Genomic DNA, 56,178 nt, shown 5'->3' with positions numbered 1-56,178 from the left:
GAGTTTCGAGGGGGAGCGGAGTCACCAGTACCGCATCCTGCGCAGCCTCAAGAACCGCTTCGGGGCGGTGGACGAGATCGGCGTTTTCGCGATGGAGGGGCACGGTCTGGACGAGGTTGCCAACCCCTCCTCGCTGTTCCTGTCGGGGCGGGAGGAACCGATTCCCGGCGCGGCCGTGTTCCCTGCGCTGGAAGGAACGCGGCCCGTTCTGGTGGAAATACAGGCGCTGATCGTGCGCCTGCAATCGGGCGCTACGCCCCGGCGCGCGGTCGTGGGCTGGGACAGCGGACGTCTCGCCATGCTGCTGGCGGTGCTGGAATCGCGCTGCGGCCTCAACTTCAGCACGGCCGAGGTCTATCTCAACGTCGCCGGGGGCTATCGCCTGGCCGACCCGGCCGCCGACCTGGCAGTGGCCGCGGCGCTGGTTTCGGCGCTCGCCGATCGACCCCTGCCGGGCGGTTCGGTGTGGTTCGGCGAGACGGCGCTGTCGGGAGAGGTGCGTCCCGTTTCCCACGCTTCGTTGCGCCAGAAAGAGGCGGCGAAGCTGGGTTTCTCGGTCGCCTGCGGCCCGGCCGATGCGGGCGGGGACGTGGAGGGCATGCGGTACCGCGACGTGGCCATCATCACCGCGCTCGTTGACCGGGTGATGGCGAGTGCATAATCAGTTGCGCGGATGACGGGTTTCGATCTCATAGTTCTGCTGGTCGTGGGCGTTGCCGCGGTCGGCGGTTTCCTGCGCGGTTTCGTGCAGGAGGTGCTGTCGCTGGCGGCGTGGGTGCTGGCGATCCTGGCCATCCGCTACCTGCATACCGACCTCACCGCCCTCATCCTCGACTACATGGGCTCGCCCGTGACCGCGGCGATCCTCGCCTTCGCGATGCTGCTGCTGATTCCCTATGCGGCGATGAAGCTCATCGCGAATTTAGCCGGGCGTCAGTCGCGCAAGTCGGTGCTCGGGCCTATCGACCGGGTACTGGGCTTCGGCTTCGGCGCGGTGAAGGGCGTCATCATGGTCGTCATCGCGTTTTCGCTGCTGGCGCTCGGCTACGACACGATATGGGGCGCGCGCGGGCGGCCAGACTGGATCTCGGAAGCGCGAACCTACCAGTTCGTCGATGCGGCATCCAAGGCGATGGTGCAGATCATCGCGGAGCGGCGGGAACGGGTCGCGGCGATCGGGGCGGAGCCGAACGCCGACGAATGAGCGCCGACCGGCTCTATACCCCGCAAATGCTGGCGGCGGCGGTCGAACTCGCGGCCTATCCGCCGCGACCCGGTGCCGCCCTCCATGCCCGCGCCCGCGCCGCCGCGTGCGGTTCGACCCTCGCACTCGACCTCGATCTCGACGAGGGGGGAAACGTGGCCGCCCTTGGTCTCAGATCGCATGCCTGCGCCGTCGGTCAGGCGTCGGCGGCCGTGTTCGCTCGGCACGTCCGGCAGCGTTCGCGCGGCGAGATCGTGGCCGCCCACGCGGCGCTTCGCGCCTGGCTCGCGGGGGAGGGCGCATTGCCCGACTGGCCCGATCTGGAGCTGATCGCCGCCGCGCGGGACTACCCCGGCCGGCACGAGGCGATCCTGCTCCCGTGGAAGGCCGCCCTCGACGCCCTTTCCTCGCCCCCCGCCGCGCGCTAGTCACCTCGCCATGAGCGATCCGGGGGGAGAGAACGGCGCGGCAGGCGCGACACCGGCAGGGGAGCCGACGGCGAGGGACATCCGCCTCGTCATCGCGGCCAGTTCGGCGGGGACCATCTTCGAGTGGTACGATTTCTTCATCTACGGCACGCTCGCCGCCCTGATCGGGGCCGCCTTCTTTCCGGCCGGGAACGAGACGCTGCAACTGCTGCTGGTCTGGGCCGGCTTCGCGGTCGGCTTCGGGTTCCGCCCGCTCGGCGCGATCCTGTTCGGCTTCCTCGGCGACAGGCTGGGGCGCAAATACACCTTTCTCGTGACCGTCACGCTGATGGGGATCGCCACGGCCGGCGTCGGTCTGATCCCGACTGCGGCCAGTATCGGCCTGGCCGCGCCGATCATCGTCATCGGCCTGCGAATCCTCCAGGGGCTGGCGCTGGGCGGCGAGTATGGCGGCGCGGCGATCTATGTCGCGGAACACGCCCCGCCCGAAAAGCGCGGTTTCTACACCAGTTTCATCCAGGCAAGCGTGGTCGGCGGCTTCGTGCTATCGATCATCGTCGTGCTCGCCTGTCGCGCCGCGATCCCGCCCGACGCCTTCGCGCAGTGGGGCTGGCGCGTGCCGTTCCTGCTGTCGATCGTCCTTCTCGCCATATCGCTCTGGATGCGCCTGAAACTGTCGGAAAGCCCTGTCTTCCAAGCGATGAAAGCCGCCGGCGAGACGTCGGGCAATCCCTTCGTCGAAAGCTTCACCTATCCCCGCAACAAGCGCCGCATCTTCGTCGCGCTGTTCGGCATCACCGGCGTCCTGACGACGATCTGGTACACCGCCTTCTTCAGCAGCCTGAGCTTTCTTCGCGGTCCCATGCGGGTGGAGGAGGAACTGGTCGAGATCATCCTGATGGTCGCGGGTGGCATCTCGATGGGGTTCTACCTCGTGGTCGGCCGCTGGTCCGACAGGGTTGGGCGCAAGACGCCCCTCCTGATCGGCGCCCTGGCGGCGCTGGTGCTGCTGTTCCCGGTCTTCTGGGGCATGGGCGCGCTCGCCAATCCCGGCCTCGCCCGCGCCGCCGAAGCCACGCCGGTGGTCGTGACCGGCAGCGACTGCACGACCGATCCCTTCGCCGAGATGTTGGGCGGAGAGCAGAGCGGGTGCGGAAAGCTGCTGGAAACGCTGACCGCGGCCGGGGTGCCCTATTCGATCGAGCAGGGGGCGGCGCCCGCGATCACGGTCGGCGGCGCGCAGGTGGCGATCGCCGATGACTGGATGGAGGACGCCGACGCCCGGCGCGTCGGCATTCTCTCCGCCCTGACCGATAGCGGCTTCGCCTTCGAACGGCAGACCCCGCCGATCGCCAACGTGGCCGGCATCATCGCGCTGATCCTCGTCATGGGAATGCTCTCGGCGCTGACATACGGGTCTGTCGCCGCGCTGCTTGCCGAAATGTTTCCGCCGCAGATCCGCTATTCCTCCATGTCGATTCCCTACCATATCGGCGCAGGCTATCTCGGCGGGTTCCTGCCGCTTATCTCGAGCTACATCGTCGCACGGTCGGGCGACGTCTATGCCGGGTTGTGGTACACCTGGGCCATCGTCGCATTCGGCGCCATCGTCGCGTGGTGGGGTATTGCCGGCGGCCCGCCGCGCGAATTCGGAGAGGACGCTGCCTGATCTCCTGTCCGCATTGCCGCCCGCCGCGCTGCGCCTGCTGATAGACAGGGAGGCGCTGGCGGCCAACTGGCACGCGCTCGACCGGCTTTCGGGCGATGCGGAGACGGGCGCGGCGGTCAAGGCGGACGGCTATGGCCTGGGCGCGGGCATCGTCGTTCCCGCCCTGGCCAAGGCGGGCGCGCGCAGCTTCTTCGTCGCCCACTGGCAGGAGGTTCCGGCCGTCCTCGACGCCGCGCCGGGAGCCTCTGTCAGCGTCCTGCACGGTGTCGCCGACGCAGCCGAAGCCGCCTTCGCGCGGGCGAGCGGGGCGGTGCCGGTCATCAACTCGCTTCACCAGGCCAACGTCTGGGTAGAGAGCGGGGGCGGGCCGTGCCACCTGATGGTCGACAGCGGCATGAACCGGCTCGGCCTGGAACCGGCGCATGTGGGCGATCCGCTCATCGCGAGGTTGGAGATCGAGGTCCTGATGTCGCACCTCGCCTCGGCCGACGAGGACAGCGCGCTCAATGCCCGGCAGCTTTACACCTTCCGCGAGGTCGCGGCGCAATTTCCGGACACGCGACGGAGCCTGGCCAACAGCGCCGGCATCGCGCTCGGGCCGGACTTCCGCCTCGACCTCACCCGGCCCGGCCTGGCGCTTTACGGCGGCATTCCGCGTCCCGCGCTTGCCGGCACGATCCGTCAGGTCGCCTATCCCGAGGCCGCGGTGTTGCAGGTGCGCGCGCTATCCGCGGGTGAGAGCGTGGGCTACAATGCCACCTTCACCGCCGAACGCGCGATGCGCGTGGCGACCGTCGCTTGCGGCTATGCCGACGGCATCCTGCGCTGCTGGGGGCGGGAGGGCGCGCTTTTTCACGGGGATGCGGCCCTGCCCATCGTGGGGCGCGTTTCGATGGACATGACGATCGTCGATTGCACCGGGCACGATGTTCGCGAAGGCGATTTCCTGACGATTCCCTACGATTTACCGCACGCGGCGGAACTCACCGGCCTGTCGCAATACGAACTGCTCACGGTGCTGGGGAGCCGGTTCTCCCGACAGCCAAAAACGCGGTAATTGCCAGCGCAATGCTGCGAATGCTAAGACATGTGCAGTTGCAACAGGAGGGCCTTCGATGGCGGACCGCGATCAGCCGGGCGAGCAGCCCGTTATCATCAAGAAATACGCCAACCGGCGGCTCTACAACACGCAATCCTCCAGCTACATAACGCTCGACGACCTCGGCCGCATGGTGCGCGACGACGTCGAGTTCCAAGTGCTCGACGCGAAGACCGGCAAGGATATCACCCATGCCATCCTGACGCAGATCATCATGGAGGAGGAATCGCAGGGCGAGCAGATGCTGCCCGTCAGCTTCCTGCGCCAGCTGATCGGCATGTACGGCAATTCCATGCAGGCCATGATGCCGCCCTATCTGGAAGCGGCGATGAACAATTTCCGCACCAACCAGGCCAAGCTGCACGAGGCGTTCACCGCCAATGTCGGTCCGAACGCCTTCGCCAAGATGGCGGAGCGCAACATGGCCATGTTCCAGGCCGCCGCCAACGCCTTCATGCCGGGAAGCTCGCCCGCGCCGGGCGGTTCGGCGAATGGCAGGACGCAGCAGCCGGCCGACGACGCCGGACGCGACAGCGACATCGACGCGCTCAAGGCGCAGATGGCGGAAATGCAGCGCAAGCTGGACAAGTTGCAGGATTGACGACAACGGGCGACGCGCTCTCGACACGCCCTCCGGACATTGCCATTGGCGGCGACGGGTCATCCCCTTCCTTCCCGTGTTTCAGGACGCACCATGCCCGACATTCGCCACGCTCTATCCACCCGGCGCGCCGATGATTTCGCGGCCTGGTATCAGGAGGTCGTATCCGCCGCCGACATGGCGGAGGAATCGGGCGTGCGTGGCTGCATGGTCATCAAGCCCTGGGGCTATGGTATATGGGAGCGGATGCAGCGTCTGCTGGACGAGCGGATAAAGGCGACCGGCCACGACAACTGCTATTTTCCGCTGTTCATTCCGCTCGCGAATTTCGAACGCGAGGCCGCCCATGTCGAAGGCTTCGCAAAGGAAATGGCGGTCGTCACCCATCACCGTCTGATCGCTGACGGGAAGGGCGGGCTGATCCCCGATCCGGAGGCCAGGCTGGAGGAGCCGCTAGTGGTGCGGCCGACAAGCGAGACGATCATCGGCGACGCCATGAGCCGCTGGGTCCGCAGCTGGCGGGATCTTCCGTTGAAGCTCAACCAGTGGGCCAACGTGGTGCGCTGGGAAATGCGCACGCGCATGTTCCTGCGCACGAGCGAATTCCTCTGGCAGGAAGGCCACACCGCGCATGAGGATGCGGACGATGCGAGGGCCCATACCCTGCGCACGCTCGAAATCTATCGCGCCGCGGCGGAAGAGGATTTCGCCATCCCTGTCATCGCGGGGGAAAAGCCGGAGAACGAGCGGTTCCCCGGCGCGGTCGAGACCTGGTCGATCGAGGCGATGATGCAGGACGGCAAGGCCTTGCAGGCTGGCACCAGCCACTATCTCGGCACCAATTTCGCGCAGGCCTCGGACATCAGGTTCCAGGACAGGGACGGCGGCGAACAGCTGTGCCATACGACCAGCTTCGGCATGTCGACGCGCATGGTGGGCGGGGTCATCATGACGCATGGCGACGATGATGGCCTGCGCGTTCCGCCCGCCATCGCGCCGTGGCAGGTGGTCATTCTCCCGATGCTGAGGGACAATGACGGCGATGCCGCGGTACGCGACTACTGCGAGGGGCTGCGCGCCGGCCTCGCCGGCCAGACCACGCTGGGCGAGAAGCTGCGCGTGCTGCTCGACGACAAGCCCGGCAAGGCCGCGACCAAGCGATGGGACTGGGTGCGCAAGGGCGCGCCCGTCATCGTCGAGGTCGGCCCGCGCGACGTGGAAAATGGCGTGGTTTCCCTGCTGCGGCGCGACGGATTGTGGGACACGGCAACGGGCAAGCCCGCCTTCCAGTCGCCTTCGCGCGACCTGGCGATGCAGACCGTGCCGTCCATCCTCGACGACATGCAGAACGCCATGCTTGTCACCGCGCGCGAACGGCGCGATGCGAACATCGCTCGCGACGTTGCCGACATGGATGCGCTCGATGCCATTTTCGGCGACGACAAGCGCTATCCGGGATGGGCCGAGGTGCAATGGTCGCGCCCGACCGGCAGCGATCTGGACCGGGTCGTGGCGATGCTCAAGGAGCGCAAGCTCACTTTCCGCAACGTGCCCCTTCATGCGCGCCCTGCCGATGGCATCTGCCTGTTTACTGGCAAGCCGGCGATCGAGCGGATATACGTCGCGCGGGCCTATTGACGAAACGGCGTCGGGAGAGGGGAAGACCATGATCGATGCGGTGAAATACAACCTGTCGCACCTGACCGATTTCAGCGGGCGCGACGCCCGTCCGACATTCTGGTGGTACGTGCTGTTCCTTGCCATTGTGCAATTCGGCATCGGCATTCTCATCAGTATCCCGGTCATGACGTCGAGCATGGCGTCGGGCTTCTCGGCGGCGCGGTCCGGGGCGGACCAGGCGACGCTCGAGGCGCAGATGATGCAGCAGATGTCCGGTTCGATGGTGACGATGGGCTACATTTCCGCCGCGGTCGGCGTGGTTGTCACGCTGATGGGCCTCGCGGCCTTCGTCCGGCGGCTTCACGACAGCGGGAAGACGGGCTGGTGGGCGGCGATCCCGCTGGCGACGAAAGCAATCACCGTCCTGGTCGGGCTTCAGGCCCTGACCCGCATGACGCAGACCTTCGCGGCAGCGCGCGGTTCTGCGGATCTCGAGGCCATGCAGTCGCAGGTCATGGCGGCCAGCTGGGTCAACCTCGTCGGGATCGTGGGGATTGTCGTCATCATCGCGTTCGGCGTCATGAAGTCCGATCCGGCTGCCAATCGCTACGGCGAGGAGCCGGTCCGCCTTGGCGCCTGATCCGGCCTATCCCGCCAGTCCGCGCTCCATGTCGGCGCGAAAGGCGTCGAGGGTCACGTCGCGACCGAGGAAATCGCGCAGCAATTGCGCCGCCGGGCGCGTGCCGCCCGGTTGCAGCACCATGCGGCGATAGTCGGCCGCGACCTGCGGATTGTCGAGACCTTCGGCGGTGAAGCGGGCGAACAGATCCTCGGAAATGATCCGTGACCAGCCATAGGTGTAATAGCTCGCGCCATACCCGTCGAGATGGCCGAAAGCCGCCTGCATCTGCGAGTAATCGGGTTGCGGAATCAGCGCGTATTCGTCGATCCAGCGCCGTGTCGCTTCGCCCAGATCATCCGGTACGGGCTGGCTGTAGAAGTTGAGCGCGACATTGGCGTAGCCGAGCTGGGTCAGTTCGTGCAGTCCCTTGTTGAAATAGCGCGCCGCATTCATCCGCTCGACCAGATCGCGCGGGATCGTCTCTCCCGCATCGTTGACGGCGAAGGTCGCCAGCGTGGCGTAATCATAGACCCAGTTCTCCAGCATCTGGCTGGGCGCCTCGATGAAATCGCGCTCGACCGCGGAATAGCGTTGCCCGGTCCAGCGATGCGAGCTGCCGAAGATGGCGTGCAGGCCGTGACCGAATTCGTGCAGGAACGTCTCGACCTGACCGTGTTCCATCAGGCCCTTCGGCAAGTTCTGCACGATGGCCGAGACGGGCGGCTGTTCCTCGCTGCCGGGGTACAGGCCGATATGGTTGGCATGGGTGTACTTGCCGGGGCGCGGATGCGAATCGAGGTAGAAGCGCCCGATGACCTTGCCGTCCTCGATCATCTCGAACGCATCGACATCCTGGTGCCACAGGTCGGTATCCCATTCGACCACCGACACGCCGAACAGCCGCTCCGTCAGGCGCATCACCCCGTCGCGCACCCGGTCATAGCGGAAATACTGGCGGGCTTCCTGCGGATCGTAATCGTACAGGCGCTTCTGCACCCTGGGCGCGATCCAGGCAGTCTGCCACGGCTCGATCCGGTCGGCGTCGGGGCGCTGGTCCTTCAGCACCGACAGGCTGCGCTCGTAATCCCGCTTCGCCACCGGGCGCGCGGCCTGCGCGGTCTGCTCAATCAGCGCGCGCACCCGCTCGGGCCGGTCGAGCATCTTGCCCTCCAGGTTGAGCGCGGCGTAGTTCTCCCGTCCCAGCAGCTCGGCCTTTTCCTGGCGCAACGCGAACAACCGGCGCAGCAGCGCATCGTTCTCGGGCCAGGCGCGGCGAAGGTAGAGTTCCTGATAACGGCGTCGCAGATCGTCGCTGTCGGCATAGGACATGACGGGACGGTAATCGGTGCTGGCGGTGGTCAGCGCGATACGCCCGTCCGCGTCGGCGGCGTGCGCGTCGAGGAAATCTTGTGGCAGACCGGCGAGTTCGTCCTCCGTGACGCGCAGCGTGCGGTCGTCCTCGGCGACGTTGCGCGCCAGGGCGATGCTGATCTCGCTCAGTTCGCGGTTGATGGCCGCCATCCGGTCCCGCCCGGCATCATCCAGTCCGACGCCGCTGCGATCGTATTCGTCGAGGATATCCCGATGATATGCGCGCGTTTCGTCGTCGGCCTCGGATACGTCCACCGCCTTGAGGCGGTCGTAGATCGCGCGCGACAGGCTGATCTCGGACCGGACCGCGCTGGCCCGCACCTCGCACTGCGCCGCGACGTCACGAAGTTCGGCCGTCAGGAGAACCTCCTGGTACAGCGCGAATTCGGATTGCGTGGCCGAAAGCATGGCCGCCATGTCGTCGTAACGGGTCAGCGTGTTCTCCACCGTCGCCCGCGCCGTGTCGTTGGCGAGCGCGGTGCGCTGGATATCGACCAGACCGAGATAGGTGTCGCAGCGCGCCGTCAGGTCCGCGGCCGACGGATTGGCCATGACCGGTCCCATCGCCGCGCGGGCGGTGCCGGGTTCGGGAGGAAGATCGGGCGAGGCGCTGCCGGGCATGTCGTGCATGCTCAGGAAACCGCCGTCCGCCACGCGCGGTTCCGGCGCGTTGCAGAGCCTTGCCAAGCGCCCGATTTTGCGCAAGTTTTCCCGCCATGCGAAACACAATCACGATCGCGAGCCTGCTCGCCGCCGCCGCCGCTTCCCCCGCCTGTGCCCAGGACGACCCCGCCGCCGCCGTCAGCGAGGCGCGGTTGCGCGCCGATGTCGAGCGGATGGTGGCGTTCGGCACGCGCCACACGCTATCCAGCCAGACCGATCCCGAACGCGGCATCGGCGCGGCGATCGAGTGGGGACTGGGGCAGTTCGACGAGGCTTCAGCCGCCTGCGGAGGGTGCCTGGAAACCCTCTTCATCGAGGACCGGGTGACGGGCAACCGCATTCCCGAACCCGTGCGGATCCGTAACGCCGTCGCCATCCAGCGCGGGACGGAGCGGCCGAACGAGGTCGTCATCATCCAGGGCCACATCGATTCGCGCGGCTCCGACGTCATGGACGCGCAGGTCGATGCGCCAGGCGCCAACGACAATGCCAGCGGCAGCGCCCTCACGCTGGAGGCGGCGCGCGTCCTGAGCGGCCACGACTACCCGGGCACCATCGTCTACGCGCTGCTCTCCGGCGAGGAGCAGGGCCTCTATGGCGGTAACCTGATGGCCGAGTATGCGGCGGAGCAGGGCTGGACGGTCAAGGCGGTGCTCAACAACGACGTCGTCGGCGGATCGTGCGGCAGCGACGGCGTGTGCGACGATGCCCATGTGCGCGTCTTTTCCGAAGGTATCCGCGCCGATGCGGACGATCAGGTGCGGGCCGCCATGCGCAGCCGGGGCGGGGGGAACGACAGCCCCAGCCGCAACCTCTCGCGCTATCTCGACGGTCTGGCCGAAGGCGATCCGCAGGGTCTCGACGTCCGCCAGACCTGGCGCAGCGACCGCATGGGACGGGGCGGCGACCACCTGCCGTTCCTCGACCGCGGCTTTCCCGCCATCCGCTTTTCCGTCGCCATCGAAGATTACGAGCACCAGCATCAGGATCTGCGGACCGAGGACGGTGTGACCTATGGCGACACGGTTGACGAGATGGACTTTCCCTATCTTGCCAAGGTCACGCGCCTGAACGTGCGCGCCGCCGAGAAGCTGGCAGCCGCTCCCATGCCGCCGGCGGTAACGGTGGATGGCATCGTGCGGCCCGATGTCGAGTTCACCTGGGCGCCGGTGGAGGGGGCCGCGTCCTACAATTTCTACAAGCGCCGCACCGACGCGCCATACTGGGAGGACGAGCCGTTCCTCACTATCCGGCAGGAGGATGTTCCCGAGGGCGGCGTTCCGATCACGATGGAGGGGCGCGACAACGGCGTCGAGCGCCCCCGCATCGTCTGGACGCATGACGACATCACCGTGACAGTGCCCACGCTGCGCGGCGACGACTGGATCTTCGGCCTCAGTTCGGTTTCGGCTGATGGCGTGGAAAGTCCCGTCGCCAGCGCCGTTCCCGGCGGCGCGTTCAGCCCGCTGCCGGAATCAACGCAGGACTGAAGGGGCCGGTCGCACCATTGCCGAAGGGGGTCTGCGTGCCTACCTGAGAAGGCATGAAATCAGATAAATTCCAGGGTCTGCCCGACAGGGATCAGATCCTCCACTTCATCCGCGCTGCCGAAAAGGAAACCGGCAAGCGCGAAATCGCGAAACATTTCGGCCTCAAGGGACAGGAAAAGATCGCGCTCAAGGCGCTGCTGAAGGACATGGCCGAGGAAGGCCTGATCGACGGCAACAAGAGCGCCTATACCCGCATGGGAGGAGTGCCCAAGGTTACGGTACTCAAGATCGTCGACATCGACGATGGCGAGCCGGTCGCCGTTCCGGAAAGTTGGCAGCCGGACGACGGCGGTGCGCCGCCGCGCCTGCGGGTGGTTGAAAAGACCGGCAAGAAGAAGCGCGCGGCCCTGCACAAGGGCGACCGCATCCTCGCCCGGACCGAGGAGCACGGCGTCGGCGAAAAGGCCAGCTGGATCGCCCATCCCATGAAGAAGCTGCCCGCGCGCGAGGAAGCGATGCTGGGCGTCATAGAGATCGACGGGGGCGGCAAGGCCTGGCTCGCGCCGGTGGACAAGAAGATCCGCTCCAGCGCCAGGGTCAGCGATCCGGGCGAGGCGGAGGAGGGCAACCTCGTGCTCGCCGAACCGGTCGGCAAGGGCCGCAATTCGGGCGTCAAGGTCACGCAGGTACTGGGCGATCCGCTGGCGCCCAAGAGCTATTCGCTCATCGCCATTCACAAGTTCGACATCCCGCACATCTTCCCGCAGGACGTGCTGGACGAGGCGCAGGCGGCAGCCAAACTGCCCGTCACGACCGACAAGCGGGAGGATCTGCGGCACCTGCCCATCGTCGCCATCGACCCGGCGGACGCCCGCGATCACGACGATGCGATCTGGGCCGAGCCCGATGGCAAGGGCGGGTTCGACGCGCTCGTCGCTATCGCCGACGTATCCTATTACGTGCGCCCCGGCAGCGATCTCGACCGGGAGGCGAGAAAGCGGGGCAATTCCGTCTATTTCCCCGACCGGGTCGTGCCCATGCTGCCCGAGGTGCTGAGCTCCGACGTCTGTTCGCTGGGCGAGGGGGAAGACCGCGCGGCGATGGCCTGCCGCTTCCGCATCGACAAGGACGGGCGTATCTCCGACTGGCGTTTTACCCGCGCCGTGGTCCGCATCGAACAGGTGGTCGCCTACGAGGACGCGCAGGCGCGGATCGACGATGGCAGCGCCGGTGAAAACCTGAAGAACCTGTGGGCCGCTTGGAGGGCGCTGGCGTCTGCCCGCAGCGACCGCGATCCGCTCGACCTCGACCTGCCCGAACGCAGGGTGGTGCTGGACGAGAAGGGTCGCATTGCCGAAATCGCCGTGCGCGAACGGCTCGACGCGCACCGGGTGGTGGAGGATTTCATGATCTCCGCCAACGTCGCGGCGGCCAAGGCGCTCGAAAGCAGGGCCAGCCCGGTCGTCTACCGCATTCACGAGCCGCCCACGCGCGAGAAGCTGGTGTCGCTGAAGGACTATTTCGAATCCATCGGCCGCAATCTCGCACTCGGACAGGTCATCACGCCGGGTCTGTTCAACCGCATGATCAAGGACGTGGGAGACGATCCGGCCGAAAAGGCGCTGGTGATGGAGTCGGTTCTGCGCAGCCAGACGCAGGCCTATTACGGCCCCGCCAATGCCGGCCATTTCGGGTTGGCGCTGGGCAGCTATGCCCACTTCACCTCGCCCATCCGCCGTTACGCCGATCTGCTCGTCCACCGCGCGCTGGTCGATGCGTTCGGGCTGGAGCAGCCGAAACCCGGGGGCGCCATCCCCGCGAGTTCGGGCTTGGCCGACCGGGACCGCGACGACCTCGGCAAGATCACCGAGGCGATCAGCCATACCGAGCGCCGGGCGATGGAGGCCGAACGCGACACCGTCGACCGCTACGTCGCCGCATGGCTTTCCGCGCGCGTGGGCGAGACGTTCGAAACCCGTATCACCGGGGTCCAGAAATTCGGCTTCTTCGCCACCATTGTCGGCCTCGGTGGGGACGGGCTGGTGCCCGTCAGCACGCTGGGCCGCGAATACTACGCCTATGACGAGGGCGCGCATTCGCTGACCGGCGAGCAGAGCGGGACGAGCTACACCGTGGGCGACGTGCTGCAACTCAAGCTGAGCGAGGCCAATCCGCTGACCGGCGCGCTCAAGTTCGACGTACCGGACAGCGATGGCCGCAAGGTCGAGCCGCGCGGCGACTGGCCGGACAGGAAATCGCGAAGCCAGAAGCACCGCGGCCCCCGCAAGGATGCGCGGGGCAAGCACCAGGTGAACAAGCGCGGCCGGCCCGGCAATATCCGCCATCAGGGCCGCGGACGGACGAAGAAGTAACGGAACGCATAGCGCTCGCGCGCGCTGGTAGGGCAGAAGGAGACGACATGCTCAAACCCAACCAGCCCGCCCCCGCCATCGACCTGCCGCTGACGATCCAGGCGAAATTCGTCCTCGCGGACCAGTCGCCCGATCTGTTCACATGGCTGATCTTCTATCGCGGGCGGCACTGCCCGGTCTGCAAGAGCTACCTTGAGGAAATCGGCTCGCGTCTGGACGAGATCACCGGGGCGGGCCTTTCGCCCTTCGCCATCAGCATGGACGACAAGGATCGCGCGATGACGGTGGATTCGGACTGGAAGACCGGCGACCTGCCGCTCGTCTACGATTTGAGCGAGGACAAGGCGCGCGAATACGGCCTGTATATCTCGCAGAAGCGCGAGGGGACCGACGAACCGGACGTGTTCAGCGAACCGGGCATGTTCCTGATCCGACCGGATGGCACCGTCTACATGGCGCAGGTGCAGAGCGCGCCGTTCACCCGTCCCTCCATCGATCAGCTGCTGGACGGGGTGAAGGTCATCAAGGACAAGGATTACCCGGCGCGCGGCACGCGCACCTGATCGCGGGCAGCGGTCAGCTCAACCGGTCGATCTCTTCCACGGAAAGATTGCCCGGCACGATGAAAAGCGGGCAGGGCAGGCTGCCGACGCTGCCCGAAAAGTGCGTCACGAGCGGTCCGGGCCCACCTTCCGACGCGGCGCCGAGCACCAGGGCGGCGACCTCGGGATGTTCGGCGAGGTAATCGGCGATCACCGTCTTGCTTTCCCCCACACGGACCGCGATCTGCGGCATCTTGCCGCTTTCGTGCATCAGTTCTCCCGCGGCGGAATTGGCCAGCACTTCCGCCCGGTCGCGCGCTTCCTCCTCGATGGTCGCCTGGATGCCCCCGAAGGCGTTGAACGCCTGTTTCGGCACCAGCGCCAGCAGATGCACCACGCCGCCGGTCTTCGCCGCGCGGCGGGCGGCAAAGCGCAGGGCGACTCGCGCTTCCTCCGTCTCGTCGATGATCGTCAGATAGACGCGCATGGCTCTCCCCCGTTTCGCGCCGGTATCGGGGGAAAGCCCGCGCGGCGCAAGACTGCCTTGCCCCGCACCGGCAAATTGGCCAAGGAACGCGCATACGCCAATTCGACCGCAAGGATGCCAGACACCCATGCCCACCGCCATCAAGATGCCCGCCCTCTCGCCCACGATGGAGGAGGGCACGCTAGCCAGGTGGCTGGTGAAGGTCGGCGACCGGGTCTCCTCGGGCGACATCATGGCCGAGATCGAAACCGACAAGGCGACGATGGAATTCGAGGCGGTGGACGAGGGCACGATCGCCCACATTCAGGTGGAGGAGGGGACCGAAGGCGTTAAGGTCGGCACCGTCATCGCCACGCTCGCCGACGAGGGCGAGGACGCAGGCGAGGTCGAGCCGATGGGTGATGGCGGCGCGGCGCCCGCGGCGAAGGAGGACGAGGCATCGGAACCGCCCGCGCCTGCGCCCGCCCCCGCGCCTGCTCCCGCCGCCGGACCGGCCCCGACGCCCTCTCCCGCGCGGCAATCCGCATCCGCCCCGGCCCCCTCGGGCGACCGCATCGTCGCATCTCCGCTGGCGCGGCGTATCGCCGAGCAGAAGGGTATCGACCTGTCGGGCGTGGAGGGCAGCGGTCCCAACGGACGCATCGTGAAGGCCGATGTGGAGGGCGCCGGCGCCGGCGCCGCGAAGGCCGCGCCTGTCGCCGCGCCCGTGCCGACGCCGGCCGCCGCGCCCGCACCCGGCCAGGGCCAGGATTTCGGCATCCCGCACGAGGCGGAAAAGCTGTCCGGCATGCGCAAGACCATCGCGCGCCGCCTGACCGAATCCAAGCAGCAGGTGCCGCATATCTACCTCACGGTGGATATCCGTCTCGATGCGCTGCTCAAGCTGCGTGGGGAGCTGAACGCCGCGCTGGAGCCGAGCGGGGTGAAGCTGTCGGTCAACGACCTGCTCATCAAGGCGCTCGCCCGATCGCTGGAGCAGGTGCCCGCCTGCAACGTGCAGTTCGCCGGCGACACCATGCTGAAGTTCAGCCGCGCCGACATTGCCGTCGCGGTATCCATTCCCAACGGGCTCATCACGCCCATCGTGAAGGATGCGGGCGGCAAGGCGGTGAGCGCGATCAGCTCGGAAATGAAGGATCTCGCCGTTCGCGCGAAGGATGGCAAGCTGGCTCCCGAAGAATATCAGGGCGGCACCGCCAGCCTTTCCAACATGGGCATGTTCGGCATCAAGCAGTTCGAGGCGGTCATAAACCCGCCCCAGGCGATGATCATGGCGATCGGCGCCGGAGAGAAGCGGCCCTATGTGGTCGACGACGCCTTGCAGATCGCGACGGTCATGTCCGCCACCGGCAGCTTCGACCACCGCGCCATAGACGGGGCGGACGGGGCGCAGTTGATGAAGGTGTTCAAGGAACTCGTCGAGGCACCGCTGGCCCTGGTGGCGTGACGCTTTCCTACACCGCCTCGCCCTTGCCAGGGCAGAGGATCGCATTTTTCGAAACGAGGAAAAAACCGTCCGGTGCAGTGTCAACTTCGCATATCCGGTAGAAGTCTTTGATCATGAACGCAAAAACGGTGCAATTCGCGCTTGTCGGCGTGTCAACTTCGTCGCCTTCGCATGGCTGATCGCGATCCCGCCATCCGCGTCACCGCAATGCCCGCCGACGCCAACGCCTATGGCGACATCTTCGGTGGCTGGCTGATGAGCCTGATGGATTCGGGTGCCGGCCTGGTCGCCGCGCGCCGGGCGAAGGGCAGGGCGGTGACGGTGGCGATGGACGGCGTCGAATTTCACCGCCCGGTAAAGGTGGGAGACGAGGTTTCGGTCTATTGCACGATGCAGAAGGTGGGCCGCACCAGCATGGTCATCGCGACCGACGCCTACCCCCGGGAGCGCCATTCGGAAGAGGAGCAGCTCGTCACCAGCGCGCGCTTCACCTTCGTCGCGGTTGACGACGGCGGCAAACCGCGGGCGGTGGACGCGTAGCGGGCAGAAAGAGAGAGGTCGCCCGGCCGCGCGGCGGGCGAAGCAGATGGAGTAGCAAGTGGCAGACAAATACGACGTCATCGTCCTCGGTTCCGGTCCCGGCGGCTACGTCGCGGCGATCCGCGCGGCCCAGCTCGGCCTCAGGACCGCCATCGTGGAGCGGGAGAAGCTGGGCGGCATCTGCCTCAACTGGGGCTGCATCCCAACCAAGGCGCTGCTCCGCTCCGCCGAGATCAAGCACTACATGGACCATGCGAAGGATTACGGGCTCAAGGTCGCGGGCGCGATCGAGGCGGATCTCGAGGCAGTGGTGAAACGCAGTCGCGGCGTGGCGGATCAGCTCAATCGCGGCGTCACGGGCCTGATGAAGAAGAACCGGATCGACGTCCACATGGGGGAAGGGCGCCTGACCGCCCCCGGCAAGCTGGAGGTGAAGGGCGAGAAGGGCACGCAGACGCTGGAAGCGAAGCACATCATCGTCGCCACCGGGGCGCGGGCGCGCGATCTTCCCGGTCATCCGGCGGACGGCAAGCGCATCTGGACCTACCGTCACGCCATGACCCCGTCCGAGATGCCGAGCAGGCTGCTGGTCATCGGATCGGGCGCGATCGGGATCGAATTCGCCAGTTTCTACAACGACATGGGGGCGGACGTTACCGTGGTCGAAATGCTCGACCGTATCGTGCCGGTGGAGGACAAGGACATTTCCGCCTTCCTCGCCAAGTCGCTCGGCAAGCAGGGCATCGCCATCCGTACCGGAGCCAAGGTCGAGATCGCGCACAACGGCGCGAAGGCGGTCAGCGCGACGATCACCGGTGGCGACGGCAAGGCGCAAGAGGCGGAATTCAGCCATGTCATCGTCGCGATCGGCATCGTCCCCAACCTGGAGAATATCGGGCTGGACAAGCTCGGGATCGAGATGACGGACAAGTCCTTCATCAGGATCGACGATTACGGCCGCACCAACGTGAAGGGTGTCTGGGCCATCGGCGACTGCACGCCCGGCCCGTGGCTGGCGCACAAGGCAAGTCACGAAGGCGTGACCGCGGCCGAGGCCATCGCGCAGGAACTGGGCAATGCCGACGTCCATCCGCACAAGCTCGACCGCACGGCCATTCCGGGCTGCACCTATTGCCACCCGCAGGTGGCCAGCGTCGGCCTGACGGAAGCGGCGGCGAAAGATGCCGGATACCAGGTCAAGGTCGGTTCCTTTCCCTTTATCGGCAACGGCAAGGCCATCGCGCTGGGCGAGGCCGAGGGGATCATCAAGACGGTGTTCGACTCCAAGACTGGCGAACTGCTCGGCGCGCATATGTGCGGCGCGGAAGTGACCGAGCTGATCCAGGGCTACACCGTGGGCAAGGTGCTCGAGACGACCGAGGCCGAACTGATGAACACCATCTTCCCGCATCCCACCCTGTCGGAAATGATGCACGAAAGCGTCCTTTCCGCGTATGGAAGGGCGATCCACATCTGACCTGCCTTACGGCCCGAATGGAGCGACGAACCGCTCGTCGCTTTTTCGGGAAACCGGAGCGGTGCCATGTCGTTGATTTCGCGAGAGGAGAGCTTTCGCGATGGAATATGAGATCGACGACCAGCCGCAGGGCGCAAATGGCGCTGCCGAGGAAGACGACAATGACAGCGCGGTCGTGCGCGATCACCGGGCCTTGAAGAACCAGTCATCGGTCAATCCCCGGGATTACCCCGACCGCAAGGACCGCGCGCTCGAGATACCAGAGCAGGAGGACGATCAACCGCAAATGCGATAACGGGCAGCGGGCATAGTGACATCTCGCCTCGACCCGGTTAGCAGGCGAACGCTCGCGCATCGGACAGGTGGCAGAGCGGTTGAATGCACCGGTCTTGAAAACCGGCAAGGGTGCAAGCCCTTCGTGGGTTCGAATCCCACCCTGTCCGCCATCCGGCCGGTTTCGCCCTTTCCAACACCGATGCGCAGCGACTAGACGGGTTTTCATGACTGCCAAGATACTGCGCCGCGCCGGCGCCCTTGCCGCCGCCCTCCTGTTCGCCGCCTCCCCGGCGAACGCCCAGGAGATGAGCTTTTCCGGCTATCTCGCACAGGTGGCAGAGCACGCTCGCAACGAAGGGGTCAGCCAGGCCACCATCCAGCAGGTGCTTTCGGGCCTGACGCCCAACATGCGCGTACTCGAACTCGACCGCGAGAATGTCGGCTCGGGCGGGTCGTCCGATAATTCGAATTTCCCGTCGATGGCGAACTACATCGCCCGTCACAATACCGCCGCGCGGATCAGCGGCGGGCATCGCAAGCTGGCGGAACTCGGTTCGATCGCCGCCCGGACGGAACAGCAATACGGTGTGCCGGCAGAGATCGTCGTCGCCATCTGGGGGCACGAGACAGCCTACGGTCAGGTCATGGGCGGCTTCGACCTTCCCCGCTCGCTCGCCACGCTCGCCTGGGAAGGGCGAAGGCGCGCCCTGTTCGAGCGCGAGCTGATCGATGTCCTCAAGATGGTCGACCAGGGCGTGCCCCGCGGCGACCTTGTCGGCAGTTGGGCAGGGGCGTTCGGAAACGGCCAGTTCCTGCCGAGCATCTATCTGCGCCTGGCGCAGGATGGCGACGGCGATGGCGACAAGGACGTCTGGCATTCCGATGCCGATACGATGGCCTCCATCGCCAACTACTTTCGCGATGCCGGCTGGCGCCCCGGCCAGCCCTGGGCGGTGCGTGCCTACGTGCCCAACAGCGCGGACCGCTCGGGCATCGACGACCACATGACATCGCCAGTCTGCCCCCGCGTTCACGACCGTCACAGCCGCTGGCTAACGGTGCGCGAGTGGCGCGAGCGCGGGGTGCAGCCCCAGGGCTATCTGGCGGATGATGTCATGGCGTCGCTGTTCGAGCCCGACGGACCCGCCGCGCCCGGCTATCTCTTAACCCAGAATTATAGGGTCATCCTCGAATACAACTGCTCGAACTACTACGCGATGAGTGTGGGATTGCTTGCAGATGAGATCGCCCGGTAACGCGGACCGCCGTTTTTCGTCCAGCCTTGCCAAGAGGCTAATGATCCTGCTCGTTTGCGCCGGCGTCTCGTCCTGCGCAGCCGGGGCGGGGGACATGGAACGGACGCCGGGCGCGCTGGCCCGGCCGGCCAACGGACCGCGATCGGACTATCCGATCACGGTTGGCGATCCCTACACCGTCGCGGGGACGACCTTCACGCCGGTCGACGCGCTCAATTACGACGAAGTCGGCTATCTCGCCGCGGAAGCCGAAACGCTGGGCATCACAGGCGCGCACCACACCCTGCCGGTACCCAGCTATGTCGAGGTCACGTCGCTCGAAACGGGGCGCACTGTGCTCGCGCGTATCGAGCGCCGCGGTCCGATGGCGTCGACGCATCTGCTGGCCCTGTCGCCGGCAGCGATGGACCAGCTCGGCGCGGCGCCGGGTGGTCCGGTCCGGGTTCGGCGGGTCAATCCGCCGGAAGAGCAGCGAGCGATGCTGCGTGCCGGCGATGCGGCTCCGCTGCGCATGGATACGCCGATGTCGCTGGTCGAGGTGCTGCGGCGCCGCCTGCCCGAGAGTGGCCCCGCTACGCCGAGCGCGGGGGACCGGGCGAGCCGTGCGGACGAGACTGCCGCGCCGACCGCTATCGCGACAGTTTCTGTCGAACCCTCCGCGGCAGCGGGCGAAGCCGGTGGTCCGACGCCGCCTGCCGAACCGCCCCCGGCGGGCGAAGCGCTTTCCGAACGCGGGCCTGCCCCGCCGGTGACGAGCGGCGGCGAGGGCGCCTTTCGCGTCCAGGTCGCGGCCTTCTCCACCAGGGAACGGGCTGCCAACGCGGCTGCGGCGCTGGGTGGCGAGGTCGTGCCTTCCGGACGATACTTCCTGTTGCAGACCGGACCGTTCGCAACTCACGCCGAAGCCGACGCCTCGCTCGCCAAGGTGCGACGGGCCGGTTATAGCGACGCGCGAATCCTCACCAGCGGCTGAGCGCGAACGCCCGCCGCCAAGAAACGGGGCGCAAAGGGCGTGAAACGGGCGACAGCGAAGGCGATGGCAGCCGGTGCGGCAATGCTTGCGCTCGCCAGCCCGGCGCGGCCGGAAATTCAGCCCGAGCGGACCGGCGTTCCGCTTCCCGCCGCCAACGCCGCACCGGTGCCGGAGGATATTCCGGTTGCCCTTCTGGTCGATCTCACCAACGGGCAGATCCTGTTCGAGCGCGAGGCGGATCGGCGCTTCATGCCCGCTTCGGTCACGAAGGTGATGACCGTCTATACCGCCTTCAAGCTGATAGACGCGGGCCAACTGCGGCTCGACATGCCGTTCCGCTACACGCAGGAACTCGAAGACGCCTGGTATGCCGAGGGGTCCAACATGTTCCTGCGCGCCAACGACCGGCCGACGATCGCGCAATTGCTGCTGGGCATCACGACGGTGTCGGGCAACGACGCGAGCGTGGCAATGGCGGTGGCGGCAGCGGGATCGCTCGACAGATGGCTGGAACTGATGAATGAAAACGCCGCCGAACTGGGCATGCAGAACACGCATTTCGGATCGCCGAACGGCTATCCCGACGGTGGGCAGACCTATACCTCGGCGCGCGATTTGGCCTTGCTGGGGGAGGCGGTGACCCAGCGTTACCCGGCGCTCTACCACCGTTTCTTCGGCCACCGCACGCTGACCTGGGGTGATATCACGCAGGGCAATCACGACCCGGTCACGGGCCGCGTGCCGGGTGCAGACGGGCTGAAGACCGGTTTCACGAACGAGGCGGGTTACACCTTTCTCGGCTCGGCCAGGCGGGGTGACACGCGCCTCGTCATGGTTCTCGCCGGTTCTCCCACGGCGCGCGAGCGCGACACCGCGGCGCGCGCGCTCCTCGAATGGGGGTTCGAAGCCTTCGATCGGCGCACGATCGTGCCGGCCGGTGCAAAGGTGGCGCGGGCACGGGTGCAGGACGGGGCCGAAGATGCCGTGCCGCTCGAGCCTGCGAGCGATGTCGTGGTCGCCCTGCCGCGGGGCATGCGGCCGGATCGTTACGCGCTCGAACTCACCTATCGCGGACCGGTGGAGGCACCTGTCGCCAAGGGGCAGCCGGTGGCCCGGCTGCGTCTCTCGATCGACGGCCGACCCACGCTCGACCTGCCGCTCGAAGCCGGGGAAGCCGTACCGCGCGCCAATCCGCTCCAACGCGTCGTCAATGCCGTGGAAAGCTGGCTGACATGACGGAGGGCCGCTTCATCACGTTCGAGGGCGGGGAGGGCGTCGGGAAGTCCACCCAGGCGAAAATGCTCGCCGACGCGCTCGCGGCGCGGGGCTTGCCAGTGCTGGAGACGCGCGAACCCGGGGGAACCAGCGGCGCCGAGGAAATCCGCGCCCTTCTGTTGCATTCACAAGGAGAGTGGAGCGCGCGGGCGGAGGCGTTGCTGTTCGCGGCGGCGCGGGCGGACCATGTGGAGAAGGTCATCGCGCCCGCCCTCGACGCCGGGAAATGGGTGGTGTGCGACCGCTTCATCGATTCGTCGCGCGCCTATCAGGGCGGGGGAGACACGCTGTTCGATGATGCCATCATGGCAATCCATCAGATCGGATCCTGGGGTCTCCTGCCCGATGTCACGATCCTCCTGACTGCCAACCCGGCGGAAATGCGTCACCGTCTGGCGGCACGCGACGGGGACGGTGCGGACCGGATCGGCGGACGTCCGCTCGCCTATCACGAAAGCGTCGCGGCGCGGTTTCGTACGCTGGCGGCCAGCGAGAGCGAGCGTTTCACGGTGATCGATGCGGCGGGCTCCCCCGAGGATGTCCACCAGCGCATTCTCCAGTCGCTCGCCCCGCTCATCGGGGAGGGTGGTTGACCTACCTCGGACACGATACCGCGTGGGCGCAGTGGCGCCGCGCGATGGCGGGCGGGCGGATGCACCACGGCTGGATCCTGTCGGGTCGCCGCGGTGTGGGCAAAGCCGCCTTCGCGATGGCCGCCGCGAGAGAACTCGTGGCCGATCCCGCCGTGCCGCAACCGGTCGGCGATCATCCGGACATCCGCTATCTCAGCCATCCGCCGAAAAACGATGATGAAGCGCGCAAGCGCGATAGCGGCAAGCCTTACGAGATCGCCCGCAACATCAAGATCGATCAGGTTCGCGCCCTCCAGCGTCGACTGACCACCCGGCCGACCCTCGGCTCGCGCCGGGCCGTCATCATCGATCCTGCGGACGATCTCGAAAAGAACGCCGCCAACGCCTTGCTCAAGAGCCTAGAGGAACCGCCCTCCGGCACCTTCTTCCTGCTGATCGCGCACCGGATAGGCCGGCTGCTGCCCACCATTCGTTCGCGCTGCCGCGTGCTCGATTTTCCTCCGCTAGACGAAGGCGACATGCAGGTCGTACTCGCTCGCGAAGCGCCGCAGGCCGACAGCAAGATGCGCGAGGCAGCCATCGCTGCGGCAAGCGGATCGCCCGGCGCGGCGCTCGAGTTCGTCGAACTCGATCTCGGCAAGATGCACGCGCTGATGCAAACGATCGCCGAGCGCGGCGACCCGGATTTCGCCCTGCGAGGGCGCCTGGCCAATGCGATGGGTTCAAGGCCCAGTCGCCAGCGTCAGCTTGCCGCGATAGACCTTGCAAGGGCCGTGGTGACCGACCGGATGCACAGCGTGCAGCCCGCTGGAATACCCGCGCTGGTCGATGCGCACGGTGCCCTCGCGCGGCTGGCCGGGGAGGCCCCGACATATAATTTCGATTCCGGTCTGCTGGTGATGGAAATCGGCACCTTGCTAGGCAATCTCGCCGCTTCTAGGGGTGCGGCCAATGGCTGACCCGTTCTACATCACCACAGCGATCCATTACCCCAACGGGCGTCCGCATATCGGCCACGCTTACGAGACGATCGCGGCCGACGTTCTCGCCCGCTTTCATCGGCTGCGCGGACGCGAGGTGCGATTTCAGACGGGTACCGACGAGCATGGGCTGAAAATGGCGCAGAAGGCGCGCGACCTGGAAACGACTCCGCGCCAACTGGCGGATGAGATGTCGGGCTATTTCAGGGCGTTGTTCGATGATCTCGATATCAGTTATGATCGCTTCATTCGCACGACGGAGGCCGAGCATCACCGGGCGAGCCAGGAGATGTGGAGGCGGATGGAGGCGACCGGCGATCTGTATCTCGACCGATACGAGGGATGGTATTCAGTTCGCGACGAGGCTTATTACGACGAGAGCGAACTGACTGATTGGGAGGGGGGCGAGAAGCTTTCCCCGCAGGGAACGCCGGTCGAGTGGACCGTCGAGGAGAGCTGGTTTTTCAGACTGTCGGCCTATCAGGACAGGCTTCTGACTCTCTATCGCGACAATCCCGGCTTCATCCGCCCCGAGAGTCGCCGCAACGAAATCCTGCGCTTCGTTGAAGGGGGCTTGCGAGACCTTTCCATCAGCCGGACGAGTTTCGACTGGGGGGTCAGGGTTCCGGGCGACGAAAGCCATGTCATGTATGTCTGGGTAGATGCCCTCACCAACTATCTGACGGGGCTGGGTTTTCCGGATGAAACAGGCGACATGCTAAAGTTCTGGCCGGCGGACGTCCATCTTATCGGCAAGGATATTACGCGGTTCCACACGGTCTACTGGCCAGCTTTCCTGCTGAGCGCCGGGCTCGCGGTTCCCAGACAGGTTTTCGCCCACGGCTTTCTGCTGAACCGCGGACAGAAGGAGTCCAAGTCGCTCGGCAACGTCACCGATCCCGGCGCGCTGGCAAGGCAGTACGGCGTCGATGTGCTGCGCTACTTCCTGCTGCGCGAATTCAGTTTCGGACAGGATGGGAGCTACTCTGCGGAAGCCATTATAAACAGGGCGAATGCGGAACTCGCCAACAGCTTCGGCAATCTGGCCCAACGCGTCCTGAGCTTCATCGCCAAGAATTGCGGTGGGCGCATCGAGGCCGGCGCTTTGCCCGGCGATGCGGACCGTGCGCTGCGCGAGCGCGTGCACCGTGTGTGCGCGGTCGAACTGCCCGGGCAGTTCGAAGAGCTGGCCTTCGCCGCGGGGCTGGAAGCGTGGATGCAGGCTGTCTATGCGTGCAACGCCTATGTGGACGAGCAGGCGCCATGGGCCTTGCGCAAGACAGATCCTGAGCGAATGGCGCGCGTTCTGGCGACGTTGTGCGATTGCATCCGTATGCTCGCCATCGCGATTTCACCGGTCATACCAAAGTCTTGCGCAAAGATTCTCGACGCTCTTTCCATTCCGGCCGAGGACCGGAGCTTCGCCGCGCTCGACACGAACAGCGCCCACGGCGTCATCATGGTCGACAGCCCCACGCCCGTCTTTCCTCGATTGGAAGTCGGGGGCGGGGGCACCCCTTGACCCTCTCGGCTCCCCTGATCGACAGCCATTGCCACCTCAACTACGAGGGATTGTCCGATCGGCAGGACGAGATACTTGGCAATGCGCGCGCCCGCGGCGTCCGGGGCTTTCTCAACATTTCCACCCGTCAGTCCGAATGGCGCGACGTCGTTGCCACTGCGCATCGCGAAACCGATGTCTGGGCCACGGTCGGGATCCACCCTCACGAGGCGGACCGGCACGCCGATCTGGGGCGGCGGGCGTTGCGCGACGCCACCGACGATCCCCGCGTCGTCGGGATCGGGGAGAGCGGACTGGATTTCTACTACGACAGGTCAGACCGGGACACGCAACGCGTTCTGTTCCGCATGCACATAGATGTAGCGCGCGAAACCGGTCTGCCGCTGGTAATCCACACGCGCGAGGCCGAGGAAGATACCCTTCGGATCCTCAACGAAGAGATGAGGAAGGGCGTTTTCCCAGCCCTCATCCATTGCTTCACGGCCTCCGCCCGTTTCGGTCGCAAGGTGCTCGAACTCGGCCTGACGATCTCGATCTCTGGGATCGTGACCTTCAAGAATGCCAAGGAACTCCAGGCTTTCGTCACGGAGATACCCGCGGATCGTCTGCTGGTGGAAACCGACAGTCCGTTTCTCGCCCCCGTTCCGCATCGCGGAAAGACCGGAGAGCCTGCTTTCGTTCGCGACACGGCGCAATTCGTCGCGGACCTGCGCGATGAGCCGCTCGACGAACTGGCGCGAGCGACGACGCGCAATTTCTTCAGCCTGTTCGCCAAGGCGGACCCGGCCGGCAGCGACCCGGGAGTGGCCACGTGAAGCTCATCATGCTCGGGTCCGGCACGTCGACCGGCGTGCCGCGCCTCGGAAATGACTGGGGCGAATGCGATCCGGCGCAACCCCGTAACCGCCGTTCTCGCGTATCCATCGTGGTAGAGAGCGACGAGGGGCGCCGCTTGCTGGTGGACACCTCTCCCGATCTGCGTCGCCAGCTTCTCGACAACGAGATCGGCAGCATCGACGGCGTTTTCTGGACGCATGATCATGCCGATCACTGTCACGGCATCGACGACCTGCGCCCGCTCCGGTTCGGCCGCTCGACCGGCATACCCGGTTTCGCATCGGCCGAAACGGCGCGGCGCCTGCGAGCTCGGTTCGGATATGTCTTCGCCGGCCAGCACGGATATCCCAGTATCGTGCAGCTGGCGACGCTGGACACGATGCGCATGCATGCGGGGTTTGGCGTCGATAGCGAGGAGATGCCGCATGGCGCGATCTGCTCGACCGCCTATCGCTTCGAAGCCGATGGCAAATCCATTGGATACGCTACTGATTTCGCAGAGATAACCGATGGCATGGTGGATCTCTTCGACGGGGTGGACATCCTCGTTTCGGATTGCCTGCGGCGGGAAAAGCATCCCACGCACGCCAATCTCGAGATGGCAATTGCTCTCGGCAGCCGGAGCCGCGCCGAGATCACGGTGCTGACGCATCTGGACAAGAGCATGGATTACGCCGCGCTCAGTCGAGAAATACCCGACAACGTCCTGGTCGGATATGACGGGCTGGAACTGGCTGCGTGAGTTCGGCGCAGGCCGTTTCGCTCGTCGCTCTTGTCGGCTGGGGAATTCTCGCGGCGTCGGCCTACCGGGCGCACCGGATCGACGCAGCGAAGACGACGCGTATTTCCTTGATCTGGCTCACGATCTTCGCAACGCTTTTTCTGGTCGTGGAGCTGCTCAGGTGAAGGAACCCACCGCATGGAAGCCTTCGTGATTTTACATAATATATATTATCGTCCTGCTGCGCTCGCTACCAACCGGATATCGTTCGGCTTCTCCCCTCCCGCCGCGGGAAGACCATGACAGCTCAACTCGATCGTCTGCTCGCGATCATGGCCCGGTTGCGCGACCCGGAGCGCGGGTGCGAGTGGGATCTCGCGCAAGATTTCGCCAGCATCGCGCCGTACACCATCGAGGAGGCCTACGAGGTCGTCGATGCCATCGAGCGGTCCGACATGGATGATTTGCGCGGCGAACTCGGCGATCTCCTGTTACAGGTCGTGTTCCACGCCCGTATGGCCGAGGAAGCCGGTCTTTTCGCCTTCGAAGATGTGGCCCGTTCCATCGCCGACAAGATGGAATCGCGCCATCCGCATATCTTCAGCGCGGAAACAGGCTCTATGGATGCCGCTCGGTGGGAGGATATCAAGGCCGCCGAACGCGCTGAAACCGGGGCGCGCAGCGCGTTGGACGGCATTGCGCGCGCCCTGCCGGCGCTCATGCGCGCGGAAAAGTTGCAGAAGCGTGCCGCGCGCGACGGTTTCGACTGGCCCGATCGCGAAGGTCCGGCAGCGAAGCTGGTGGAGGAATTGCAGGAGCTTTCGCAGGCGGACGAGGCTCACCGGTTCGAGGAGGCCGGCGACCTCCTGTTCGCAGCGGTCAATGTCGCGCGTGCATACGGTATCGACGCGGAAAACGCCCTGCGAGCCGCCAACGCCAAGTTCGAGCGGCGCTACCGCGCAATGGAAGCCGCCGCAGACGGGGCTTTCGCCGCGCTCGATCTCGATGCGCAGGAAACGCTCTGGCAGAAGGTCAAGCAGGCGGAGGACTGAGGAATCCGGGGGTTCAAGCCTCGAGCGCGATGAAGCGTCCCCATTCCTTCTCTGTCAACCGTACCGCGATCTGTCGCAGCGGACCGTCCTCTCCGACCCCGGCATCATCTTCCGACAGAACCTCGCCATGCGCGTGAAGCCACGCGATTCGCGCGCCATCTCTCGCGGGCAACGTCATGGTATGCAGCCTAGCGCCCTCGGTAAGCACTGCGCCAAGCGTCTCGCGCAGGGTTTCCATTCCCTGACCCGATACGGCTGAAAGCGCGATCGCGGAACCGTCCTGCCGCGCCGCGGCGACCAGGTCGTCCCTTGTCTCCTGATCCAGCAGGTCGATCTTGTTCCATACTTCGATGACGGGCGCCTCGGCCCCCTCCCCCTCCTCGTTCACCACGCCGAGATCCGCGAGAACGGAGAGAACCTGCCGCTTCTGTTCGGCGCTGTCGGCGTTGGCGATGTCGCGCACGTGAAGCACGATGTCGGCGGCGGTCACTTCCTCCAGCGTGGCACGGAATGCAGCGACCAGCTGGGTGGGCAGGTCGGAGATGAACCCGACCGTATCGGACAGAATCGCCTTCTCGACTCCGGGCAGATCAAGGGCGCGCATGGTCGGATCGAGCGTTGCGAACAGCAAGTCTTCGGCCATGACATCGGCCCCGGTCAGTCGGTTGAACAGCGTCGATTTGCCGGCGTTGGTGTAACCAACCAGAGCAATTACCGGCCAGGGCGCGCGGTCGCGCCGCTTGCGATGCAGTTCCCGGGTCTTGCGCACCTGCTCGAGTTCACGCCGCAACCTCGCCATCCGGTCGCGGATCATCCGTCGGTCGGCCTCGATCTGCGTTTCTCCGGGGCCGCCGAGAAAGCCGAAACCGCCGCGCTGGCGTTCAAGGTGGGTCCAACTGCGCACGAGCCGGCTCTGCTGGTAATCCAGATGCGCGAGTTCAACCTGCAGCCGCCCCTCCGCGGTAACGGCGCGCTCCCCGAAAATCTCAAGGATAAGCCCGGTACGATCGATGACCTTGCGCCCGATCGTCTCTTCCAGGTTGCGTTGCTGAATGGCCGTCAGCGCCCCGTCGACGATAACCAGCTCTGCGTCGTGAAGCTCGCAATCGGTGGCGATGTTCTGCACCTGACCGGCACCGAACAACGTATTCGGACGGATTTCACGCACCTGGAGGACATAGCTATGGGCGACGACGATCCCGATCGCCATCGCCAGACCTTCGGCTTCGGCAAGGCGCGAGGCGGGATCTTCCGCCGTGCGCTGGCCGCGAATGTCCGGACACACGACGAGGGCCCGCGCGCCGCGCGTGACCTCGCCTTCGATATCGTCATCGACTATCAGTCGTCGTCGCCTTCGTCAGCATCGGCGGCATCGTCTTTTCCGTCCTCATCCTCGTCGATTTCGTCGGTGAGGTCGACATGCGTCGCCGGTTGAATGGTCGATACGGCATGCTTGTAGGCCAGTTGCACGTATCCCTCGCGCTCCAGCAGCATGCAGAACAGATCGAAGGCCGCGATCCGGCCCTGCAGCATGACGCCGTTCACCAGAAACATCGTCACCTGCACGCCCGCGTCCCGCACCCGGGAGAGAAAGATGTCCTGCAGCAAGCGCGCCTTGCGGCTGCTTTCGTGACCCGGCCCGAACATGTCCGCGTCCATGGGCTGCCCGGGCATGATGGTGGAAATGGCGTGCTTGTAGACCAGTTGCGATTGTCCGTCGCGGCGCAGCAGGATGGAGAAGTTGTCGAACCAGGTCACGATGCCCTGAAGCTTCACGCCCTTGACGAGAAACATGGTGACGGGGGTCTTCTCGCGCCGAAGGTGATTGAGGAACAGGTCTTGCAGGTTCGTCCCCTTGCCGTCACTTCTCGAGCGACCGTCCGTGGCGGGTCGCCTCGCTTTTTCCTCTGCCGTCGGCGGGGTGGCTCGCGGTCGGGCGGACAATGTGCCCTTCGTCATGGATTACCGTCCTGTTTTTTGGCGACCGCCGCGAGGGACGGACGCAATCTGGCGACATCGCGATGCGAGGGCGATGATCGCCGCCATTTTTCGCGCACGCAACATCGCCATGCAGAAAGGAAAAGAACAAGACGCCCGGTTAGTTCCGTAATGCTCGCGTGATGTCACTGGAAGAACGTGCTCAGTCCCTGTCGCCATCGCCATTTCGGTCGTTCATGCCCAGGAGCTTGAGTTTCCTGTGCAAGGCCGAACGCTCCATGCCGATAAAACCGGCGGTCTTGGAGATATTCCCGGAAAAGCGCCGTATCTGTACGCGAAGATACTCGCGCTCGAAACTCTCCCGCGCCTCACGTAGCGGTACTCCCATGAGCGTCGAGATACCGCCGCCCTCGGTATCGCCGCCCCCGGTGATCTCGGCGGGCAGCATGTCCGGCTTGATCGTGTCGAACTCTTCGCGCGGGGCGAGGATGACGGTTCGTTCGATGACGTTGCGCAACTGCCGCACGTTGCCCGGCCAGTCGTAGGCTTGCAGCGCCGCCATCGCTTCCGAGGTGATGGCGGGGGGTTGCAGGCCCTGCTCGCGGGCGTAGCGGGTGAAGAAATGGTCGGCGAGCGCGGGTATGTCGTCTCTTCGGTCGGCCAGTGGCGGGATCTCGATAGGCACGACATTGAGGCGGTAGAACAGGTCTTCGCGAAAGCGCTTCTCCTCGATCTCGGTCGGCAGATCGCGCGCGGTGGAGGACACGACCCGCACATCGACCCCCACCTGCCGGTTGCCGCCGACGCGAACGAAGCTCTGGTCGGTCAGCACGCGCAGGATGCGGGCCTGCGTGCTTTCGGGCATGTCGGCGACCTCGTCCAGATAGAGGGTGCCGCCATCCGCCATTTCCAGCAGTCCGGGCCGGACCATCTTGCCGTCGGCTTCCTCGCCGAACAACTCCTGTTCGAAACGGTCAGGCGTGATGCGCGCGGAATTGACGGTGACGAAAGCCTTGTCGGCGCGCGGGCTCCAGGCGTGCAGCAGGCGGGCGGCGACTTCCTTTCCGGCGCCGGCCGGGCCGCTCACCAGAACCCGGCTGCCCGTGTTGGCGACACGCTTCAGGGTCGCGCGGACCTGGTTGATGACCGTGGAATTGCCGGTGAATTCATCGGGCGAGGCGAAGCCTTCGCGCAATCGCTCGTTCTCCCGGCGCAGGCGCTCGGTTTCGGTCGCGCGGGCGACGAGGTGAAGCAGCTTTTCCGCCTCGAACGGCTTTTCGATGAAGTCCATCGCCCCGCGCCCCACGGCGGAGACGGCGGTATCGACGTTGCCGTGGCCGGAAAAGATCAGCACCGGCAGATTGGGTTCGCGCGCCTTGATCGCATCGAGCACCTCCAGTCCGTCCATCGGGCTGCCGTGGAGCCACACGTCGAGCAGCACGAGGCTCGGCCGGCGTTCGTCGACCATTGCGAGCGCGGTGTCGCTATCCCCGGCGGTCCGGCATTCGTAGCCCTCGTCGTCGAGAACGCCGGCTACCAGGTCGCGGATGTCGCGCTCGTCATCGACTACCAGTATGTCGAGTGCCATTCAGTACCTTCCTTCAGGGGGCGAGCCCGCCCCGGTATCGTGCGATTGTTGTCGGCTCATTCCGCGGCCTCGCTGGTCTCGCCAGCCTCGGCCGGATCGATGGCGAAGCGCAGCGTGGCGCAGGTTCCACCGCCCGGCGGAGAGGTGAAGGCGATGTCGCCGCCGTGCTCCTCCACGATCTTCTTGACGATCGCGAGTCCGAGGCCGGTCCCCTTCTCGCGCGTCGTCACGTAGGGTTCGATGACATTGACCGTGCCCTTCGGCAGGCCGATGCCGTTGTCCTTCACGTCGATGCGCATCATCCGGCCCGTTCGCGACACGGTCACGCCGATTCGACCACGCCAGTCCTCGGGCGCGTCGCGGCGGCGGGCCTCGATCGCTTCGGCGGCATTCTTGAGCACGTTGGTCATCGCCTGCCCGAACTGGTGACGGTCGCACTCGACGGGGCCGATCTCGCTCTCCGCCTCGAACCGGTAGGCGATGTCGGGATGCGCAACCTCCTGCAGGAACAGCGCCTGGCGGAGCAGGTCGACCGCGTCCTCGCTGCGGAAATGGGGTTTGGGTATGCGGGCGAAGCTGCTGAACTCGTCGACCATCTTCCGCAGGTCTCCCACCTGCCGGATGATCGTTCCGGTCAGCTCTTCGAACAGTTCCACGTCCTTGTCGATCTGCCTGCCGTAACGCCGCTTCAGCCGTTCGGTGGCGAGCTGGATGGGCGTGAGCGGATTCTTGATCTCGTGCGCGATGCGGCGGGCGACATCGGACCAGGCAGCCTGACGCTGGTCGAGCAGGCGACGGGTGATGTCCTCGAAGGTGATGACGTGCCCCTCCGTCGCCGGTGCCATCTGGACGGCGAGCGTCAGCAGCTCGTTGCCGCGATTGAGCTGGATGATCTCGCTCGGTGCGCCCTCCTCCACCAGCCGGGAAAGCTGGGGCGCGATATCGTGAAGGTCGGTCCCGACCACGACCGCTTCGGGATCGTCGAGCAGCACCGCGCGGGCCGAGTTGTTCATCAGCGAAACGCGCCCCTCCCCGTCCACCGAAATGATGCCGGCGGTGATCGATTGCAGCACAGCCTCGATGAAGGTGCGCCGCTCGGCGAGCTGGTGGTTGGCACCGAGCAGCGCATCGGTCTGCCGCTCGATCTGCGCGGTCATGCGATTGAAGGCCCGGTTGAGGAGGCCGATCTCGTCCTGCCCGGCGCGCCCGGAAACGCGCATGGCGTAATTCCCGGCGCCGATCTCGCGGGCCGCGCCGGCCAGCTCGGCAAGCGGCTTCACCTGCCGGTCGGCGAAACGCAGCGCTGCATAGACGGCAAGGCCCACCAGCGCGAGCGAGACGAAGAACAACGCGATGTTGAAGCGCAATTGCAGCACGCGCGCGTTGGCGCTCAGTTCATCGTAATTGCTGACCACGTCCTGCGCCAGCTGATACTGCCGCAGATAGCTCGCATTGGCCCGGCGCGAGATGTAGAGGAAAACGGTCGCATCCTGATCGAGCGCGGTCACCGCGTCGATGCTTTCGGGATAGGATTTGACGACGACATCCTCGCCCCCGCGGATCCGGGCAATCGTATCGGCACTGACGAGCTGGCTGACATCGCCTTGATCGGGCGCGACGATGGCGGGCGTACGCAGGACTCCGTCTTCTCCGACCACGAGAATGGCGCTCTTGCTGAGATCGCGATAGTAGGTCTGCAGCAGATACTGTTCCTGGAAATCGCTGCTGTTGATGGGAAATTCGTTCAGGAAGGCCCGCACATCGTTGGCCATCGCGATGGCGTTGTCGCGAACGTTGCGCTGATTGGCGTCGTAGGATTCGCGGGCGAGTTCGTTAGCATTCTCCAATATCCCCCTGGAATCGCTGGAAAACCAGAACTGCACGCCCGACTGGAACAGGAACGAGGCGAACACCGCCACCATCAGCGTCGGGATCGCCGCGAGAAGCGAAAAGAAGAAGACGAGGTTGACATGCAGGCGCGCGGTCGTCGTGCCCGCCCGGCGGATGGCTACCCGCCTGCCCCACAGGACGACGATGGCGAGCGCCGGGATGAGCGTACTGACAAGCAGCGCGGCGGCCTGCGCCGAGGGGATCGGCTCACCCTTGTCGGATCGAACGCCCAGCGCCACCCAGGCTGTCGCCAGCATAACCGCGAGGGCGACGTAGGCCGCGAGTTCGAGCCAGAAGAACAGGTTGATGCGACGCGCGGTGATCTGCGCGCGCCGTCTCCAGCGCGAGCGCTTGCGTACGGTCTGGGCCGTTGCGGAAGATGGGGCCGACGCCACGTGGCAAGGTTACAACGCCGGTGTTGCCTTTTTGCAAGGGGTTTTTGTTAACCTTTTGGAACCCCGCGGTTCAGCCGTGCGCGAAGTCGTCCGGGTCGATGTCCAGCTCGCCCAGCCGCTTCCTCAGCGTATTGCGATTGATGCCGAGCACCTGCGCCGCGCGAAGCTGGTTTCCGCCAGTGCGCGCCAGGGCGTGACGCAGCAGCGGTCGTTCCAGCTCCGCCAGCGCGTCACGGTAGAGAGAGCCTTCGGAAAATCGCCGGTTTTCGAGCCACTTCGTCACGCTCGCACCGATATCTTCCAGTGCATCGTCAACCTGTGGCGGTTCGTCTAGCAGCCCGGTCACGAGCGCAGCATCGATCTCGTCCTCCCGGGCGAGGAGGGCGGCGCGGTAGATCAGGTTGCGCAATTCGCGAACGTTGCCCCGCCAGGGCTGGCGAGCGAGAAGATCGGCGGCGTCGCGCCCCAGTGTCCGGCGCGGCAGGCCTTCCCGTGCGGCCAGCCCGAGGAAGTGTCGCGCCAGCGGCTCGATATCGTCGGTCCGCTCCCGCAGCGGTGGAAGATGGATCGGCACCACGTTCAGCCGGTAATAGAGATCTTCCCGAAAGCGCCCGTCCGCGATCAACGGGGCGAGGTCGCGATTGGTGGCCGCCACGATGCGCACGTCGACGGCGATTTCTTCCGACCCGCCGACACGGCGGATGCGGCCCGATTGCAGCGCCCGCAGCAGGCGGGTCTGCGCGGCAGCCGGCATGTCCCCTATTTCGTCGAGAAAGAGGGTGCCGCCGTCCGCCTGCTCGAACTTGCCGATCCGCCGGGCGGTAGCGCCTGTGAACGCGCCCTTTTCGTGCCCGAACAATTCGCTCTCGATCAGATCGTGCGGGATGGCCGCGGCGTTGACGGCGACGAAGGCACCGGTCTTGCGGCTGCCCAGTTCGTGAATGGCTTCCGCGACGAGTTCCTTGCCGGTGCCGCTTTCACCCAGCACCAGCACCGAAAGGTCGTTGCCCAGCACCCGGCTGATGAGACGATAGACGTCCTGCATCGGCTTGCTTCGGCCCACGAGCGGCATGTCCTGCGCCGCTTCGCCGGTCTGTTCGGCACCGGTAGAGCGTGCATCGACCGCCTGCCGCGCCGCACGCACCAGATCGTCGAGGTCGAAGGGCTTGGGAAAGTATTCGAACGCCCCCCGCGTCGCCGCGCGTACCGCGGTATCGAGCGTATTTTGCGCGGACAGGATGATGACCGGCATGTCGGGATGGGCGTCCTGTACGCGTGGAAGACTGTCGATCCCGTCCCCGTCGAGCAGCATCACGTCGGTCAGCATGACGTCGAAACCACCCGCCGCCAGGGCGGCGTCGCGCTTCTCGATGCTATCGCAGGTTTCGACGGCAAACCCTTCATCTTCCAGGGCAACCCTGACCACCGTCGCAATGGCCGTGTCATCCTCGACCAGCAAGGCCTTGCGGCTCATGACGTCAGGCCCCTTCCCCCGACCTGGCTACCGGCAAGTGTACGCGGAAATGCGTCAGTCCGGCCGCTTCATCGCGTTCATGGCTGATCCGCCCGTCCATGTCGCGCACCAGTTTCTGCACCAGCGACAGACCCAGTCCCTGCCCGTTCGGCTTGCTGCTGACGAACGGTTCGAAGATGTTGTCCGCTACCGACGGATCGATGCCGGTTCCGTTGTCGCTCACCCTGATCTCGATGGGCAGCTTGACCGGCCGGCCCAGGCGGATGACGTTCATGACCAGTCCGCTGACGAACCGGGTCTGGATAGTCACCTGCGGGGCGACGCTGTCGCGGGCCGCATCGCGCGCATTGGCCATCAGATTGACCAGCACCTGCACGAGCGCGCCTTCGTTCGCCAGTACCGGGGGCAGAGAGGGATCGAATTCCTCGCGCCAGGCGATCGGTCCGTCGCTGGCGAGGCGCACGCTGGAATAGGCACGGTGGATGGCCTGGTGCAGGTTGAGCGGGCCGACGGGTTCGGCCCGTTCTCGCCCCAGCCGCTGCATCCGGTCGATCAGCCCGGCAATCCGATCCGATTCGTCGGCGATCAGGGCGGTCAGCGGTGCCTCGCCCGCCCCGACCTTGCGCGTCAGCAGCTGGGCGGCCCCCTTGATCGCGGCGAGCGGATTCTTGATCTCGTGCGCCAGCACGGCTGGCCCGCGCAGCGTTCCGCGACGCTCCTGCGCCTCGAAGCGTTCGCCCTGGCTGGAATCGGAAAGGGTGACGACACGCCAGCCGGGGTGGGAGGGCAGGGTTGATACGGTAAGGTTGCACCGCATCGCCCGCTCCCCCACCTGCATGTCGACCCCGCGCGCCACGATCCGCACGTCGGGACTGCGGACCTGTTCGACGATGCGCGGATTGACGATGGTGAGAAGGGAGAGCAGCGTCTGCCCGATCAGCCGCGCGGATCCGATCCCCAACAGATCCTCTGCCGCCGGGTTCGCCTCGACCACCCGCAAGTCCGGATCGATCAGCAGCAAGGCGAAGCCCAGGCCGGCAATCTGGTCGCCGGGAGCGGGCGGCGCCACGATCCGCCTCGTCACGCGGCGCGGCGATGCAGGAACGGCGTGTAGAACCGCTCGAGTTCGTCCAGCACCGTGCGCGGATCGTCGATGAAGTTCACCTTGTTGCGAAAATCGGCGCTGCCATGCATCCCCTTGGTGTACCAGCCCAGATGCTTGCGGGCGATCTTCACCCCGACGTCCTGACCGTAATGCTCCAGCATCGCGCCGTAGTGCTCGACCACGGTGTCGTACTGCTCGTCGACGCTGGGGCTGGCGAGGTTTTCGCCGGTCTGCCACCAGTGCATGACCTGGCCCAGAAGCCACGGTCTTCCGTAGGCGCCGCGCCCGATCATCAACCCGTCCGCGCCCGACTGTTCCAGCGCCGTGGCCGCATCGGCGATGGTGCAGATATCGCCGTTGACGATGACGGGGATGGACACCGCGTCCTTCACCTTGCGAACGAAGGACCAGTCGGCGCTGCCCTTGTACATCTGGTTGCGCGTGCGACCGTGGACAGTGACGAGCCTGACGCCCAGATCCTGCGCGATCCTGGCCAGTTCGGGCGCGTTGAGACTGGCGTGGTCCCAGCCCATCCGCATCTTGACCGTGACCGGCACCGAGACGGCCTTCACCGTCGCTTCCATCAGCTTCGTTGCCAGCGGAACCTCGCGCATCAGCGCGCTGCCGGCATAGGTGCCGACGATCTTGCGCACCGGGCAGCCGAAATTGATATCGATAATGGCGGCACCGTTGTCTTCCTGCAATCTTGCCGCATCGGCCATGCTGTCGGGGTCGGAACCGACGAGCTGCATGGATACCGGTTCCTCGCTCCGGTCCCACGCCGCCTTCTGGATCGACTGCCGCGTCTCGCGGATGGCCGCCTGACTGGCGATCATCTCGGTCACGTTGAGCCCCGAACCGTAACGGCGGACCAGGGTGCGGAAGGGCCGGTCGGTCACGCCCGTCATCGGTGCGAGAACGACCGGGCAATCGATCCGCACGGGACCGATGTCGATCGGCGCCATCGCCGGGGGAGTGGGAAGATCGGTGCTGCTCATATCGGGTGTGCCTAAAATATGGGCAGGCGCATAGTGGATTGCTAGGGCGCACTCAAGCGGGTAGCGCGCGACGCCGATGCCAGTCACGCCCGCTCCCTCCCCCCGTTTCGCCGCGGTGATCGTCGCCGCGGGCAAGGGGCTGCGCGCGCGGCAGTCGGTGCCCAAGCAATTCGCCCCGTGGCGGGGAAAGTCGGTCGTGCGCCATGCGGTCGAGGCGCTCAGCGCCGCCGGCGCGGGGCCGGTCGTGGTCGCGATACCCGAAGGCGCGGACGACATCGCGCGCGGCGCGCTCGGCGGCTGCGCCGTGCGGCTGGTCACCGGCGGCATGACGCGGCAGGAAAGCGTGTCGGCGGCGCTGGAAAGTCTCGCGGACGATGCGCCCTCGCTGGTTCTCGTCCACGACGCCGCGCGGCCCGACTGCCCCGCAACCGTGATCGACCGTTTGCTGACCGCGCTTCAATTCGATCCCGGAGCGATCCCGGTCCTGCCGGTCGTCGACTCGCTCGTGCGGGCGGAGGGAGAGCGCATGGCAGGCTCCGCGCGGCGCGAGGAACTGCGCCGCGTGCAGACCCCCCAGGCGTTTCGCTACGCCGACATCCTCGCAGCGCACCGTGACTGGCCGGGTGAACCCGACGCCGGCGACGATGCCCAGGTGCTGCGCGCCGCGGGCGGCGAGGTCGCGCTGGTGACGGGGGACGAACGACTGGCGAAACTCACCTTCGCGGAGGATTTCGTGGACAGGACCGATACCCCCCCTCCCCCGCCCGTCCGCGTCGGAACCGGATATGACGTGCACAGGCTGGCCGAGGGCGAGGACTTGTGGCTGTGCGGCGTGCGGATCGATCACGATCGCGGCCTTGCCGGCCATTCGGATGCCGATGTCGGACTGCACGCATTGGTCGACGCGATTCTCGGTGCCTGCGCGAAGGGCGATATCGGCCGGCATTTCCCGCCCAGCGATCCGCGCTGGCGGGGGGCCGCGTCCTCGGCTTTCGTCGAACACGCTGTATCGCTGGCGGCCGAGGCGGGTTACGCGGTGGGCAATGTCGATCTGACGCTGATCTGCGAGGAACCCAGGATCGGCCCGCACCGCGAAGCCATGTGCGCCCGGCTGGCGGAACTTCTGCAAGTGCCCGCCGGTTCCGTCAGCGTGAAGGCCACCACGACCGAACGCCTCGGCTTCACCGGGCGCGCCGAAGGTATCGCCGCCCAGGCGGTGGCGACGCTGGTGGTCCGCAACCGGGACGAACCGCGATGACAGACACCCCCTCCGGCCTGCCGAGCCTCCTTCCCGGCGACCTGATCGCCCTTGCCGAGAGGGTGATCGCCGCCAACCGCGACGCCGGACGCCGCATCGCGCTCGCCGAGAGCTGTACCGGCGGCCTCGTCAGCGCCGCGCTAACGGCGGTGCCGGGTAGCTCGGACGTATTCGATTGCGGCTTCGTGACCTATTCCAACGGCGCCAAGCAGCGCGACCTGGGCGTGGCGGAGGAAATCATCGAGGCGTTTGGCGCGGTGTCCGTGGCCTGCGTCTACGCCATGGCAAGCGGGGCGATCGAGCGCAGCGATGCCGACGTGGCGGTGGCGATCAGCGGTATCGCCGGGCCGGGGGGCGGCAGCGATGCCAAGCCGGTCGGCACGGTCGTGTTCGCCCGCATGGTTCGCGGCGAAGAAAAGCCCGCGGCGGAGGAGCGCGTCTTCGACGGCTGCGACCGGGCCGAAGTCCGCCGTCAGGCGACGCTCTGCGCGCTCGAACTGCTGTTGCCGTAAAGCTCGTCAGCACGTTTCTCGAACGCGGTCACCATCTTGCGAAAGGCGCGGTCGATATACTGCCCGGCCAGCGCCTCGAACATCTTGCTTTTGAAGGCGAAGTCGACGCAGAAGTCGATCTCGCACCCGCCCTCCGGCAACTCGGTGAAGGTCCAGTTGTTGTCGAGGTCGCGCAGCGGCCCGTCGACATATCGCACGTTGATGGCGCGGGGCCGGTCCTTCTCAACCTTGCTGGTGAACTTCTCGCGGATTGCCTTGAAGCCGACCAGCATGTCGGCCGTCATCGCCGTCTCGCTGTCATGGCGCACGCGCGTCGCGACGACCCAGGGCAGGAATTCGGGATACTTGTCCACATCGGCGACCAGATCGAACATCTGTTCGCAGGTATAGGGCAGGCGCTGCTTTTCCCGGATCGAAGGCATCAGCCGTTGACCCTCGCCAGCTTCGCCTCCCGCGCGGCCTTCATCCGGGCGAAGTCGTCCCCCGCGTGATAGCTGGACCGGGTCAGCGGTGTCGCCGCCACCTGCAGGAAACCCTTGGCCCGCGCGATCGAGCCGTAGGCGTCGAACGCCTTCGGCGTCACGAATTCCTCGACCGCGGCGTGCCTAAGCGTGGGCTGGAGATACTGGCCCATCGTCACGAAATCGATGTCCGCGCTGCGCATGTCGTCCATGACCTGATGGACTTCGAGGCGTTGCTCCCCCAGCCCCAGCATGACGCCGGATTTGGTGAAGATCATCGGATCGTGGGCCTTCACTTCCTCGAGCAGGCGGAGCGAGGCGTAGTAGCGCGCCCCGGGCCGGATGGTCGGATAGAGACGCGGCACGGTTTCGAGATTGTGATTGTAGACGTCCGGCCCCGCCTCGCAGATCGCCTCGACCGCGGCGCGCATCTTGCCACGGAAGTCGGGGGTGAGGATCTCGATGGTGGTGTCGGGCGTCTCGCGCCGGATCGCCTCGATCACCCGGACGAACTGCCCCGCCCCGCCGTCGGGCAGGTCGTCGCGATCGACGCTGGTGACGACGATATGCTTGAGCCCCAGCTTCGCCGCCGCCGCCGCGGTATGTTCAGGCTCCAGCGGATCGACCATCCGGGGCATACCGGTCTTCACGTTGCAGAACGCGCAGGCCCGCGTGCAGACGTCGCCCAGGATCATGACGGTCGCGTGCTTTTTCGTCCAGCACTCGCCGATATTGGGGCAAGCCGCCTCCTCGCACACGGTGTTGAGCGAAAGGTCGCGCATCAGCTTGCGCGTCTCGTTGAAACCTTCGCTGACGGGGGCCTTCACCCTGATCCAGTCGGGCTTGCGCTGGCGCGCGGGGCGCGCTTCGTCGGGCTGCGGGGCGGTGGAAAGGTCGTTCATCGCTTCCCGCACTTAGGGACCGGGCCGCGCCCCCGCAATCCCCGAAACCGGCAACATCGCCAAGACGTCTTGCCAGCATCCCCCCGCTTGTTGCAGGAGGCCGTCCATGACCCAGCCAAGCACCGAACTCACCCACCTCCTTCACGGCTACCGCCGCTTCCGCGCCGGGGATTACAGGGAGGAACACGAGCGCTGGGCGTCGCTGCGCGAAGGGCAGGAGCCCAAGGTCATGGTGATCGCCTGTTCCGACAGCCGGGTGGACCCGGCGCAGATATTCGACGTGTCTCCCGGAGAGATTTTCGTCGTGCGCAACGTCGCGGCGCTTGTCCCCCCGTACGAGACGACACCGGGCCAGCACGGCGTTTCCGCCGCGCTCGAATTCGCGGTTCAGTTCCTGAAGGTGCGCGAGGTCATGGTGATGGGACATGGCATGTGCGGCGGATGCCAAGCGGCGCTGACGCAGGATCTGTACGGCAATGATCCGGGTTCTGGCGGGTTCGTCGCCAACTGGGTACACATGCTCGACGACGCACGCGATCCCATCGCCGCGCGATACGGCACAAATGGGCGAGAGGCCGGCATGGCGATGGAGATGGCGGCGGTGAAGGTAAGCCTTGCAAACCTGCGCACCTTTCCTTTCGTCAAGGACAAGGAAAACGCGGGCGAACTGACGCTGCGCGGCGCGCACTTCGCGATTTCCGACGGTATCCTGCGCCTGCTGGACGAGAAGAAGGGCACGTTCGCAGAAGCGTGACCACGCGCTCTGTCCTGTGGCTGATCCTCGCCTTGCCGGGCGCGGCAATGCTGTACCGGTGGTCCAGCGCACCATCGCAATACGGATACGGCCACATCATTGGCGACAGCGGCGACTGGGCTGCGTGGCTGCTCATGGCAACGCTCGTGGTAACGCCTCTTCGCCTGCTGTTCGGACCGCGGACATGGACGCGCTGGCTGCTGCGCCGCCGGCGCGATCTGGGGGTAGCGAGCTTCGCCTACGCCGCCGCGCACACGGCCATCTACCTCCAGCGCAAGGGCTCGCTCGATTTCGTTCTGGCGGACCTGTCGACAGCCTACATCGCGCTTGGCTGGCTGGCGCTGGCGCTGTTCGCACCCCTGGCGGCGACGTCGAACGACGCTTCCATGCGCTTTCTCAAGCGATCATGGAAGCGCCTGCACCGGCTCGTCTATCCAGCGGCGGTCCTGATGTTCGCGCACTGGGTTCTGTCGGCGTTCGACCCGATCACGGCATGGTTGCACATCGCCACGCTCGCCATGATCGAACTGCTCAGGATGTGGCTTCAGCGGCGTCGAGGGTGACGTAGTTGCGGAAGCGCGCGACCTCTTCCTCGTCGACATACTTGCCGATCTCGCGATCGAACTGAGAGATGTCGGTATAGGGCCGGTATTCCTTGAACTCGTGCTCCATCCGCTCGGTCATGCCGGGAATGAGCCGCAACTCGGCATCGCTCGCGGTGTTGAGGTCCACAGGGACGAAGACGTTGCGAAGGACAGTGTCGGCCTGTTCGCGGGAAAGGGTCCGGGTCAGCGCCGCGTCCAGATCGGTGACGCTGGCGTAGGGCTGTCCGGCCACGATGGTCTGCGCGAGGTCCGGGGTCATGCCGTCAAGAGCAACAAGTTGCTGCTCGGTAACCGCGTTGGCGTCCATCACGACCGTCGCCCCCTCGCCCACGATATTCCCGTCGGTGGCATCGCTACCGGCATCCGCTCCGTCCGCCTCGGCGACGGGGGCGGTCTGCTCGGTATTGTCGGAACAGGCGGTGAGGGAAAGGGCGGTGACACAAAGCGTGGCGGTGAGAATCGAGGCGCGCATGATGGGGTTCCTTGTTGCTAAGCGGTCGCATTAGCAAACTTGTCCGAAGATCATAGCCCCTGCCTGTCGGAAGCTTCGTGGTCCCTGGTCAACGCCGACGCCAACGCTTGGCTTGCCATCGGCCCGCCCCGGCGTCATGGAACGGCATGCCCGAAGCCAGCCTCAACAACATCGCCCTCCTGATCGATGCGGACAATGCCAGCCATCACGGGATCGACCCCGTGCTGACCGTGCTGGCTGAACTCGGACAGGTGAACATCCGGCGCGCATACGGTAACTGGGCCAAGCCCGCCCTCGCGAACTGGAACAAGATCACGCACCGGTTCGGCCTGCAACCGATGCAGCAATTCGATCTGACGCGCGGCAAGAACGCCACCGACATGGCGATGACCATCGATGCGATCGATCTGCTGAACGCGGGCAAGGTCGACGGCTTCGGCATCATGAGCTCGGACAGCGATTTCACCCCGCTCGTGACCCGGCTGCGGCAGGATGGCCTGCTCGTCTACGGCTTCGGCAGCGCCAAGGCGCCAGAGGCGTTCCGCACCGCATGCACGCGCTTCATCGACGTCGACCAGCTGATCCGCACGGCGTCTTCGGATGACAGCAGCAACACGAAGAACGGCGGCAACGACCGGAAGATTGACGATGAACTGATCGAGCTGCTCGGCGGCGCGTGGAAAGCGGCGAGCCGCGACGACGACGGCTTCGCGCGCCTGCACGAGGTCGGCCAGATCGCCGGCAACCGGTCCAGTTTCGACGTGCGCAATCACGGGTTCAAGCGGCTCAGCGACCTGGTGCGCGCAGCGAGCGACAATTTCGCGCTGGAGCGGCAGGACGACGGCCAGCTCTACGTCAAGCGCCTGCGCTAGCGGGCCAAGGACGGGGGCGGTCGGTTCCGCTCTTTCCTACTCGGGGCGGCCGGTGTCGTGTCGGCTGAGGGTCTGCCCATCCCTCCCGTGCCGGCGTTCTGCCGTCCGTTCCGCGTCCCGTTCGGTGCTCCGCTACGGCGGCGGGGGATTCGCCTTCAGGACACTGTCACACCTGTCACACCTTGGCGAGACCCGCCTTTGTCGGCACCAATCGCCAGACGCCGCGTTTGGTGCGAAAGCGAAACAGGGAGAACATGGAATGGTCGACAAGTCGGAGAAGTTCAGCTGGCTGGTCCGCGTGGGCTATTTCAGCCGCGCGATCCTCTACACGGTGCTCGGCCTCATCGCGCTGACCAGTGCCGGCCGGATAAGCCAGGGAACGAACGGCATCTTCGGAGCGATCGAGGACTTTCCCGGCGGCACCGCACTGCTGTGGATCATGGTCGTCGGACTGACCGCTTACGGCCTGTTTCGCCTGTGTTCCCCGCTCTTCGACATCGAAAACAACGGGTCCGACGCGAAGGGCTGGGGCAAGCGGATCGGTCATCTCGGCAGCGCAATCGGCCACTTCGCTCTCGCCATTTCGGCGTTCGAGTTCGCCAGTTCGGAAGGAAGCGGGGCAGGCCAGTCCGCGGGCTCCGGCTCCGGCTCGGGCGGCGGAGGGGGCGCGCAGGAAGCGGCCTCGGGCGTCCTGTCCCTCGAATTCGGCGGGATCGTGCTGGGCGTGCTCGGGCTGGCGTTCTTCGCGGCCGCCTTCTCGCAGGCAAAGAAGGGCATAACCGGCTCGTTCATGCACCGGATCGCCGGCGGGGCTCCGTCCTACACCCGCATCCTGGGCGGTATCGGTTTCGTGGCGCGCGCCGTCGTGTTCGTCGTCATCGGATGGTCGCTGTTCAAGGCCGGTTTCCTCAATGCGAGCAGTAGCCAGGTGAAGACGCTCGGCGACGCCGTCGCGTCCCTCGCCGGGGAAGGAGCGATCTTCACGCTGGTCGCGCTGGGGCTGCTGATCTTCGGTATCTTCAGCTTCATCCTCGCTCGATACCGGATCATTCCGGACATGGGTTCGGGCGGCAAGGTGCCCTCCTTCAGGGCCTGACGGAGCCGCGGTGAGCACGCCTCGAGCGAAGACGGAGGCCACACCTGAGGCGCGCGAGGGGACCGCGCGCCTCTTTCGCACGGTCACGGACACGCACATATGTCCCTATGGCGTGAAAGCGAAATGGCTGCTCCAGCGTCACGGCTATGCCGTCGATGATCGTCACCTCGCCACCCGCGAGGAGATCGAGGCATTCAAGCGCGAACACGAGGTCGCAACAACGCCTCAAGCCTTTATCGCCGGGGAGCGGGTCGGGGGTTACGACGCGCTCCGCTCGCGATTTGGCTACGCCGAGCCGGACCGCGCAGGGTCGGCCTACCGACCGATAATGGCCGTGTTTGCCGTGGCTCTCGGTCTTGCACTCTCGCTAAGCTGGTGGGCAAGCGGCCTGTTGCTGACGGCACGCACTGCCGAATGGTTCGTGACGTTCAGCCTGGCCATGCTCGCCATGCTCAAGCTACAGGATATCGAGACTTTTTCGACAATGGTCATCGGCTACGATCTGCTGGCCGTCCGCTGGGTGCCCTACGCCTATCTCTACCCTTACCTTGAAGCGATCGCGGCGGTCCTGATGGCGGGACGCATGCTGCCGTGGCTATCCATTCCGATCGCATTCGCAATCGGCAGCATCGGCGCGGTCAGCGTGTTCTCCGCGGTCTATGTCCAGAAACGCGCAATCGGAAGCGCCTGCGTCGGGGGCGGCGCCAACGTGCGGCCCGGTTTGGTGTCGCTAGGCGAAAACCTCGCCTTGGTCGGCATGGCAATCTGGATGATCCTGCGACCCGGCCTGATGTAGGCGCGCGTCAGAGATTGCCGCAATTGACCGCTCCGCTGCCTTGATAGACGACACGATCCCAGCGGTCCCTCAGGTACACCGTCCCCGACATGACGCCCTCCGTATTCGCCCCTGCCTCTTCGCCCGGTTCGACATCGTCGATCGTCAGGCGCAAAGAATATTCGCGCCCGTTGTAGAGCGATCGGGAATTGTCCGGGAGCTCCCGCGACCCCGGATCGGCGGCGAAGCGCACGACCCTGTCGTCGATCTTCATGAATGCATCGGCTTCCCGCGCTATAACGCGCGTTCCCATGCTGGTCCCGGGCGCGTAGGCGCAACCATCGCCGTAGAGATCGTTCGCCTCGATTTCCGGAAGAAGCAGTGGCTCGGGCACGATTTCGACCAGCGGCGGCGGGGCGTCGTTCAGCGCCCGAACCTGATCGGCAGCGGCCCGGTTGCGGGCCTCTCGCTCCGTATCGCTGAGATCGTCGCCGCAGCCCGACAAGAATGCGAGAGATGCCAGCAAGGCGAACCGATGCATCAATGCCTCCCGAACAGCTTTTCGACGTCATCCATCGATAATTTCACCCAGGTGGGACGCCCATGATTGCACTGGCCGGAGCGCGGAGTCGATTCCATTTCTCGCAGCAGCGCGTTCATCTCCGCAACGTTGAGCACCCGCCCTGCCCGCACCGAACCGTGACAGGCCATCGTGGCCAGGACGTATTCGATCTTTTCGCCCAGCAGCAGGGATGCGCCGTGCGTTGCCAGATCGTCGGCAAGATCCTGAAGCAGCTTTCCGGGATCGCTCTTCTTCAGGACCCCCGGAACTGCCCGCACCAACATGGCCGCGGGACCGAAGCGTTCCATGACAAGTCCCAGATCGGCGAATGAACCGATCTGTTCCTCCAGCCGATCGCACGCCGGTTCATCGAGCTCCACCACTTCCGGCATCAGCAGGGCCTGGCTGGCGGCAACCTTTTCACCCGCCCCCGCAGACCGCAGCCTTTCAAGGACAATACGTTCATGCGCGGCGTGCTGATCGACAAGAATGAGCCCGTCCGAGGCTTCCGCGACGATGTAAGTCTTGGCGACCTGTCCGCGTGCGATGCCGAGGGGGTAGGATGCAGCCTCATCAGGTATTTCGCCGCTCACTTCGGCCTTGCCCTGTGGCGCATCGATCAGGTCGGACCGGCCATCCCATGCGAGGCGGTCTTCGGACAACCGCGCACCGACTGCCCCGCCGTGCCCGCTCCAGTCGCGGCCGCCGAAGATCGAGCGCATGGCAGCAGCTGGCTCCTGTCGCACCGGTTCCGTTTGCCAGCGTCCCATTGCAGCCGCGTCGGGAGCCTGCGCGCTTCGCTTGTCTCCGGTCGCAAGCGCCTGTCGCAGCCCGGAAACAATGAAACCGCGTACGCCCTGCGCGTCGCGGAAGCGCACTTCGGTCTTGGCAGGGTGTACGTTCACGTCCACCTCGGCGAGGGGGACGTGCAGGAAAAGAGCCAGCACCGCGTGGCGATCGCGCGCGAGCATGTCGGCATAGGCTCCTCGGACCGCACCCGTCAGCAGCCGATCCTTGACCGGTCTTCCATTGACGAACAGATATTGGTGATCCGCGATACCGCGATTGAAAGTCGGCAGGCCCGCTATTCCGGTCAGCCGCATGTTCCCTCTTTCCAGGTCGATAGAAACGCCGTTGTCCGACAGTTCCCGCGCGACGATCTGGGCGACGCGAGCTTCGATTCCATCCCCGGCTTGCACGGAGAATATCTGGCGATCACCGTGTCTGAAACTGAAGGCGATATCGGGCCGTGCCATCGCGAGGCGTTTCACGACATCCTGGCAGGCGGCATACTCGCTTCGCGCGGTGCGGAGAAACTTGCGCCGGGCGGGCACCTTCGCGAACAGGTTCTCCACCCTGACGCGGGTGCCAGGCGGGAGCGCAGCGGGCCCCTCCCCGGTGATTTCGCCATGATCGATGATCCGCTTCCAGCCTTGCGCGGCCACGCGCGGACGGCTCTCGAGCGTCAGGCGTGCCACGCTGCCGATGGATGGTAGCGCCTCTCCCCGAAAACCGAGCGTGTCGACTTCCTCGATGGCTTCGTTCGGCATCTTGGACGTGGCATGCCGTTCCATCGCCAGCGCCATCTCGCCAGGCGTCATTCCGCAGCCATCGTCCGTCACTTCGATCGAGGTAAGCCCGCCATCCACGATCGTCACCGCGATTCGCCCCGCTCTCGCGTCGATCGCATTTTCGACCAGTTCCTTCAGCGCGGACGCCGGTCGCTCGACCACCTCGCCGGCGGCGATACGGTTGACGAGCGTCTCGGGAAGGCGGCGGATTTGCGGCATTCGCCATGCTTATAGACCGACCGAAGGGTTTTCGAGGCAAAGCGGGGCAAAACTTGGCTGTTTTCGACAAATTTTTTGGCCTTTGCGCGGCATTGCGGTTAAAGGACGCCACCTTTCGCACACCACCGGCATGGGCGAAGGCGCTTCTTCGCGTCGCGGCCTTGCACAAGATACGGATTGATTAATGGGTTCCTTCTTCTCCAATATCTTCAAGTTCGGTTCGCAGAACATGGCCATCGACCTCGGCACGGCCAATACGCTGGTTTATGTGCAGGATCGTGGGATCGTGCTGAACGAACCCTCCGTCGTGGCGATCGAGACGCTGAACGGGGTGAAGCGGGTGAAGGCTGTCGGCGAGGACGCCAAGATGATGATGGGCAAGACCCCCGACAGCATCGAGGCGATCCGCCCTCTGCGTGACGGCGTGATCGCCGACATCGAGATCGCCGAGGAGATGATCAAGCATTTCATTCGCAAGGTTCACGGCAAGCGCACCTTGCTGCGCTATCCGGAGATCGTCATCTGCGTTCCGTCGGGATCAACCTCTGTGGAAAAGCGCGCGATCCGCGATGCCGCGAGCAATGCGGGCGCTTCCGAAGTGTTTCTGATTCTCGAACCGATGGCGGCCGCGATCGGTGCGGACATGCCGGTGACCGAGCCCGTCGGCTCGATGGTGGTCGACATCGGCGGTGGCACGACCGAGGTCGCGGTTCTCTCGCTCCGCGGGCTGGCCTACACGACTTCCGTACGCACCGGGGGCGACAAGATGGACGAGGCCATCGTCTCCTATGTCCGCAGGCATCACAACCTGCTTATCGGCGATGCGACGGCAGAGCGGATCAAGAAGGACTACGGGATAGCCACCGTTCCGGAGGACGGCGTGGGCGAAGCGATCGTGATCAAGGGCCGCGATCTGGTGAATGGCGTGCCCAAGGAAATCAGCATCAATCAGGCTCATATCGCCGAAGCCCTGTCCGAGCCGATCGGCGCGATCGTGGAGGGCGTGCGCATCGCGCTGGAGAATACTGCGCCCGAGCTGGCGGCCGACATCGTTGATCAGGGCATTGTCCTGACTGGAGGCGGCGCCCTTATCCGCGGCCTGGACGATCATATCAAGGAAGAGACAGGCCTCCCTGTGTCCATTGCGGAAGACCCGTTGACCTGTGTCGCCATCGGCACCGGCAAGGCTATGGAAGACCCGATCTATCGCGGCGTCCTGATGACCGCCTGAGCGGCAAGTATGGGGGGCGCGCGCTAAATGGCACCGCCATCGACGCAGCGATCGGGATCGAACAAGAAGGCGCAGCTTGGGCTGTTCGCCGGCTATGTGCTGGCGGGTCTGGGCGCGATCCTGGGCGCTTTGCTGCTCATCATTTCGTTGTGGCGTCCCGAAACCTTCAACGGCCTGCGTTCAATGGCTGCCGACGTGACCGCACCGGTCGGCGAAGCGGGGGCGGCGACACGCGTGGAATCGCGCAACATTTTCGAGGCGATTGCCGGATATTACAATGCGGGCAGCAAGAATGTTGATCTTGAGCGGGAAATACGCATCGCGCGCGTCAAGCTGACCGAAGCGCGCGCTCTGCAACAGGAAAACGCGCGTCTCAAAGCCGTTCTCGGCATGGCTCGAGACGAGCGGGATGTAGTCGCGACCGGTCGGCTGATCGGTTCGACAGCATCGAGCACGCGCCGCTTCGCCTATCTTTCCGCCGGACGGCGGGACGGCGTTACCGTTGGAATGCCCGTCGCATCGCCCACCGGGCTCGTCGGGCGCATTCTCGAAGCGGGCGCGACATCCTCGCGCGTCCTGCTGCTTACAGATCAGGAAAGCGTCGTACCGGTTCGCCGCGCGACGGACGATGTCGTGGCTTTTGCCGAAGGCCGTGCGGACGGTTCGCTTCGCCTGCGTCTCATCAACCTTGGGATCAATCCGCTCGAGGAGGGGGATATCTTCGTAACGTCGGGCGCGGGGGGCCTGTTCAAGCCCGGGGTGGCGGTGGCGATGGTTACGCAGATCACCGATGACGGTGCGATCGGTCAGTTGCTGTCCAACCCCGCGGCAACCGATTACGTGGTGGTCGAGGAAATCTGGCAACCCGATGTCATCGACGCGATGGACGCACCCCTGCGAACGGAAATGCCGGTCGATGATGACGATGCCGCAGACCCGGTGGCCGGCGCATCGAATGCCGACGCAGATTGATGGAACGGCTTAACCCAAGCGCGCGCAGCGACGTTTTCGGACGCAAGATAAACCGCGACCACTCGCCCGTTCTTGCCTACGGCCTGCCTTGGATAACGATACTCTTCGGATCGCTGACCCCCTTGCTGCCGATCATAGCGCCCGCGCCGCTGCTTCCGCCGCTCGGTTACCTATTCCTCCTGGCGTGGCGTCTGGCACGTCCGGGTCTGCTACCGATGTGGGCGGGCCTGCCGCTGGGATTTGCCGACGACCTGTTCTCCGGGCAGCCCCTCGGGAGCGGCATCCTGCTGTTCTCCCTTACCATGATCGCGCTTGACGTTCTCGAGGTTCGCTTTCCATGGCGCGGTTTCTGGCAGGACTGGCTGACAGCCGCCCTGTTCGTCACCGTCTATCTCACGGCAAGTGCGGTGTTTTCGGGCTCGGCCCTGGCGCTGTCCCAATTCCCCCTGCTGCTCCCGCAGGTCTTGCTCTCGATCATCCTGTTTCCCATTATAGCAAGCATGGTTTCCCTTTTGGACAGGCTGCGGCTGGCGCGGGTCAAGCGCCTGGGCTGACGATATGGAACAGAACCTCACGTCCAATTCGCTGAAGCACGTCTTCGACAGGCGTAGCTTCTTCGTGGGCGCGATGCAGGGCGGGATCGGCGTGTTGCTCGCGGCCCGGATGGGTTACATCGCAGTCGCCGAGAACGAGAAGTACGAAATGGAGGCGGAGAGCAACAGGGTCAACCTGTCGCTCATTCCCCCGCGTCGCGGATGGATCCTCGACCGTAACGGTTCTCCGCTAGCCTCGAACCGCGCGGATTTCCGCGTCGACATCATTCCCGAAAGGTTGCACGATCCCGACAGGACCGTCGATCTGCTCGGCGATCTGCTCAACTTCTCCGATGTCGAGAAGCGGGATCTTCGCGTCAAGCTCGACGAGGCAACCGGCTTTTCGTCCGTTCCCGTGGCAAGCGGCCTCGACTATGAAGAGTTCGCGGCGGTCAGCGTCCGCCTGCCGGAACTGCCGGGCGTGATACCCCAGCGTGGTTTCTCCCGCTATTATCCAACCGGTCCGGCGGTTGGCCATCTCATCGGATATGTCGGCGCACCCAGCCGCGAGGAATACGAGGAAGACCCCGAACCCCTGCTGCTCACTCCGGGCTTCAAGATGGGCAAGGATGGACTGGAACGTCAGTTCGAGGCGAGGCTGCGCGGCGAACCCGGGGCCCGCCGCGTGGAGGTGACCGCCTCCGGTCGGATCGTGCGCGACCTTGAAACCCGCGAAGACGTGCAGGGCGATCCCGTCCGGCTGACGATCGACGGACCGTTGCAGGATTATGCCGCACGCAGGCTGGGTCTGGAATCGGGATCGGTCGTCATCATGGACTGCAAGTCCGGCGACCTGATGTGCATGGCATCCATGCCCAGCTTCGATCCCAACAGTTTCTCCGACGGTATCGGCAGCGTCGAATATTCGATGCTGCGCGAAAACGACCGCGTTCCCTTGCGCAACAAGACGCTGAAAGGCCTCTATCCCCCCGGGTCAACCGTGAAACCGATGGTCGCGATGTCGTTTCTCGAGGCGGGCCTTTCGCCGGACGAAACCACCGTCTGCACTGGCGGCCTTCGGGTTGGCAATCGTGTGTTTCACTGCTGGAAACGCGGCGGGCACGGAACGGTGGACATGGCCAAGGGCATCTACCAGTCGTGCGACGTCTATTTCTATCACTTCGCACAGAAGCTGGGCATGAACGTCATCGCCGATATGGCGCGCCGTTGCGGACTAGGTCAGGAATTCCCCCTCCCGGTCGTGAGCCAGTTCTACGGCACGGTGCCCGACCCGCAATGGAAGATGGAGAAGTACGGGCGCGAATGGCAGGCGTTCGATACCGTGAATGCGACCATCGGGCAGGGCTACATGCTGTTCAATCCGCTGCAACTGGCGGTCTATGCCAGTCGCATCGCGACCGGCGAGAAGGTCATGCCACGCCTGGTGCTTGACGGCACGACGCCGCGGTTCGACAGCATGAACTTTCATGGTGATCACGTTCAGATCATTCAGAACGCGATGAAGGACGTGATCAACGGTCCCGGCACGGCGGGGCGTGCCCGGTTGCCGATCGATGATGTCCTGATGGCCGGCAAGACCGGCACCGCGCAGGTCGTGGGACTCAATCTCTCCAACGGCAAGAGCGGGCCGTGGAAGTACCGCGATCACGGTCTCTTCATTTTCTTCGCGCCGTTCAACAATCCTCGGTATGCGGGAGCCGTGGTCATCGAGCACGGCGGTGGTTCGGGTTCCGCCTATCCGGTGGCGCGCGATGTCATGACTTTCCTGCTAGCCCCGCAGAAGGGGCTGGAAGCCCTGCATGCGCTGGAAGAGCAGTGGGGCGGGACCGCGCAGGAACGACTCGATCGCAACTACGCCCAGTACGCCGCAGCTGCCGGGGTCGACATACCGCCCCCTCCCCCGCCCATTACGCTCGCCAAGCAGGTGGATGCCGAAGCGCGGGCCGCGACTGTCGCCCCGAGCGCGCCCGATACCGGGGCGTTCACACCGCGTGGCGAAGCCAATCCGCGCGCCGAGCCGACGCCGGCGTCTGCCCCCGCACGAGACGCATCAGCGCGAGTGACGACGTGAGGAACGGTCTGACTCTCCCTCCGGCCCTCGCTACCTTTCCGTGGAGGGTCGTTCTACCCCTGACGCTCCTGGTGGCCTTCAGCGCAGCCGTATTGCATTCGGCCGCCGGTGGCTCGATGACGCCCTACGCCTCGTCGCAGCTGCTGCGCTTCGCAATCTTCCTCGTGATGGCCCTGATCATGTCCTACTTCCCCCAGCACTGGGCGAAGATGGCTGCGGTACCTGTCTACGTCGTCATTCTCCTGCTGCTCATGGCGGTGGAAGCAGTCGGCGCGCTGGGCGGGGGAAGCCAGAGGTGGCTGCAACTCGGGCCGCTGGTTCTCCAGCCCTCCGAACTCATGAAGCCCGGTATCGTGTTGATCCTCGCGGCTTTCTTCAGCGCCCTCCCCGTCGGGCTCATCAACAGCTGGCGCGCGTTGCTGGTGCCCCTGGCCCTGATGGCCCTGCCGATGGGACTCGTTCTTCTCCAACCCGACTTGGGCACGGCGCTGGCCATAGGGTTCGGAGGCATCGTGCTGATGTTCCTGGCGAGCATCCCGATGAAGTGGTTCGTGGGCGGCGGCGTTGCCGCCGTCGTGCTTGCGCCTGTCGCCTATTTCTTCGGCCTGCAACCCTATCAGCAGCAGCGTGTCCTGACCTTCCTCGATCCCGAAAGCGATCCGCAGGGGAGCGGGTATCATATCATCCAGTCGAAGATCGCGATCGGTTCGGGCGGCTTTTCCGGAAAGGGCTTTGGTCAGGGGTCGCAAAGCCAGCTGGACTACCTTCCCGAGCCACACACCGATTTCGTCTTTGCCACGATGGCGGAGGAATGGGGACTGCTGGGGGGGCTCCTCGTCCTTCTCATCTTCGGAATCGTCCTGCGCTGGGGCTTGCTGGTTGCGCGCGACGCGCCCGACCGGTTCTCCCGCCTGTTGGCGGGTGGCATGACTGCCACGATTTTCTTCTACGTCGCCGTGAACCTCATGATGGTCATGGGGCTTGCCCCCGTCGTCGGCATCCCCCTGCCGTTCATGAGCCACGGCGGTTCGTCGATGATGACGAACATGATCTGCGTGGGCTCGATCATGATGGTCGAACGGTGGAACCGGCAGGGTCGCCGGACAGGTTTTTGAAACAAGGTCTTTTCAAGTCGAAAACAGCCGCTATATGGGCGCCTCTCCGCAACACGATGCGGGCGGCCCTGATGCCGGTGTGGACGCATAGCTCAGTTGGTAGAGCAGCTGACTCTTAATCAGCGGGTCCTAGGTTCGAGCCCTAGTGCGTCCACCATTCCCTCTCAGTTTCCAGACAACTTCCGATCCGAATTTCGGCGTCGCGTGCGTAGGTTGTCCAGTAGCTTTTTGGGTGGTCGCGGTTACGAAAAAGGCGGACCTTCCGGCCCGCCTTCCGCGATTACCTGATAAGTGCGCCGAACCTACGGGCTGACGGGGTCATTCCCGTCGTCGGTGACGATCACCGCGACAACGCCCGCGGCAACCAGCAGCGCAATGAGCCAGCCAAGTCCCATGCCGCCCATGTCGTCAGCCTGCGTGATCGGCGTCGCTTCGCGCTCGCCGGTGATGGGCGACGCTGAGGGCGCCGCGGCTGCCATCGTGCTGCCGAGCATTAGGCCGGACGATGCCAGTCCGAATAGAGCTTTGCGAAAAAACATAAACTTCAATCCCTTGTGTGAAAGCGGAACAATCCCTTTACGCCTGTCGGCAAGGACCGTTCCTGCGCAGTTCACTTGCCGGATGCAAGGTTAAAACCTGATTATCACCGCCCATCTTTCCAGCGTTATAAGGGTTCCCGCGTAATGTCTCGACTCTCTTTCGCCCTTGCCGGGTCGATGGCTATCGCCACCGCGACTGTCGGGACAGGTGTCACGCCGCAGCTTGCCAAGGCGCAGGACGCGGGGGCGTGGAGCGCGCTCGAGGAGCAGGATCTGCGCCTCGCGGAGATTGCCGAGCGCCTCATGCACGCCAATGCGAGCCTTTGCGATAGACAGATGCCGATTACCGGACTCCTGCTGCACAGCGCCGATCAATACCGGGCCAATGGCTCCGCCCGCGGCCGGTTCGCGGAGAGCGAACTGGCGATTGCGGCCGTGCTGCCCCACTCCCCCGCATCGAAGGCCGGTTTACTGCGCGACGACGGTATAGTGGCAATCAACGGCGAAGCGACGAGCACGCTCGGCACGTCTGACGAAAGCCACTTGCGCGAAGCGGCATTCGAAATCCTCGCCGACCAGGCTCCTTCGGAACCAATCACCCTCACGGTAAGTCGGGATGGCGAACGCCGCGACGTGATCCTGGATCCGCTGGCCGGGTGCCGTTCACTGGTCGAAATCCTGGCGGGCGACGGCGAGCAGGCGCGATCGGACGGCCGCGTGGTGCAGATCGGGGCCGGTCTTGCGACGGCTCTGGATGACGAGCAGCTTGCAATCGTGGTGGCCCACGAACTCGCCCACAACATACTCCACCACCGGGAGCGCAAAGAGGCCGCCGGGATCACGAACGGACTGTTCGCGGAGGTCGGGCGCAATCAGCAGGTCAACCGCATGGCAGAAGTGGAGGCGGACCGGCTTTCGGTCCATCTGCTCGCCAATGCCGGCTATGATCCTGCGGCTATCGTGCGATTCTGGAATTCGCCCGAAGGCTGCCACGTGGGCGGTGGCATCCTTCCGAGCCTGATCTACCCCTCGCAGAGCGCCCGGGCGGATCTGGTTGCCCGGGAGATTGCGATGTATCTGCCTGCGGGGCGCGGCCCGAGCTGGCCCGGGCATCTGCTGACCATGCGCGATCGCGCGTTCTGATCCGTCAGTCAGGGGCGCTCGGGGGCGCGGCTTATGTCGATGTAGTTGCGATCGAAATAGGTCAGCGGCGTGGCGTCCTCTCGATGGCTGGCAGCGAGCAGTTCGCCGATGAAGATGGTGTGCGTTCCGAATATCTGGCGATGGGCGGTCTGGCAGATGAGGCTCGATTGAGCGGTCGCGAGGACGGGGACGCCCAGGTCTTCTTCCCACTTCCCGACCGCGAAGCGATCGGCCTCGGGCCGCATGAAGTGTTCGGCCACGTCGCGGTTGCCCAGGCCCAGAACGTTCACGCAAAAACGCTCCGCCCGCGCCAGCGGATCGTGCAACGAAGCGGTTCTGTTCACGCATACCAGCACCGAAGGCGGGGCGAAGCTGAGCGAACTGACGGCGGTTGCGAGAATGCCGTACCGCCTGCCCTCGTCGTTGGTCGTGACAGCGTAGACCGTCGAGGCGACGTGCCGCATGGCCTCGCGAAAACTGTCGACAAGGCGGTCGGGATGCTCGCGAGATGCGTCCATCGGCTTTCCATGCAGCGCCGGCGTAGCAGGTGCAAGCGTCAATGCGCGTGGGCAATGTGAGGTTCGCACCTTGCTATCACATTAGAATGTGATAAGGTGCCGTGATGACTGCAACGATAGACAAGGTGCGGCGGATCGTCGCCGAAGGGACGCTGAGCAAGGCAGGACTGGCGCGGGCGGCGGGCCTTCACGCCAACACCCTGCGCGATTGCGACGAGGAAGGGTGGAATCCGACCAGCGAGACGCTGAACAAGCTCGACCGGTTCCTTGAGGAAAACGATGCAACCCCTGTCCTTGTCGGAAGCCAGGATATTATCGAGGAAGCGCGCAACGGCCGGATGTTCATTCTCGTGGACGACGAGGACCGGGAAAACGAGGGCGATCTCATCATACCCGGACAGATGGTTACGCCCGACGCAATCAATTTCATGGCGACGCACGGGCGCGGGCTCATCTGCCTGGCCTTGACCCGGCAGCGTGTTGCCGCGCTCGGCCTCGAACCCATGTCGCGGAACAATCGCGAACAGCATCAGACCGCCTTCACCGTCTCGATCGAGGCGAAGGAGGGCGTGACGACGGGGATCAGCGCCGCCGATCGCGCGCGCACGGTGGCGGTCGCTATCGATGCCGCCCGAACGGCCGACGATATCGTGACGCCTGGTCACGTCTTTCCCCTTCAGGCGCGCGAAGGCGGCGTGCTGGTGCGCGCCGGTCATACGGAAGCGGCTGTGGATATCTCGCGCCTGGCAGGCCTCAACCCGAGCGGGGTGATCTGCGAGATCATGAACGAGGACGGATCGATGGCCCGCCTCGAGGATCTGATGCGCTTCGCGCGTCGACACGGAATGAAGATCGGGACGATCAGCGATCTGATCGCCTATCGGCGGCAGCACGATCATCTGGTCGTCAAGCGCGAGGAAGAGCGCTTCCAGAGCCGCTGGGGTGGTGATTGGCGCGCGATAAGCTTCTTCAACAAGGCCACCCAGGAAGAGACACTTACACTGGTCAAGGGCCATATCGACCCGGCCCGCCCCACCCTCGTGCGGATGCACGCCCTTTCCGTGTTCGACGATGTCTTCGCGCAGGATACCGCGCGTGCCGGGCTGCTCGAGGGAGCGATGCGGATGATCGGCGAGGAGGGGGCCGGCGTCGTGGTGCTGATCAACCGCCCCAGCGGCGCCTATCCCTCCAACGCCATCCGCCGGTTGCGGGCCGGACGGGAGCCGGACGATGCAAAGTTCCCCGCCGAACAGCGCGACTACGGTGTCGGGGCGCAGATTCTGGCGGAACTGGGGGTTCACGACATGATTCTGCTGACCAACACCGCGCACTCTCTCGTCGGCCTCGAAGGGTACGATCTGTCCATCGTGGGCGAGCGCCCAATCGCTTGCGAAAGGAATAGCTGATGGCTCGATTTCTTATCGTGGAGGCGCGTTTCTACGGCGATCTCAACGACATGCTCGTCAGGGGT

The 56,178-nt window shown here is 65.3% G+C and carries 56 protein-coding genes and 2 tRNA genes (2 of these 58 cut by a window edge); 42 read left to right on the top strand and 16 right to left on the bottom strand.

Annotated features, from left to right (window positions below; translation table 11 throughout):
• From radA to EG799_RS00510, 8 genes are all read left to right on the top strand, one after another.
• A protein-coding gene (gene radA, locus EG799_RS00545; RefSeq protein ID WP_123877592.1) for a DNA repair protein RadA crosses the window boundary here: on the top strand, window positions 1–661 show its end. It extends 707 nt beyond the left edge of the window; the window shows 661 of its 1,368 coding nt (coding positions 708–1,368); its start codon lies off the left edge, out of view; it ends in the stop codon at window positions 659–661.
• A 12-nt stretch (window positions 662–673) separates the two neighbouring features.
• On the top strand, window positions 674–1,204 hold the full coding sequence (locus EG799_RS00540; protein WP_123877589.1) for a CvpA family protein: 531 nt from the start codon (window positions 674–676) through the stop codon (window positions 1,202–1,204).
• The gene (locus EG799_RS00535; protein ID WP_123877587.1) at window positions 1,201–1,632 is read left to right on the top strand and encodes an iron-sulfur cluster assembly scaffold protein; all 432 of its coding nucleotides are present in this window, start codon (window positions 1,201–1,203) and stop codon (window positions 1,630–1,632) included. The genes EG799_RS00540 and EG799_RS00535 overlap by 4 nt, the downstream gene beginning before the upstream one ends.
• Before the next feature lie 10 nt (window positions 1,633–1,642).
• A complete protein-coding gene (locus tag EG799_RS00530) occupies window positions 1,643–3,301 on the top strand; it encodes an MFS transporter (RefSeq protein ID WP_123877585.1) in 1,659 nt (552 codons plus the stop codon).
• A complete protein-coding gene (gene alr / locus EG799_RS00525) occupies window positions 3,258–4,358 on the top strand; it encodes an alanine racemase (protein WP_234028950.1) in 1,101 nt (366 codons plus the stop codon). Before EG799_RS00530 ends, alr begins: the two co-directional genes overlap by 44 nt.
• A gap of 58 nt (window positions 4,359–4,416) precedes the next feature.
• Window positions 4,417–5,001, top strand: a complete 585-nt coding sequence (gene phaR / locus EG799_RS00520; RefSeq protein WP_123877581.1) for a polyhydroxyalkanoate synthesis repressor PhaR — start codon at window positions 4,417–4,419, stop codon at window positions 4,999–5,001.
• A 93-nt stretch (window positions 5,002–5,094) separates the two neighbouring features.
• A complete protein-coding gene (locus EG799_RS00515) occupies window positions 5,095–6,639 on the top strand; it encodes an aminoacyl--tRNA ligase-related protein (protein WP_123877579.1) in 1,545 nt (514 codons plus the stop codon).
• Window positions 6,640–6,667: 28 nt separating this feature from the next.
• A complete protein-coding gene (locus tag EG799_RS00510; RefSeq protein ID WP_158610965.1) occupies window positions 6,668–7,261 on the top strand; it encodes a DUF805 domain-containing protein in 594 nt (197 codons plus the stop codon).
• Window positions 7,262–7,267: 6 nt separating this feature from the next.
• Here the strand turns inward: EG799_RS00510 and EG799_RS00505 are convergent, their stop codons facing one another.
• The gene (locus EG799_RS00505; RefSeq protein ID WP_123877576.1) at window positions 7,268–9,301 is read right to left on the bottom strand and encodes a M3 family metallopeptidase; all 2,034 of its coding nucleotides are present in this window, start codon (window positions 9,299–9,301) and stop codon (window positions 7,268–7,270) included.
• 29 nt (window positions 9,302–9,330) lie between these two features.
• On the opposite strand from EG799_RS00505, the gene EG799_RS00500 reads away from it, so the two are divergent.
• From EG799_RS00500 to EG799_RS00490, 3 genes are read left to right on the top strand one after another with little or no spacing between them, the layout of a single operon-like run.
• On the top strand, window positions 9,331–10,767 hold the full coding sequence (locus tag EG799_RS00500) for a M28 family peptidase (RefSeq protein ID WP_181950855.1): 1,437 nt from the start codon (window positions 9,331–9,333) through the stop codon (window positions 10,765–10,767).
• Between the two features lie 53 nt (window positions 10,768–10,820).
• Window positions 10,821–13,139, top strand: coding sequence for a ribonuclease R (rnr, locus tag EG799_RS00495; RefSeq protein ID WP_123877573.1), 2,319 nt, complete (start codon window positions 10,821–10,823; stop codon window positions 13,137–13,139).
• A 47-nt stretch (window positions 13,140–13,186) separates the two neighbouring features.
• Window positions 13,187–13,702, top strand: a complete 516-nt coding sequence (locus EG799_RS00490) for a peroxiredoxin-like family protein (RefSeq protein WP_123877571.1) — start codon at window positions 13,187–13,189, stop codon at window positions 13,700–13,702.
• Window positions 13,703–13,715: 13 nt separating this feature from the next.
• On the opposite strand, the gene EG799_RS00485 is transcribed toward EG799_RS00490, so the two are convergent.
• Window positions 13,716–14,168, bottom strand: a complete 453-nt coding sequence (locus EG799_RS00485) for a universal stress protein (protein WP_123877569.1) — start codon at window positions 14,166–14,168, stop codon at window positions 13,716–13,718.
• A 127-nt stretch (window positions 14,169–14,295) separates the two neighbouring features.
• On the opposite strand from EG799_RS00485, the gene EG799_RS00480 reads away from it, so the two are divergent.
• The 15 genes from EG799_RS00480 to mazG all read left to right on the top strand — a co-directional run bounded on the left by EG799_RS00480 (window position 14,296) and on the right by mazG (window position 27,117).
• Window positions 14,296–15,615 (top strand): pyruvate dehydrogenase complex dihydrolipoamide acetyltransferase, encoded by a 1,320-nt coding sequence (locus EG799_RS00480; protein ID WP_123877566.1) that lies wholly within the window; start codon window positions 14,296–14,298, stop codon window positions 15,613–15,615.
• Between the two features lie 171 nt (window positions 15,616–15,786).
• The gene (locus EG799_RS00475) at window positions 15,787–16,155 is read left to right on the top strand and encodes an acyl-CoA thioesterase (protein WP_123877563.1); all 369 of its coding nucleotides are present in this window, start codon (window positions 15,787–15,789) and stop codon (window positions 16,153–16,155) included.
• A 58-nt stretch (window positions 16,156–16,213) separates the two neighbouring features.
• Complete coding sequence (gene lpdA / locus EG799_RS00470; protein WP_123877560.1) at window positions 16,214–17,632, top strand: dihydrolipoyl dehydrogenase; 1,419 nt, start codon at window positions 16,214–16,216, stop codon at window positions 17,630–17,632.
• A gap of 100 nt (window positions 17,633–17,732) precedes the next feature.
• Window positions 17,733–17,927 carry a hypothetical protein gene (locus tag EG799_RS00465; protein WP_123877557.1) on the top strand — a complete coding sequence of 65 codons (195 nt, stop codon included), beginning with the start codon at window positions 17,733–17,735 and terminating at the stop codon, window positions 17,925–17,927.
• Window positions 17,928–17,988: 61 nt separating this feature from the next.
• Window positions 17,989–18,078 (top strand) — tRNA-Ser (locus tag EG799_RS00460).
• Window positions 18,079–18,132: 54 nt separating this feature from the next.
• Window positions 18,133–19,164 carry a lytic murein transglycosylase gene (locus tag EG799_RS00455; protein WP_123877552.1) on the top strand — a complete coding sequence of 344 codons (1,032 nt, stop codon included), beginning with the start codon at window positions 18,133–18,135 and terminating at the stop codon, window positions 19,162–19,164.
• Window positions 19,165–19,204: 40 nt separating this feature from the next.
• Window positions 19,205–20,137, top strand: a complete 933-nt coding sequence (locus EG799_RS00450; RefSeq protein ID WP_234028949.1) for an SPOR domain-containing protein — start codon at window positions 19,205–19,207, stop codon at window positions 20,135–20,137.
• Between the two features lie 39 nt (window positions 20,138–20,176).
• Window positions 20,177–21,373: a D-alanyl-D-alanine carboxypeptidase family protein gene (locus EG799_RS00445; RefSeq protein WP_234028948.1), complete on the top strand. Its 1,197-nt coding sequence runs from the start codon at window positions 20,177–20,179 to the stop codon at window positions 21,371–21,373.
• On the top strand, window positions 21,370–22,005 hold the full coding sequence (tmk, locus tag EG799_RS00440) for a dTMP kinase (RefSeq protein ID WP_123877549.1): 636 nt from the start codon (window positions 21,370–21,372) through the stop codon (window positions 22,003–22,005). Before EG799_RS00445 ends, tmk begins: the two co-directional genes overlap by 4 nt.
• Window positions 22,002–22,964: a DNA polymerase III subunit delta' gene (locus tag EG799_RS00435; protein WP_123877546.1), complete on the top strand. Its 963-nt coding sequence runs from the start codon at window positions 22,002–22,004 to the stop codon at window positions 22,962–22,964. The genes tmk and EG799_RS00435 overlap by 4 nt, the downstream gene beginning before the upstream one ends.
• On the top strand, window positions 22,957–24,507 hold the full coding sequence (gene metG, locus EG799_RS00430; RefSeq protein ID WP_123877543.1) for a methionine--tRNA ligase: 1,551 nt from the start codon (window positions 22,957–22,959) through the stop codon (window positions 24,505–24,507). Before EG799_RS00435 ends, metG begins: the two co-directional genes overlap by 8 nt.
• Window positions 24,504–25,322, top strand: a complete 819-nt coding sequence (locus EG799_RS00425) for a TatD family hydrolase (RefSeq protein ID WP_234028947.1) — start codon at window positions 24,504–24,506, stop codon at window positions 25,320–25,322. The genes metG and EG799_RS00425 overlap by 4 nt, the downstream gene beginning before the upstream one ends.
• Window positions 25,319–26,086: an MBL fold metallo-hydrolase gene (locus tag EG799_RS00420; protein ID WP_123877541.1), complete on the top strand. Its 768-nt coding sequence runs from the start codon at window positions 25,319–25,321 to the stop codon at window positions 26,084–26,086. The genes EG799_RS00425 and EG799_RS00420 overlap by 4 nt, the downstream gene beginning before the upstream one ends.
• Window positions 26,083–26,250, top strand: coding sequence for a hypothetical protein (locus EG799_RS13895; RefSeq protein WP_158610964.1), 168 nt, complete (start codon window positions 26,083–26,085; stop codon window positions 26,248–26,250). Before EG799_RS00420 ends, EG799_RS13895 begins: the two co-directional genes overlap by 4 nt.
• Before the next feature lie 114 nt (window positions 26,251–26,364).
• Window positions 26,365–27,117 carry a nucleoside triphosphate pyrophosphohydrolase gene (mazG, locus tag EG799_RS00415; RefSeq protein ID WP_123877538.1) on the top strand — a complete coding sequence of 251 codons (753 nt, stop codon included), beginning with the start codon at window positions 26,365–26,367 and terminating at the stop codon, window positions 27,115–27,117.
• A gap of 13 nt (window positions 27,118–27,130) precedes the next feature.
• On the opposite strand, the gene hflX is transcribed toward mazG, so the two are convergent.
• The 7 genes from hflX to dusB all read right to left on the bottom strand — a co-directional run bounded on the left by hflX (window position 27,131) and on the right by dusB (window position 36,505).
• Entirely contained in the window at window positions 27,131–28,402 is a 1,272-nt protein-coding gene (gene hflX / locus EG799_RS00410) for a GTPase HflX (RefSeq protein ID WP_234028946.1), read from the bottom strand.
• A 53-nt stretch (window positions 28,403–28,455) separates the two neighbouring features.
• On the bottom strand, window positions 28,456–29,076 hold the full coding sequence (gene hfq, locus EG799_RS00405) for an RNA chaperone Hfq (protein ID WP_123877532.1): 621 nt from the start codon (window positions 29,074–29,076) through the stop codon (window positions 28,456–28,458).
• Window positions 29,077–29,257: 181 nt separating this feature from the next.
• Window positions 29,258–30,643 (bottom strand): nitrogen assimilation response regulator NtrX, encoded by a 1,386-nt coding sequence (gene ntrX, locus EG799_RS00400; RefSeq protein WP_123877530.1) that lies wholly within the window; start codon window positions 30,641–30,643, stop codon window positions 29,258–29,260.
• A 56-nt stretch (window positions 30,644–30,699) separates the two neighbouring features.
• Window positions 30,700–32,928, bottom strand: coding sequence for a sensor histidine kinase (locus EG799_RS00395; RefSeq protein ID WP_123877527.1), 2,229 nt, complete (start codon window positions 32,926–32,928; stop codon window positions 30,700–30,702).
• A 70-nt stretch (window positions 32,929–32,998) separates the two neighbouring features.
• Window positions 32,999–34,402 carry a sigma-54-dependent transcriptional regulator gene (locus EG799_RS00390; RefSeq protein ID WP_123877524.1) on the bottom strand — a complete coding sequence of 468 codons (1,404 nt, stop codon included), beginning with the start codon at window positions 34,400–34,402 and terminating at the stop codon, window positions 32,999–33,001.
• A 4-nt stretch (window positions 34,403–34,406) separates the two neighbouring features.
• Window positions 34,407–35,486 (bottom strand): two-component system sensor histidine kinase NtrB, encoded by a 1,080-nt coding sequence (locus EG799_RS00385; protein ID WP_234028945.1) that lies wholly within the window; start codon window positions 35,484–35,486, stop codon window positions 34,407–34,409.
• Window positions 35,483–36,505 (bottom strand): tRNA dihydrouridine synthase DusB, encoded by a 1,023-nt coding sequence (gene dusB, locus EG799_RS00380; protein WP_123877521.1) that lies wholly within the window; start codon window positions 36,503–36,505, stop codon window positions 35,483–35,485. The genes EG799_RS00385 and dusB overlap by 4 nt, the downstream gene beginning before the upstream one ends.
• 76 nt (window positions 36,506–36,581) lie before the next feature.
• On the opposite strand from dusB, the gene EG799_RS00375 reads away from it, so the two are divergent.
• Window positions 36,582–37,763 carry a bifunctional 2-C-methyl-D-erythritol 4-phosphate cytidylyltransferase/2-C-methyl-D-erythritol 2,4-cyclodiphosphate synthase gene (locus EG799_RS00375; protein WP_123877518.1) on the top strand — a complete coding sequence of 394 codons (1,182 nt, stop codon included), beginning with the start codon at window positions 36,582–36,584 and terminating at the stop codon, window positions 37,761–37,763.
• Complete coding sequence (locus tag EG799_RS00370; RefSeq protein WP_123877515.1) at window positions 37,760–38,275, top strand: CinA family protein; 516 nt, start codon at window positions 37,760–37,762, stop codon at window positions 38,273–38,275. Before EG799_RS00375 ends, EG799_RS00370 begins: the two co-directional genes overlap by 4 nt.
• Here EG799_RS00370 and EG799_RS00365 read toward each other — a convergent pair.
• Window positions 38,236–38,697, bottom strand: coding sequence for a type II toxin-antitoxin system RatA family toxin (locus tag EG799_RS00365; RefSeq protein WP_123877512.1), 462 nt, complete (start codon window positions 38,695–38,697; stop codon window positions 38,236–38,238). The genes EG799_RS00370 and EG799_RS00365 overlap by 40 nt on opposite strands.
• Window positions 38,697–39,638 carry a lipoyl synthase gene (lipA, locus tag EG799_RS00360; protein WP_123877509.1) on the bottom strand — a complete coding sequence of 314 codons (942 nt, stop codon included), beginning with the start codon at window positions 39,636–39,638 and terminating at the stop codon, window positions 38,697–38,699. The genes EG799_RS00365 and lipA overlap by 1 nt, the downstream gene beginning before the upstream one ends.
• Window positions 39,639–39,744: 106 nt before the next feature.
• On the opposite strand from lipA, the gene EG799_RS00355 reads away from it, so the two are divergent.
• Both EG799_RS00355 and EG799_RS00350 read left to right on the top strand, forming a co-directional pair.
• Complete coding sequence (locus tag EG799_RS00355) at window positions 39,745–40,392, top strand: carbonic anhydrase (protein WP_123877505.1); 648 nt, start codon at window positions 39,745–39,747, stop codon at window positions 40,390–40,392.
• Window positions 40,389–40,955, top strand: a complete 567-nt coding sequence (locus tag EG799_RS00350) for a ferric reductase-like transmembrane domain-containing protein (RefSeq protein WP_234028944.1) — start codon at window positions 40,389–40,391, stop codon at window positions 40,953–40,955. The genes EG799_RS00355 and EG799_RS00350 overlap by 4 nt, the downstream gene beginning before the upstream one ends.
• On the opposite strand, the gene EG799_RS00345 is transcribed toward EG799_RS00350, so the two are convergent.
• Window positions 40,924–41,469, bottom strand: a complete 546-nt coding sequence (locus EG799_RS00345) for a hypothetical protein (RefSeq protein ID WP_123877502.1) — start codon at window positions 41,467–41,469, stop codon at window positions 40,924–40,926. The two genes, EG799_RS00350 and EG799_RS00345, sit on opposite strands and share 32 nt — an antisense overlap.
• A gap of 146 nt (window positions 41,470–41,615) precedes the next feature.
• Between EG799_RS00345 and EG799_RS00340 the strand changes: the two genes are divergently transcribed.
• From EG799_RS00340 to EG799_RS00330, 3 genes are all read left to right on the top strand, one after another.
• Window positions 41,616–42,341, top strand: a complete 726-nt coding sequence (locus EG799_RS00340; RefSeq protein WP_123877499.1) for an NYN domain-containing protein — start codon at window positions 41,616–41,618, stop codon at window positions 42,339–42,341.
• A gap of 259 nt (window positions 42,342–42,600) precedes the next feature.
• Window positions 42,601–43,437 carry a DUF1206 domain-containing protein gene (locus tag EG799_RS00335; RefSeq protein ID WP_123877496.1) on the top strand — a complete coding sequence of 279 codons (837 nt, stop codon included), beginning with the start codon at window positions 42,601–42,603 and terminating at the stop codon, window positions 43,435–43,437.
• 10 nt (window positions 43,438–43,447) lie between these two features.
• On the top strand, window positions 43,448–44,233 hold the full coding sequence (locus EG799_RS00330; protein ID WP_123877493.1) for a MauE/DoxX family redox-associated membrane protein: 786 nt from the start codon (window positions 43,448–43,450) through the stop codon (window positions 44,231–44,233).
• Between the two features lie 7 nt (window positions 44,234–44,240).
• Here EG799_RS00330 and EG799_RS00325 read toward each other — a convergent pair whose 3' ends face one another.
• Together EG799_RS00325 and mutL are read right to left on the bottom strand one after the other, a co-directional pair.
• Window positions 44,241–44,753: a hypothetical protein gene (locus tag EG799_RS00325; RefSeq protein WP_123877490.1), complete on the bottom strand. Its 513-nt coding sequence runs from the start codon at window positions 44,751–44,753 to the stop codon at window positions 44,241–44,243.
• Complete coding sequence (gene mutL, locus EG799_RS00320; protein WP_123877487.1) at window positions 44,753–46,564, bottom strand: DNA mismatch repair endonuclease MutL; 1,812 nt, start codon at window positions 46,562–46,564, stop codon at window positions 44,753–44,755. Before mutL ends, EG799_RS00325 begins: the two co-directional genes overlap by 1 nt.
• 184 nt (window positions 46,565–46,748) lie before the next feature.
• Between mutL and EG799_RS00315 the strand changes: the two genes are divergently transcribed.
• The 6 genes from EG799_RS00315 to EG799_RS00290 all read left to right on the top strand — a co-directional run bounded on the left by EG799_RS00315 (window position 46,749) and on the right by EG799_RS00290 (window position 52,664).
• Complete coding sequence (locus EG799_RS00315; RefSeq protein WP_123877484.1) at window positions 46,749–47,795, top strand: rod shape-determining protein; 1,047 nt, start codon at window positions 46,749–46,751, stop codon at window positions 47,793–47,795.
• 27 nt (window positions 47,796–47,822) lie between these two features.
• Complete coding sequence (mreC, locus tag EG799_RS00310; RefSeq protein ID WP_123877481.1) at window positions 47,823–48,767, top strand: rod shape-determining protein MreC; 945 nt, start codon at window positions 47,823–47,825, stop codon at window positions 48,765–48,767.
• Window positions 48,767–49,321 (top strand): rod shape-determining protein MreD, encoded by a 555-nt coding sequence (gene mreD, locus EG799_RS00305; protein WP_123877479.1) that lies wholly within the window; start codon window positions 48,767–48,769, stop codon window positions 49,319–49,321. The genes mreC and mreD overlap by 1 nt, the downstream gene beginning before the upstream one ends.
• A gap of 4 nt (window positions 49,322–49,325) precedes the next feature.
• Entirely contained in the window at window positions 49,326–51,392 is a 2,067-nt protein-coding gene (mrdA, locus tag EG799_RS00300) for a penicillin-binding protein 2 (RefSeq protein WP_123877477.1), read from the top strand.
• The gene (gene rodA, locus EG799_RS00295; protein WP_181950854.1) at window positions 51,389–52,507 is read left to right on the top strand and encodes a rod shape-determining protein RodA; all 1,119 of its coding nucleotides are present in this window, start codon (window positions 51,389–51,391) and stop codon (window positions 52,505–52,507) included. Before mrdA ends, rodA begins: the two co-directional genes overlap by 4 nt.
• An 81-nt stretch (window positions 52,508–52,588) precedes the next feature.
• A tRNA-Lys gene (locus EG799_RS00290) sits at window positions 52,589–52,664 on the top strand.
• A gap of 145 nt (window positions 52,665–52,809) precedes the next feature.
• Here the strand turns inward: EG799_RS00290 and EG799_RS00285 are convergent.
• Complete coding sequence (locus tag EG799_RS00285) at window positions 52,810–53,046, bottom strand: hypothetical protein (RefSeq protein WP_123877474.1); 237 nt, start codon at window positions 53,044–53,046, stop codon at window positions 52,810–52,812.
• A gap of 144 nt (window positions 53,047–53,190) precedes the next feature.
• On the opposite strand from EG799_RS00285, the gene EG799_RS00280 reads away from it, so the two are divergent.
• Entirely contained in the window at window positions 53,191–54,189 is a 999-nt protein-coding gene (locus EG799_RS00280) for a M48 family metallopeptidase (protein ID WP_123877472.1), read from the top strand.
• A gap of 8 nt (window positions 54,190–54,197) precedes the next feature.
• Here EG799_RS00280 and EG799_RS00275 read toward each other — a convergent pair whose 3' ends face one another.
• Entirely contained in the window at window positions 54,198–54,707 is a 510-nt protein-coding gene (locus EG799_RS00275) for a flavin reductase family protein (protein WP_123877469.1), read from the bottom strand.
• A 101-nt stretch (window positions 54,708–54,808) separates the two neighbouring features.
• Here EG799_RS00275 and ribB point away from each other — a divergent pair, with 101 nt between their 5' ends.
• Together ribB and ribH are read left to right on the top strand one after the other, a co-directional pair.
• Window positions 54,809–56,113, top strand: coding sequence for a 3,4-dihydroxy-2-butanone-4-phosphate synthase (ribB, locus tag EG799_RS00270; protein ID WP_123877466.1), 1,305 nt, complete (start codon window positions 54,809–54,811; stop codon window positions 56,111–56,113).
• On the top strand, window positions 56,113–56,178 hold the 5' end (the start) of the coding sequence (gene ribH / locus EG799_RS00265; protein ID WP_123877463.1) for a 6,7-dimethyl-8-ribityllumazine synthase. It continues 354 nt past the right edge of the window; only the first 66 of its 420 coding nucleotides appear in the window; its start codon is at window positions 56,113–56,115; its stop codon lies off the right edge, out of view. Before ribB ends, ribH begins: the two co-directional genes overlap by 1 nt.

Origin of the sequence: Aurantiacibacter spongiae (assembly GCF_003815535.1) — a bacterium.
GTDB lineage: Bacteria > Pseudomonadota > Alphaproteobacteria > Sphingomonadales > Sphingomonadaceae > Alteraurantiacibacter > Alteraurantiacibacter spongiae.
Note: the sequence above shows the minus strand (reverse complement) of the source record. Positions and strands in the feature narration are given on the sequence as shown.

What these genes read in the sequence shown, in the direction of transcription:
- EG799_RS00540 (WP_123877589.1), top strand. Translation starts at nt 674, where the DNA reads ATGACGGGTTTCGATCTCATAGTTCTGCTGGTCGTGGGCGTTGCCGCG.
- EG799_RS00535 (WP_123877587.1), top strand. Translation starts at nt 1,201, where the DNA reads ATGAGCGCCGACCGGCTCTATACCCCGCAAATGCTGGCGGCGGCGGTC.
- EG799_RS00530 (WP_123877585.1), top strand. Translation starts at nt 1,643, where the DNA reads ATGAGCGATCCGGGGGGAGAGAACGGCGCGGCAGGCGCGACACCGGCA.
- phaR (WP_123877581.1), top strand. Translation starts at nt 4,417, where the DNA reads ATGGCGGACCGCGATCAGCCGGGCGAGCAGCCCGTTATCATCAAGAAA.
- EG799_RS00515 (WP_123877579.1), top strand. Translation starts at nt 5,095, where the DNA reads ATGCCCGACATTCGCCACGCTCTATCCACCCGGCGCGCCGATGATTTC.
- EG799_RS00510 (WP_158610965.1), top strand. Translation starts at nt 6,668, where the DNA reads ATGATCGATGCGGTGAAATACAACCTGTCGCACCTGACCGATTTCAGC.
- EG799_RS00500 (WP_181950855.1), top strand. Translation starts at nt 9,331, where the DNA reads ATGCGAAACACAATCACGATCGCGAGCCTGCTCGCCGCCGCCGCCGCT.
- rnr (WP_123877573.1), top strand. Translation starts at nt 10,821, where the DNA reads ATGAAATCAGATAAATTCCAGGGTCTGCCCGACAGGGATCAGATCCTC.
- EG799_RS00490 (WP_123877571.1), top strand. Translation starts at nt 13,187, where the DNA reads ATGCTCAAACCCAACCAGCCCGCCCCCGCCATCGACCTGCCGCTGACG.
- EG799_RS00485 (WP_123877569.1), bottom strand. Translation starts at nt 14,168, where the DNA reads ATGCGCGTCTATCTGACGATCATCGACGAGACGGAGGAAGCGCGAGTC.
- EG799_RS00480 (WP_123877566.1), top strand. Translation starts at nt 14,296, where the DNA reads ATGCCCACCGCCATCAAGATGCCCGCCCTCTCGCCCACGATGGAGGAG.
- EG799_RS00475 (WP_123877563.1), top strand. Translation starts at nt 15,787, where the DNA reads ATGGCTGATCGCGATCCCGCCATCCGCGTCACCGCAATGCCCGCCGAC.
- EG799_RS00465 (WP_123877557.1), top strand. Translation starts at nt 17,733, where the DNA reads ATGGAATATGAGATCGACGACCAGCCGCAGGGCGCAAATGGCGCTGCC.
- EG799_RS00455 (WP_123877552.1), top strand. Translation starts at nt 18,133, where the DNA reads ATGACTGCCAAGATACTGCGCCGCGCCGGCGCCCTTGCCGCCGCCCTC.
- EG799_RS00450 (WP_234028949.1), top strand. Translation starts at nt 19,205, where the DNA reads ATGATCCTGCTCGTTTGCGCCGGCGTCTCGTCCTGCGCAGCCGGGGCG.
- tmk (WP_123877549.1), top strand. Translation starts at nt 21,370, where the DNA reads ATGACGGAGGGCCGCTTCATCACGTTCGAGGGCGGGGAGGGCGTCGGG.
- metG (WP_123877543.1), top strand. Translation starts at nt 22,957, where the DNA reads ATGGCTGACCCGTTCTACATCACCACAGCGATCCATTACCCCAACGGG.
- mazG (WP_123877538.1), top strand. Translation starts at nt 26,365, where the DNA reads ATGACAGCTCAACTCGATCGTCTGCTCGCGATCATGGCCCGGTTGCGC.
- hfq (WP_123877532.1), bottom strand. Translation starts at nt 29,076, where the DNA reads ATGACGAAGGGCACATTGTCCGCCCGACCGCGAGCCACCCCGCCGACG.
- ntrX (WP_123877530.1), bottom strand. Translation starts at nt 30,643, where the DNA reads ATGGCACTCGACATACTGGTAGTCGATGACGAGCGCGACATCCGCGAC.
- EG799_RS00390 (WP_123877524.1), bottom strand. Translation starts at nt 34,402, where the DNA reads ATGAGCCGCAAGGCCTTGCTGGTCGAGGATGACACGGCCATTGCGACG.
- dusB (WP_123877521.1), bottom strand. Translation starts at nt 36,505, where the DNA reads ATGAGCAGCACCGATCTTCCCACTCCCCCGGCGATGGCGCCGATCGAC.
- EG799_RS00375 (WP_123877518.1), top strand. Translation starts at nt 36,582, where the DNA reads ATGCCAGTCACGCCCGCTCCCTCCCCCCGTTTCGCCGCGGTGATCGTC.
- EG799_RS00370 (WP_123877515.1), top strand. Translation starts at nt 37,760, where the DNA reads ATGACAGACACCCCCTCCGGCCTGCCGAGCCTCCTTCCCGGCGACCTG.
- EG799_RS00365 (WP_123877512.1), bottom strand. Translation starts at nt 38,697, where the DNA reads ATGCCTTCGATCCGGGAAAAGCAGCGCCTGCCCTATACCTGCGAACAG.
- lipA (WP_123877509.1), bottom strand. Translation starts at nt 39,638, where the DNA reads ATGAACGACCTTTCCACCGCCCCGCAGCCCGACGAAGCGCGCCCCGCG.
- EG799_RS00355 (WP_123877505.1), top strand. Translation starts at nt 39,745, where the DNA reads ATGACCCAGCCAAGCACCGAACTCACCCACCTCCTTCACGGCTACCGC.
- EG799_RS00345 (WP_123877502.1), bottom strand. Translation starts at nt 41,469, where the DNA reads ATGCGCGCCTCGATTCTCACCGCCACGCTTTGTGTCACCGCCCTTTCC.
- EG799_RS00340 (WP_123877499.1), top strand. Translation starts at nt 41,616, where the DNA reads ATGCCCGAAGCCAGCCTCAACAACATCGCCCTCCTGATCGATGCGGAC.
- EG799_RS00335 (WP_123877496.1), top strand. Translation starts at nt 42,601, where the DNA reads ATGGTCGACAAGTCGGAGAAGTTCAGCTGGCTGGTCCGCGTGGGCTAT.
- EG799_RS00325 (WP_123877490.1), bottom strand. Translation starts at nt 44,753, where the DNA reads ATGCATCGGTTCGCCTTGCTGGCATCTCTCGCATTCTTGTCGGGCTGC.
- mutL (WP_123877487.1), bottom strand. Translation starts at nt 46,564, where the DNA reads ATGCCGCAAATCCGCCGCCTTCCCGAGACGCTCGTCAACCGTATCGCC.
- EG799_RS00315 (WP_123877484.1), top strand. Translation starts at nt 46,749, where the DNA reads ATGGGTTCCTTCTTCTCCAATATCTTCAAGTTCGGTTCGCAGAACATG.
- mreC (WP_123877481.1), top strand. Translation starts at nt 47,823, where the DNA reads ATGGCACCGCCATCGACGCAGCGATCGGGATCGAACAAGAAGGCGCAG.
- mreD (WP_123877479.1), top strand. Translation starts at nt 48,767, where the DNA reads ATGGAACGGCTTAACCCAAGCGCGCGCAGCGACGTTTTCGGACGCAAG.
- mrdA (WP_123877477.1), top strand. Translation starts at nt 49,326, where the DNA reads ATGGAACAGAACCTCACGTCCAATTCGCTGAAGCACGTCTTCGACAGG.
- EG799_RS00285 (WP_123877474.1), bottom strand. Translation starts at nt 53,046, where the DNA reads ATGTTTTTTCGCAAAGCTCTATTCGGACTGGCATCGTCCGGCCTAATG.
- EG799_RS00280 (WP_123877472.1), top strand. Translation starts at nt 53,191, where the DNA reads ATGTCTCGACTCTCTTTCGCCCTTGCCGGGTCGATGGCTATCGCCACC.
- EG799_RS00275 (WP_123877469.1), bottom strand. Translation starts at nt 54,707, where the DNA reads ATGGACGCATCTCGCGAGCATCCCGACCGCCTTGTCGACAGTTTTCGC.